This window comes from Enterobacter sp. 296B2, assembly GCF_034106185.1.
In the GTDB taxonomy this organism is placed as follows: domain Bacteria; phylum Pseudomonadota; class Gammaproteobacteria; order Enterobacterales; family Enterobacteriaceae; genus Enterobacter; species Enterobacter cloacae_N.
The window spans coordinates 56,624-112,094 of sequence record NZ_JAWNCA010000004.1; the positions used below are offsets into that span (position 1 = coordinate 56,624).

General features: G+C 57.6%; 56 protein-coding genes and 1 tRNA gene (2 of these 57 cut by a window edge). 29 read left to right on the forward strand and 28 right to left on the reverse strand.

Annotated features, from left to right (window positions below):
- From URZ40_RS04225 to URZ40_RS04260, 8 genes are all read right to left on the reverse strand, one after another.
- Positions 1-118, reverse strand: partial view of an MFS transporter gene (locus URZ40_RS04225; RefSeq protein ID WP_266179092.1) — the beginning only. 1,139 nt of this gene lie to the left of the window's left edge; only the first 118 of its 1,257 coding nucleotides appear in the window; its start codon is at positions 116-118; its stop codon lies off the left edge, out of view.
- Between the two features lie 21 nt (positions 119-139).
- Positions 140-1,327 carry an FAD-dependent oxidoreductase gene (locus URZ40_RS04230; RefSeq protein ID WP_320719836.1) on the reverse strand — a complete coding sequence of 396 codons (1,188 nt, stop codon included), beginning with the start codon at positions 1,325-1,327 and terminating at the stop codon, positions 140-142.
- Positions 1,324-2,250: a VOC family protein gene (locus tag URZ40_RS04235; protein WP_320719837.1), complete on the reverse strand. Its 927-nt coding sequence runs from the start codon at positions 2,248-2,250 to the stop codon at positions 1,324-1,326. The genes URZ40_RS04230 and URZ40_RS04235 overlap by 4 nt, the downstream gene beginning before the upstream one ends.
- A gap of 78 nt (positions 2,251-2,328) precedes the next feature.
- Positions 2,329-3,117, reverse strand: a complete 789-nt coding sequence (locus URZ40_RS04240; protein ID WP_116342271.1) for an IclR family transcriptional regulator — start codon at positions 3,115-3,117, stop codon at positions 2,329-2,331.
- Between the two features lie 12 nt (positions 3,118-3,129).
- Complete coding sequence (locus tag URZ40_RS04245; protein ID WP_302221200.1) at positions 3,130-3,879, reverse strand: SDR family oxidoreductase; 750 nt, start codon at positions 3,877-3,879, stop codon at positions 3,130-3,132.
- A complete protein-coding gene (locus URZ40_RS04250; RefSeq protein ID WP_163329643.1) occupies positions 3,879-4,901 on the reverse strand; it encodes an aromatic ring-hydroxylating dioxygenase subunit alpha in 1,023 nt (340 codons plus the stop codon). The genes URZ40_RS04245 and URZ40_RS04250 overlap by 1 nt, the downstream gene beginning before the upstream one ends.
- Positions 4,902-4,911: 10 nt before the next feature.
- Positions 4,912-5,220, reverse strand: coding sequence for a recombinase-like helix-turn-helix domain-containing protein (locus tag URZ40_RS04255; protein WP_163329644.1), 309 nt, complete (start codon positions 5,218-5,220; stop codon positions 4,912-4,914).
- On the reverse strand, positions 5,217-5,540 hold the full coding sequence (locus URZ40_RS04260; protein ID WP_116341948.1) for a non-heme iron oxygenase ferredoxin subunit: 324 nt from the start codon (positions 5,538-5,540) through the stop codon (positions 5,217-5,219). The genes URZ40_RS04255 and URZ40_RS04260 overlap by 4 nt, the downstream gene beginning before the upstream one ends.
- A 414-nt stretch (positions 5,541-5,954) precedes the next feature.
- Between URZ40_RS04260 and URZ40_RS04265 the strand changes: the two genes are divergently transcribed.
- Positions 5,955-7,166 (forward strand): MFS transporter, encoded by a 1,212-nt coding sequence (locus URZ40_RS04265; RefSeq protein ID WP_320719840.1) that lies wholly within the window; start codon positions 5,955-5,957, stop codon positions 7,164-7,166.
- 3 nt (positions 7,167-7,169) lie between these two features.
- Here the strand turns inward: URZ40_RS04265 and speB are convergent, their stop codons facing one another.
- The 4 genes from speB to URZ40_RS04290 form a co-directional block, all read right to left on the reverse strand.
- Positions 7,170-8,090, reverse strand: a complete 921-nt coding sequence (speB, locus tag URZ40_RS04270) for an agmatinase (protein WP_008499737.1) — start codon at positions 8,088-8,090, stop codon at positions 7,170-7,172.
- 263 nt (positions 8,091-8,353) lie between these two features.
- On the reverse strand, positions 8,354-10,330 hold the full coding sequence (speA, locus tag URZ40_RS04275; protein WP_116341952.1) for a biosynthetic arginine decarboxylase: 1,977 nt from the start codon (positions 10,328-10,330) through the stop codon (positions 8,354-8,356).
- A gap of 8 nt (positions 10,331-10,338) precedes the next feature.
- Positions 10,339-10,470: an acid stress response protein YqgB gene (yqgB, locus tag URZ40_RS04280; protein WP_127312443.1), complete on the reverse strand. Its 132-nt coding sequence runs from the start codon at positions 10,468-10,470 to the stop codon at positions 10,339-10,341.
- Between the two features lie 306 nt (positions 10,471-10,776).
- Positions 10,777-10,995, reverse strand: coding sequence for a hypothetical protein (locus URZ40_RS04290; RefSeq protein ID WP_162874982.1), 219 nt, complete (start codon positions 10,993-10,995; stop codon positions 10,777-10,779).
- Positions 10,996-11,133: 138 nt separating this feature from the next.
- Here URZ40_RS04290 and metK point away from each other — a divergent pair, with 138 nt between their 5' ends.
- From metK to ruvX, 8 genes are all read left to right on the forward strand, one after another.
- The gene (metK, locus tag URZ40_RS04295) at positions 11,134-12,288 is read left to right on the forward strand and encodes a methionine adenosyltransferase (RefSeq protein WP_061097111.1); all 1,155 of its coding nucleotides are present in this window, start codon (positions 11,134-11,136) and stop codon (positions 12,286-12,288) included.
- A gap of 360 nt (positions 12,289-12,648) precedes the next feature.
- Positions 12,649-14,046 carry a galactose/proton symporter gene (gene galP, locus URZ40_RS04300; protein ID WP_045134809.1) on the forward strand — a complete coding sequence of 466 codons (1,398 nt, stop codon included), beginning with the start codon at positions 12,649-12,651 and terminating at the stop codon, positions 14,044-14,046.
- 59 nt (positions 14,047-14,105) lie between these two features.
- Positions 14,106-14,603, forward strand: coding sequence for a SprT family zinc-dependent metalloprotease (locus URZ40_RS04305; protein ID WP_003860035.1), 498 nt, complete (start codon positions 14,106-14,108; stop codon positions 14,601-14,603).
- Positions 14,604-14,697: 94 nt separating this feature from the next.
- The gene (gene endA / locus URZ40_RS04310; RefSeq protein WP_233002833.1) at positions 14,698-15,405 is read left to right on the forward strand and encodes a deoxyribonuclease I; all 708 of its coding nucleotides are present in this window, start codon (positions 14,698-14,700) and stop codon (positions 15,403-15,405) included.
- Between the two features lie 51 nt (positions 15,406-15,456).
- Positions 15,457-16,188 carry a 16S rRNA (uracil(1498)-N(3))-methyltransferase gene (gene rsmE, locus URZ40_RS04315; RefSeq protein WP_316379960.1) on the forward strand — a complete coding sequence of 244 codons (732 nt, stop codon included), beginning with the start codon at positions 15,457-15,459 and terminating at the stop codon, positions 16,186-16,188.
- Between the two features lie 19 nt (positions 16,189-16,207).
- Positions 16,208-17,155, forward strand: a complete 948-nt coding sequence (gene gshB / locus URZ40_RS04320) for a glutathione synthase (RefSeq protein ID WP_023331278.1) — start codon at positions 16,208-16,210, stop codon at positions 17,153-17,155.
- 74 nt (positions 17,156-17,229) lie between these two features.
- The gene (locus URZ40_RS04325; protein WP_020883695.1) at positions 17,230-17,790 is read left to right on the forward strand and encodes a YqgE/AlgH family protein; all 561 of its coding nucleotides are present in this window, start codon (positions 17,230-17,232) and stop codon (positions 17,788-17,790) included.
- Complete coding sequence (ruvX, locus tag URZ40_RS04330) at positions 17,790-18,206, forward strand: Holliday junction resolvase RuvX (RefSeq protein ID WP_021242076.1); 417 nt, start codon at positions 17,790-17,792, stop codon at positions 18,204-18,206. Before URZ40_RS04325 ends, ruvX begins: the two co-directional genes overlap by 1 nt.
- 10 nt (positions 18,207-18,216) lie before the next feature.
- Here ruvX and URZ40_RS04335 read toward each other — a convergent pair whose 3' ends face one another.
- Positions 18,217-19,197, reverse strand: a complete 981-nt coding sequence (locus tag URZ40_RS04335) for a type IV pilus twitching motility protein PilT (RefSeq protein WP_316379959.1) — start codon at positions 19,195-19,197, stop codon at positions 18,217-18,219.
- Positions 19,198-19,214: 17 nt separating this feature from the next.
- Here URZ40_RS04335 and URZ40_RS04340 point away from each other — a divergent pair, with 17 nt between their 5' ends.
- From URZ40_RS04340 to URZ40_RS04365, 6 genes are all read left to right on the forward strand, one after another.
- Entirely contained in the window at positions 19,215-19,916 is a 702-nt protein-coding gene (locus tag URZ40_RS04340; RefSeq protein ID WP_320719843.1) for a YggS family pyridoxal phosphate-dependent enzyme, read from the forward strand.
- A 21-nt stretch (positions 19,917-19,937) separates the two neighbouring features.
- A complete protein-coding gene (locus URZ40_RS04345; RefSeq protein ID WP_116341962.1) occupies positions 19,938-20,504 on the forward strand; it encodes a YggT family protein in 567 nt (188 codons plus the stop codon).
- On the forward strand, positions 20,501-20,797 hold the full coding sequence (gene yggU, locus URZ40_RS04350) for a DUF167 family protein YggU (RefSeq protein WP_014885193.1): 297 nt from the start codon (positions 20,501-20,503) through the stop codon (positions 20,795-20,797). Before URZ40_RS04345 ends, yggU begins: the two co-directional genes overlap by 4 nt.
- A gap of 3 nt (positions 20,798-20,800) precedes the next feature.
- Positions 20,801-21,394 (forward strand): XTP/dITP diphosphatase, encoded by a 594-nt coding sequence (locus URZ40_RS04355; RefSeq protein ID WP_010435473.1) that lies wholly within the window; start codon positions 20,801-20,803, stop codon positions 21,392-21,394.
- Positions 21,387-22,529, forward strand: a complete 1,143-nt coding sequence (hemW, locus tag URZ40_RS04360) for a radical SAM family heme chaperone HemW (protein ID WP_320719844.1) — start codon at positions 21,387-21,389, stop codon at positions 22,527-22,529. Before URZ40_RS04355 ends, hemW begins: the two co-directional genes overlap by 8 nt.
- Before the next feature lie 63 nt (positions 22,530-22,592).
- Positions 22,593-22,955 carry an endonuclease domain-containing protein gene (locus URZ40_RS04365; protein WP_320719846.1) on the forward strand — a complete coding sequence of 121 codons (363 nt, stop codon included), beginning with the start codon at positions 22,593-22,595 and terminating at the stop codon, positions 22,953-22,955.
- 67 nt (positions 22,956-23,022) lie between these two features.
- Here the strand turns inward: URZ40_RS04365 and URZ40_RS04370 are convergent, their stop codons facing one another.
- The 3 genes from URZ40_RS04370 to trmB are packed head-to-tail and all read right to left on the reverse strand — an operon-like array spanning position 23,023 to position 24,841.
- Positions 23,023-23,739 carry a DUF2884 domain-containing protein gene (locus URZ40_RS04370; protein WP_116341968.1) on the reverse strand — a complete coding sequence of 239 codons (717 nt, stop codon included), beginning with the start codon at positions 23,737-23,739 and terminating at the stop codon, positions 23,023-23,025.
- A gap of 56 nt (positions 23,740-23,795) precedes the next feature.
- Positions 23,796-24,122, reverse strand: a complete 327-nt coding sequence (locus URZ40_RS04375) for a YggL family protein (RefSeq protein ID WP_010435485.1) — start codon at positions 24,120-24,122, stop codon at positions 23,796-23,798.
- Positions 24,122-24,841, reverse strand: coding sequence for a tRNA (guanosine(46)-N7)-methyltransferase TrmB (trmB, locus tag URZ40_RS04380; protein ID WP_233002828.1), 720 nt, complete (start codon positions 24,839-24,841; stop codon positions 24,122-24,124). Before trmB ends, URZ40_RS04375 begins: the two co-directional genes overlap by 1 nt.
- Before the next feature lie 144 nt (positions 24,842-24,985).
- Between trmB and mutY the strand changes: the two genes are divergently transcribed.
- From mutY to URZ40_RS04400, 4 genes are all read left to right on the forward strand, one after another.
- Positions 24,986-26,038, forward strand: a complete 1,053-nt coding sequence (gene mutY, locus URZ40_RS04385) for an A/G-specific adenine glycosylase (RefSeq protein ID WP_320719849.1) — start codon at positions 24,986-24,988, stop codon at positions 26,036-26,038.
- A 25-nt stretch (positions 26,039-26,063) separates the two neighbouring features.
- Positions 26,064-26,336 carry an oxidative damage protection protein gene (locus URZ40_RS04390; RefSeq protein ID WP_320719850.1) on the forward strand — a complete coding sequence of 91 codons (273 nt, stop codon included), beginning with the start codon at positions 26,064-26,066 and terminating at the stop codon, positions 26,334-26,336.
- Between the two features lie 55 nt (positions 26,337-26,391).
- Positions 26,392-27,468, forward strand: a complete 1,077-nt coding sequence (gene mltC / locus URZ40_RS04395; RefSeq protein ID WP_320719947.1) for a membrane-bound lytic murein transglycosylase MltC — start codon at positions 26,392-26,394, stop codon at positions 27,466-27,468.
- A gap of 280 nt (positions 27,469-27,748) precedes the next feature.
- A complete protein-coding gene (locus URZ40_RS04400; protein WP_320719852.1) occupies positions 27,749-29,005 on the forward strand; it encodes a nucleoside permease in 1,257 nt (418 codons plus the stop codon).
- Between the two features lie 80 nt (positions 29,006-29,085).
- On the opposite strand, the gene citG is transcribed toward URZ40_RS04400, so the two are convergent.
- The 8 genes from citG to URZ40_RS04440 are packed head-to-tail and all read right to left on the reverse strand — an operon-like array spanning position 29,086 to position 36,397.
- Positions 29,086-29,889 (reverse strand): triphosphoribosyl-dephospho-CoA synthase CitG, encoded by an 804-nt coding sequence (gene citG, locus URZ40_RS04405; RefSeq protein ID WP_320719854.1) that lies wholly within the window; start codon positions 29,887-29,889, stop codon positions 29,086-29,088.
- Positions 29,867-30,406 carry a citrate lyase holo-[acyl-carrier protein] synthase gene (citX, locus tag URZ40_RS04410; RefSeq protein ID WP_116341978.1) on the reverse strand — a complete coding sequence of 180 codons (540 nt, stop codon included), beginning with the start codon at positions 30,404-30,406 and terminating at the stop codon, positions 29,867-29,869. The genes citG and citX overlap by 23 nt, the downstream gene beginning before the upstream one ends.
- A 2-nt stretch (positions 30,407-30,408) precedes the next feature.
- Complete coding sequence (gene citF / locus URZ40_RS04415) at positions 30,409-31,926, reverse strand: citrate lyase subunit alpha (RefSeq protein ID WP_320719855.1); 1,518 nt, start codon at positions 31,924-31,926, stop codon at positions 30,409-30,411.
- A gap of 10 nt (positions 31,927-31,936) precedes the next feature.
- Positions 31,937-32,812, reverse strand: coding sequence for a citrate (pro-3S)-lyase subunit beta (citE, locus tag URZ40_RS04420; RefSeq protein WP_029740740.1), 876 nt, complete (start codon positions 32,810-32,812; stop codon positions 31,937-31,939).
- Complete coding sequence (gene citD, locus URZ40_RS04425; RefSeq protein WP_116341984.1) at positions 32,809-33,102, reverse strand: citrate lyase acyl carrier protein; 294 nt, start codon at positions 33,100-33,102, stop codon at positions 32,809-32,811. Before citD ends, citE begins: the two co-directional genes overlap by 4 nt.
- A gap of 16 nt (positions 33,103-33,118) precedes the next feature.
- Positions 33,119-34,141, reverse strand: a complete 1,023-nt coding sequence (gene citC / locus URZ40_RS04430) for a [citrate (pro-3S)-lyase] ligase (protein ID WP_163329657.1) — start codon at positions 34,139-34,141, stop codon at positions 33,119-33,121.
- A 13-nt stretch (positions 34,142-34,154) separates the two neighbouring features.
- Positions 34,155-35,018 (reverse strand): fumarylacetoacetate hydrolase family protein, encoded by an 864-nt coding sequence (locus URZ40_RS04435; RefSeq protein ID WP_041908312.1) that lies wholly within the window; start codon positions 35,016-35,018, stop codon positions 34,155-34,157.
- A 17-nt stretch (positions 35,019-35,035) separates the two neighbouring features.
- Positions 35,036-36,397 (reverse strand): 2-hydroxycarboxylate transporter family protein, encoded by a 1,362-nt coding sequence (locus URZ40_RS04440; RefSeq protein WP_116341990.1) that lies wholly within the window; start codon positions 36,395-36,397, stop codon positions 35,036-35,038.
- Between the two features lie 345 nt (positions 36,398-36,742).
- On the opposite strand from URZ40_RS04440, the gene URZ40_RS04445 reads away from it, so the two are divergent.
- Both URZ40_RS04445 and URZ40_RS04450 read left to right on the forward strand, forming a co-directional pair.
- On the forward strand, positions 36,743-38,368 hold the full coding sequence (locus URZ40_RS04445; RefSeq protein ID WP_166712333.1) for a sensor histidine kinase: 1,626 nt from the start codon (positions 36,743-36,745) through the stop codon (positions 38,366-38,368).
- The gene (locus URZ40_RS04450; RefSeq protein ID WP_163329660.1) at positions 38,358-39,050 is read left to right on the forward strand and encodes a response regulator; all 693 of its coding nucleotides are present in this window, start codon (positions 38,358-38,360) and stop codon (positions 39,048-39,050) included. The genes URZ40_RS04445 and URZ40_RS04450 overlap by 11 nt, the downstream gene beginning before the upstream one ends.
- 107 nt (positions 39,051-39,157) lie before the next feature.
- Here URZ40_RS04450 and URZ40_RS04455 read toward each other — a convergent pair whose 3' ends face one another.
- Complete coding sequence (locus URZ40_RS04455) at positions 39,158-41,293, reverse strand: ornithine decarboxylase (RefSeq protein WP_320719860.1); 2,136 nt, start codon at positions 41,291-41,293, stop codon at positions 39,158-39,160.
- A 181-nt stretch (positions 41,294-41,474) separates the two neighbouring features.
- On the opposite strand from URZ40_RS04455, the gene URZ40_RS04460 reads away from it, so the two are divergent.
- On the forward strand, positions 41,475-42,188 hold the full coding sequence (locus tag URZ40_RS04460) for a DUF554 domain-containing protein (protein WP_116341998.1): 714 nt from the start codon (positions 41,475-41,477) through the stop codon (positions 42,186-42,188).
- Between the two features lie 95 nt (positions 42,189-42,283).
- Positions 42,284-42,359 (forward strand) — tRNA-Phe (locus URZ40_RS04465).
- 76 nt (positions 42,360-42,435) lie between these two features.
- On the opposite strand, the gene URZ40_RS04470 is transcribed toward URZ40_RS04465, so the two are convergent.
- Positions 42,436-44,220: a hybrid sensor histidine kinase/response regulator gene (locus URZ40_RS04470; protein WP_316379950.1), complete on the reverse strand. Its 1,785-nt coding sequence runs from the start codon at positions 44,218-44,220 to the stop codon at positions 42,436-42,438.
- Positions 44,217-44,849, reverse strand: coding sequence for a response regulator transcription factor (locus URZ40_RS04475; RefSeq protein ID WP_316379949.1), 633 nt, complete (start codon positions 44,847-44,849; stop codon positions 44,217-44,219). Before URZ40_RS04475 ends, URZ40_RS04470 begins: the two co-directional genes overlap by 4 nt.
- A 175-nt stretch (positions 44,850-45,024) precedes the next feature.
- On the opposite strand from URZ40_RS04475, the gene URZ40_RS04480 reads away from it, so the two are divergent.
- Together URZ40_RS04480 and URZ40_RS04485 are read left to right on the forward strand one after the other, a co-directional pair.
- Positions 45,025-45,339 (forward strand): lipoprotein, encoded by a 315-nt coding sequence (locus URZ40_RS04480; RefSeq protein ID WP_028014394.1) that lies wholly within the window; start codon positions 45,025-45,027, stop codon positions 45,337-45,339.
- A 116-nt stretch (positions 45,340-45,455) separates the two neighbouring features.
- A complete protein-coding gene (locus URZ40_RS04485; RefSeq protein WP_316379948.1) occupies positions 45,456-48,458 on the forward strand; it encodes an autotransporter domain-containing protein in 3,003 nt (1,000 codons plus the stop codon).
- A 61-nt stretch (positions 48,459-48,519) separates the two neighbouring features.
- Here URZ40_RS04485 and URZ40_RS04490 read toward each other — a convergent pair whose 3' ends face one another.
- The gene (locus URZ40_RS04490; RefSeq protein WP_116342006.1) at positions 48,520-49,047 is read right to left on the reverse strand and encodes a helix-turn-helix domain-containing protein; all 528 of its coding nucleotides are present in this window, start codon (positions 49,045-49,047) and stop codon (positions 48,520-48,522) included.
- 673 nt (positions 49,048-49,720) lie between these two features.
- Here URZ40_RS04490 and pgaA point away from each other — a divergent pair.
- The 4 genes in view from pgaA to pgaD are tightly spaced (at most 8 nt apart) and all read left to right on the forward strand, a layout consistent with a single transcriptional unit that may run on beyond the window.
- Positions 49,721-52,159: a poly-beta-1,6 N-acetyl-D-glucosamine export porin PgaA gene (gene pgaA, locus URZ40_RS04495; RefSeq protein WP_316379947.1), complete on the forward strand. Its 2,439-nt coding sequence runs from the start codon at positions 49,721-49,723 to the stop codon at positions 52,157-52,159.
- Between the two features lie 8 nt (positions 52,160-52,167).
- Entirely contained in the window at positions 52,168-54,111 is a 1,944-nt protein-coding gene (gene pgaB / locus URZ40_RS04500) for a poly-beta-1,6-N-acetyl-D-glucosamine N-deacetylase PgaB (RefSeq protein ID WP_316379946.1), read from the forward strand.
- Positions 54,104-55,435, forward strand: a complete 1,332-nt coding sequence (gene pgaC, locus URZ40_RS04505; RefSeq protein ID WP_233002816.1) for a poly-beta-1,6-N-acetyl-D-glucosamine synthase — start codon at positions 54,104-54,106, stop codon at positions 55,433-55,435. The genes pgaB and pgaC overlap by 8 nt, the downstream gene beginning before the upstream one ends.
- Positions 55,432-55,471 carry the 5' end (the start) of a poly-beta-1,6-N-acetyl-D-glucosamine biosynthesis protein PgaD gene (gene pgaD, locus URZ40_RS04510; protein ID WP_316379945.1) on the forward strand. It continues 395 nt past the right edge of the window, so the window shows 40 of its 435 coding nt (coding positions 1-40); its start codon is at positions 55,432-55,434; the stop codon falls past the right edge of the window. Before pgaC ends, pgaD begins: the two co-directional genes overlap by 4 nt.

A 55,471-nucleotide genomic window follows, 5' to 3' on the forward strand; every position in this document is an offset into this window, starting at 1 on the left:
CCAGCAGCACGCAGGCCAGCAGCGACAGCGGGATAGCCCAGCGCACCGCTTTTTCAGGCGTGCGAGCTCCCTCACCGCTCGCCTCAACGGGCGCGGTGTTGGTCTCTAATGTGGTCATGTCTCCCCCTACGGGTGCGGGTTATCGCAGTGACATCAGTGAAAAGGTCGGGTCGGCGAGCGGCACGTCGGACAGATCCCGCCCCGCCGCCATCCAGCGCTTCGCCAGCTTGACGGTGCGTGCATCGTTAAACGCCACCAGTTGCGTCAGCCGCCCGCTCTCGTCCAGCGAGAAGAACAGCGAATCTTCGCGCGCTATCGTTGTGCTTCCCGGCTGCGGTATGCCGAGGATCTGGATGTTGTGCTGATATTGATCCGACCACAGCCACGGCGCGTCGTCGTAGCCTGGCGCATCGGGGTTGAGCATCGCTTTTGCCGTCGCCACCGCCTGATTCTGCGCAAAGGCCCAGGACTGGATGCACAGGCCGTAGTGATGATGCCGGGCCACATCGCCTGCGGCAAAAATGGACGGATCCGACGTTCTCCCTTGGGCATCGACGACGATCCCTCGTTCGGTGCGCAGCCCCGCATCGCGCGCCAGCTCCAGGTTGAGATCGACGCCGATCCCCACCACCACCGCGTCAAAGGTTTCGCGCCGGCCATCGCAGTGGATAACCGGCAGGCCGCTATCGTCCTCCAGCTCCAGCGCGCCGCAGCCGGTACGTATCTCGACACCCTGCCCGCGATGGAGGGCTTCCAGGCGCTGCGACACCTCACCGCTCACCGAGCGCATGCAGAGCGCAGGCTGCTGCTCGAACAGGGTGACCGCCACGCCGCTTTTGCGCGCGGAGGCGGCAATCTCCAGCCCAATCCAGCCGCCGCCGACAATCGCCAGAGTTTGACTTTCCGCCAGACGACCCTTCAGGCGCTGTGCGTCCTGCCAGTGGCGCAGGGTGTAGACCTGCGGATGGGAAGCCCACGCCTCACCCGGCAGGCGCGCCCGCCCTCCGGTGGCAATCAATAGAATGTTGTAACTAAGGTGCTCGCCGTTGCTTAACCGCACCGTTTTCGCCGCTCGGTCGATCTGCTCCGCACGCAGCGGGCGGAACCAGGTCAGGTTCAGCGCCTGCTGCACCTCGTCGGTAAACAGGCGCGGGAGCGCCGCGTCCGGCTCCAGCAGGGACGCCTTCGACAGCGGCGGCCGTTCGTAGAAATCCCATTCCTCTTCTGCCACCACGCAAATCTCGCCGTCGAAGCCCTCGTCGCGCAGTGTTTTCGCCGCCCAGCCGCCCGCCTGGCCGCCGCCAATAATGACAATGCGCGACGTCATACCGCCTCCGGCTTTTTCTGCTGGCGGCGCGTGTCGTGGTCAATCCCGCCTTCCACCGCCCATTCGGTAAAGGAGACCAGCGAGTGCTCCAGCTCGCGCGGCTGCCAGTTTTCGGTCAGGTAGTCGTCGTTGGTGTAATACTCAAACGCGCCGCCGGTCGGGCTGTTGACGTACCAGAAATAGGCCGACGACACCGGATGGCGGCCCGGCCCGATAAAGGTGCTCCAGTCGTGTTTATTCATCGCAATCCCGCCGCCGATCACCTCATGAATATCACGTACCGTGAAGGCCACGTGGTTGAGACCGCGCCTGCGGTTCGGCAGCTGCAGCAGGAACAGGTTGTGATGGCCGCCGCGCGCGCCGCAGCGCAGGAACACGGCCCGGTTGATGTAGCGGTCAGAGACCTGGAAGCCGAGCACCTCGCGGTAGAATTTTTCCACCGCCGCCAGCTCTTCCACGAAGAACACCACGTGCCCAACGTTGATGGGCTGGGCGCGATCGTAAACCGGGCTCGGGGTGTCGATGCGGCGGACGTCGCCCCACTGGTTAATCGGCTCGACGTTCAGCTCCACCTCGGTCTGCTGGCTGACCTGCACGCGCAGGGTCATACCGTTCGGGTCGAGGCACTCCAGCGCGTCGCCCACCTCGCGAAAGCCGGGCTGCTGCGCCAGCTTCGGGCGCAGCGCGTCAAGATCTGACTGCGCGGCAACCGCCCAGGTCATGCGGCGCAGGGTGTTGCCCGTCTCAAACGCCGGCGGCAGGTCGGGGCTGTCGATCGGGTTAAGCTCCACGCGTGCGCCGCTCAGGGTAGTAAAACGCTGGCCGCTGGCATCGCCCGTCAGGCCAAAATCACGCATAAATTTGGCGCAGTGCGTCAGGTCCTCCACGCCAAATTCCAGCTTTTCAATTCCGGTTACACTCATCGTTCGTTGCCTCATCTGGCCCAAATTGGGCGTAAACCATGCCCGACGCAGTCAAGCGCCTGACGTTAACTCACTGATTTAACTGGCCTGTGACAGATACCCTAAGAAGCCAGAAATTCTATCCGCCGCGAGGCGAACCTCGTTTTGCAGGCGTTCGCGGTCGGTCTGCGGGATCTCTTCCGACGGCACCAGAATGCTGACCACCGCCGCCACGCGTCCGCTTCGGTCATACACCGGGTAGACGATGGAGGAGATGCCGTGGCGGAAGAAGGATTCACCGATCACGTACCCACGGGCTTTATCCTGCTGCACCATCTGCCAGAGAGCTTCGCGGTCGTGAAGCTGCCCCGGCGTGTTGCCCGGCAGACGCTCGTGCGGGAACAACTGTTCAAAATCGGCACGGGATACATCGGTCAGCAGCATGCGCCCGAGCGAGGTGCAGTGCACCGGCAGACGGGTGCCAATGCTGACCTGATTGATGCGTGACCCGGCGGCGCTGACGCGGGCGATGTAGATAATGTCGCGCCCGTCGCGGATCGCCAGATGGCTGCTGCACTGGCTGACGTCGCGCAGCTGCTCGATCACCGGCTGGCCGACCTGCGCCACGTCCAGCGAGGCGATGTACTCAAAGCCCAGGCGCAGCACGTTCATGCCGAGCGAAAAGGTATTGGTGCGCGCGTTGCGCTCCAGAAAACCCATGTACTCCAGGGTCTGCACTACCCGGTAGGCGGTGGCCTTCGGCATATCCACCAGCCGGTGCAGTTCGGCAAAGGTCAGTTCGCGATGCTGCTCGCCGAAGGCCAACAGCAGCTGCAGGCCGCGCTCCAGCCCCGGCACCAGATACTTCACTTCCCGATCGTTTGCCATCATCGCCATACCTCAGTTAAAGACAAAGCCGCCGTTGACCGGGATCAGCTGCCCGGTGACAAACCGCGACAGATCGCTTAACAGCCAGACCACGCTGCCGGTCACATCTTCCGGCTGCTGCGCGCCCGCGAGTGCACGGCCGTTTTCGTAGAGCTGATGCCGCTCGACGGGCACATATTCGGTTGCCTCGACGCGGGTCAGCCCCGGCGCGATAGCGTTGATACGAATGCGCTTTTCGCCCAGCTCGCGCGCCATCGAGCGGGTCATGGCAATCACCGCCCCCTTACTGGCGACGTAGGCCATCAGGCGCGGGGCGCCCCACAGCGCGGTATCGGACGCCACATTCACAATTGCCGCCCCTTCGCGAAGCAGCGGCACGGCGGCGCGCGTCACCAGCCAGGTGCCTTTGACGTTCACGCTCATCACGCGGTCCCACAGGTCCGGGTCGTAATCAAGCATGTTTTTACCGCCCACGCCGGTCGCCATCGCCGCGTTGTTCACCAGACCGTCAATCTGCCCGCGATCGCCAATGGCGCTGAACACCTGCTCAATAGAATGCGGATCGGCCAGATCGATGACGTGCGGCTCGATCGCATAGCCCTGTTCGCGGAGCGTTTGCGCGCTCTCGGCCAGTTCGCCTTTGAGGATGTCGCACATCACCACCGACGCGCCCTGCTCCGCGCAGGCTCTGGCAAAGTGGTAGCCCAGCCCGCGCGCGGCGCCGGTCACGACGATGCGCTTTCCCCCCAGCAGTCCGTTCATCAGGCGGCTCCCTGCTGCGCTTCGCGCATCGCCAGCTGCTCTTTGGCGGCCTTCTGCATCATGCGGCGCAGGCGAGAGAGCCCAACGTCGTGCTGATAAAGGTACTCATGGTCGCGGGCGTTTGGCGCCAGGCTTTCCAGCACCACGCGGTCCTGCTCCAGCACTTCCCAGTGCAGCTTTTCCAGACGGTTGCGGTACATAAAGCGCCACATGTCGCGCTGCCAGCCCTGCACGCGGCGAATACGCCAGAAGAAGACACGGCAGTTGTCGTTATCTTCCGGCACCACCATGCCGACAATAAAGAAGTGGCCGCCCGGTCCGAAGCGCTTCTTGTACGGAATAGAGAGACGCATCCAGCAGGTGCCGCTATTGCCCAGCTCCACCCAGTCAAAGTTAACGCCGCTTTGGCCCTTCTTCTCGAAGATGAAGCCAGTTTTGGTCGGCTGAAGAACCATGTCGGCTTTGCGGTCCCCTTCCGCCATCGAGTGTGAGGACGAGTGCAGATAGGTGCCGTGCATCGGGTCCATTACGTTTTCCAGCGCGTACTGGTAGTTGCATTTCCACGCGGCGGTACAGAGGAAGTTGCTGAAGTTCTCCGTGTCGGCGAGTTCATCCGGGAAGCTCAGCTCGTCCGGCTGCTGGTCGGCGGTCACGCCAAACCACAGGAAGATAGCGCCGTGCGCCTCCTGCACGTTGTAGCTGCGCACGCACTGCTGGCCGACCAGCGGACATTTGTCCACGGCGGGCACATCTTTCACCTCGCCATTGCCCGCCACTTCCACGCCGTGATACCAGCAGGCGATGCGGTCACCGAGGTTCCAGCCCATCGACAGGCGCGCGCCGCGGTGCGGACAGCGGTCTTCCAGCGCCTGGACCTGGCCATCTTTGTTACGCCAGACAACAATCTGCTCGCCCAGGCGGGTAATCCCCACCGGCGCGGACTGCACTTCCCAGCTCGACAGCACCGGATACCAGAGGCCGCGCAGGCCTTTATCGAGATAATGTTGTACGGTCGTCGTCATCGCGTTGTCCTCAGTAGCCGTTAACCTGTAAGAATGCCTGGAAGCTGGCGTTGCTCCACGGCTCGCCCTGCTGATCGTGCATGCGCACCGCGTTCAGGCCGTTCACCAGCTCCGGTAAGGTTTCAACACCCTGCTCAAAGAGCTCTTCCAGCGTCGCAATGAGGTTCACCTCCCAGTTTTCCGGTTCGCGGCTGCGGGTTTGCCAGATGAGATTCTGGTAATCGCCTGGCTTATGAATGGCGCCGTTACCGCCTTCTGCAGGCGGGGTAAACTGGCGGCTTTCCGGTAGCGCAGGGTTGTAGTTCAGGGTGTTGCTCATGCCACGGTCTCCTCAACGAAGGTAATCTGGATTTGGTTTTCATAGACCCGAACCGGGTAGCGGTTAAGGTTGCGACCGCCGGGGCCGTGCAGGCACTGGCCGGTTTTAACGTCGAAGACCGCCTCGTGCAGCGGGCATTCCACCTTTCCATCTTCTACGAAGCCCTGGCTCAGGAGGGCATAAGCGTGCGGACATACGTCTTCCAGCGCGTAATACTCGCCGTCAATCAAATAAACGCCGATCTCTTTACCGTCGACGCTGCCGCTAAAAGGGAAATCTTCCTGTACTTGTTCTGCGTCACATACGCCTATCCAGCTCATCACGATCCTCCAGGCTTTTGTTTCATATATGAAACTCTGTTTCTTATTTAATACGGTCAATATAAAAGCGATGAATGTTTCGTCAAGCGCCAATGTGAAGAATTTGTTAATCAAACAGCAATTAATTAACTAAGTGTGCAAAGGATCACGAAAAAATGCAGCGATATGAAATTTTCATTATTGCGGCGTGAATGAATACGATTTTTCGATGACTTTAAATTTCATTACTCAGATATTGACTTTCTTTGTTTTTGCTTCGTACAAATAAAAGAGAGGAAGCGCTTAATGTTTCATCAGTGAAACTGGTATTTATTTTATTCTTTTAAAACAACAAGTTTCACTGGCGAATCATTTTAGAACCGTGACAATCACGCTGATAAAAATATAACTATGCGCACGCATAAGGCAGGCAACATGACGGCAAGATGGCAAGGTACAATTGCACTGTTATTACTCATCATTATCTCCTACATCGACCGGGTAAATATTTCTGTAATGATATTAAACCCGGAATTTGCCCACCACTTTCAGCTAAATGAAAACAGAATGTTACAGGGAATGCTAATGACCTGCTTTCTTTTGGGTTATGGTTTTTCAGCTTTATTATTAACACCAGTTATTGAAAGCAAACTTCATTATCGGCAGGGGTTATTAGGCAGTATTGTGATTTGGGCCGCGGTCTGTGCGATCTCTCCCCTGCTCGGCTCGCTGATGGGGATGCTCATCGCGCGCGTGATTCTCGGGGTGGCGGAAGGACCGCTCTTTTCCCTGAAAACGCGCTTCATCAGCGATAACTTTAGCGCGGATGAGATCGGCAAACCCAACGCCGTGACCGCGCTGGGCGTCTCGCTCGGCCTGGCCGTGGGCTTTCCGCTGGTGACCTGGCTGATGGATCATCTGGGCTGGGCCGGGTCGTTTTATGCGCTGGCGATACTGAATTTGGCTCTCGGTGGCGGACTCATCTGGCGATACCTGTCCGTGCCGGGCGGCCTCCCAACGACGAAAAAAACGGGTTTTGTTCGCACCTTCACCCTGGCGTGGCAAACGCCGCTGCTGGGCTGGATCCTGCTGGTTGAAATCGCCACGCTGAGCTATCTCTGGGGGAGCAGCGCCTGGCTGCCCGCATGGCTTCGCGACGAACACCACTTCTCGCTGCATGCCACCGGCATGCTTGCGGCCATTCCCTTCCTGCTGAGCCTGGGCTCTAAATTCCTCGGCGGCGTGCTGCTCGACAAAATGCGCCCGGAGCAGGCGCCGGTGCTGTTTGTAGCAGGAGGAGCGCTGACGGCGCTGTCCGTGGTCGGGCTGATGCTCAGCCATCAGCCCGCATGGCTGGCGCTGTTTATGCTGTCCGCCAACGTCTTCTGGGGGCTTCAGGGGGCGGCCATTCCTGCGGCGATCCAGCATCACGCCGCGCGGGACGCCGTGGGCAGCGCGTACGGTATTATTAATGGGACAGGCAATATCTGCGCGGCGTTTATTCCGCTGCTGATGGGGATGGTGATGAAATCGGTGGGGTCGGTCAGCTCTGGTTTTTCGGTGCTGGTCGTCTCGCAGGTCATTACCCTGCTCGCAGGAGGAATGCTGCTGCTGCGCATGCGTCGCGCAGCAGCAGTGAGCGCGTAAGGCTTATTCGCCTTTTTTCGCCGCCTGGATGTAAAGCATTTCCAGCGCCAGGGTCGCCGCGGCCAGCGCGGTGATCTCGGACTGGTCGTAGGCTGGTGCCACTTCCACCACGTCCATACCGACGATGTTCAGATCCTTCAGGCCGCGCACCAGCTTGATGGCGCGATCGGACGTCAGGCCGCCGATGACCGGCGTACCGGTGCCAGGTGCAAACGCCGGATCCAGACAGTCGATATCGAAAGTCAGGTAAACAGGCATGTCGCCGACGATCTGCTTCACCTGCGCCAGAATATCGTCCACGCCGCGATCGTTAACCTGGCCCGCGTCCAGCACGGTGAAGCCGTTGTCTTTGTCAAACTCGGTGCGGATGCCGATCTGCACCGAGTGGTTTGGGTCGATCAGACCTTCGTTCGGCGCGGTGAAGAACATGGTGCCGTGGTCGAACTCGCAGCCGTTCGCGTAGGTGTCGGTATGCGCATCAAAATGCACCAGCGCCATTTTACCGAAGTGCTTCGCGTGGGCGCGCAGCAGCGGCAGGGTCACGAAGTGGTCACCGCCAAAGGAGAGCATGCGCTTGCCGGCGGCCAGCAGTTTTTCAGCATGGGCCTGCAGCTTTTCGCTCATTTCACGCGCGTCGCCAAAGGCGTACACCAGGTCACCGCAGTCCACCACGTTCAGGCGCTCGCGCATGTCGAAGTTCCACGGGAAGCGGTTGTGCTCCCAGGCCAGGTTAGTGGAAACCTGACGGATCGCCGCCGGGCCGTGACGACCACCCGCGCGGCCAGAGGTCGCCATATCGAACGGTACGCCGGTGATTACCCAGTCAGCGTCACTGTCGTACGGCTGGAAGTTCATCGGAAGACGTAAAAAACCAAACGCGTTAGATACCAGAGAGTTATCGTACTGATGACCTAAAGTGCTCATGTCCTGACCTCGTTTAAAGTCGATGCGTTAAAAACAGATGAAAAAAAATCCCCTCCGCGTCGTTAAACCCGACGAGGAAGGGATTGATTCGTAAATCGCTTATTGGGACGAATTATCGCCGGTAATGCATACGGGTTCAAGTGAGTATAGGGCATAGTGTGGTCTTTGCCCCTCACCCTAACCCTCTCCCCTTTGGGGAGAGGGAAATTGAACACCCTCTCCCCTTTGGGGAGAGGGCTGGGGTGAGGGGAAAGGCGGATGCCTTACTCGTCTTCCAAATACGTGTACCCGTAAAGACCCGCTTCAAACTCTTCCAGGAACTGCTGCTGGAGCGCGTCGTCCAGACCAGTGTTTTTCACCTGATCGCGGAACTGGGTAAGCAGGGTTTTCGGATCCAGCTGAACGTATTCAAGCATGTCCGCCACGGTATCCCCTTCGTCGGACAGCTCAACTTCCACGCTGCCGTCAGGGAATACAAACACGTCAACCGCTTCGGTATCGCCGAACAGGTTGTGCATGTTGCCGAGGATCTCCTGATACGCCCCGACCATAAAGAAGCCCAGCATCGGCGGGTTCTCCGGATCGTACTCCGGCATTGGCATCGTCGTTGCGATACCGTCGCCGTCAACGTAGTGGTCGATAGCGCCGTCGGAGTCACAGGTGATGTCCAGCAGCACGGCACGACGTTCCGGCGCGTGGTTCAGCCCTTCCAGCGGCAGAACCGGGAACAGCTGGTCGATACCCCAGGCATCCGGCATCGACTGGAACAGGGAGAAGTTGACGTAAATCTTATCCGCCATACGCTCCTGCAGCTCGTCGATAATCGGACGGTGCGCGCGGTTGCTCGGATCGAGCTGTTTCTGCACCTCATGGCACATGTTCAGGTAGAGCTGCTCCGCCCACGCGCGCTCCTGCAGGCTGAAGGTGCCTGAAGAATAACCCACGTGAATATCGTGCAGATCCATCTGGCTGTCATGCAGCCATTCGCGCAGGGAACGGCGCGTGCCCGGCTCATGCATCTCCTGCCAAGTTTCCCACATGCTTTGCAGGGAGCGAGGGGCATCATCCTGCGGAGGCGTCGCTTCGGTGATTTCGCTGCGCTCAACGCCAATGATGTTAGACACCAGCACCGTATGGTGGGCGGTGACCGCGCGGCCAGATTCGGTGATCACCGTCGGGTGCGGCAGGCCGTGCTCTTCACAGGCATCGCCAATCGCCCAGATGATGTTGTTGGCATATTCGTTCAGGCCGTAGTTCACCGAGCAGTCAGACTGCGAGCGGGTCCCTTCGTAGTCCACGCCCAGGCCGCCGCCCACGTCGAAGCACTGAATATTTACGCCAAGCTTGTGCAGCTCAACGTAGAAACGGGCCGATTCACGCACGCCGGTGGCGATGTCGCGAATATTGGCCATCTGCGAGCCGAGGTGGAAGTGCAGCAGTTGAATGCTGTCCAGACGACCGCGCTCGCGCAGAATTTCCACCAGCTGCAGCACCTGGTTCGCCGCCAGACCGAACTTGGATTTTTCACCGCCGGAGGACTGCCATTTACCGGAACCCTGCGACGCCAGACGCGCACGCACGCCAAGGCGCGGGATGACGTTCAGACGTTCGGCCTCTTCCAGCACGATGGCAATTTCGGTCATCTTTTCGATAACCAGATAGACCTTGTGGCCCATCTTCTCGCCAATCAGCGCCAGACGAATGTATTCACGGTCTTTGTAGCCGTTACAGACGATCACCGAACGGGTCATTCCCGCGTGCGCCAGAACCGCCATCAGTTCCGCTTTGGAACCGGCTTCCAGACCCAGCGGCTCGCCGGAGTGGATCAGGGATTCAATGACGCGGCGGTGCTGGTTTACCTTGATCGGGTAAACCAGAAAGTAGTCGCCTTTATAGCCGTAGGATTCACGCGCGCGCTTGAACGCGGCGTTAATGGAACGCAGGCGATGTTGCAGGATCTGCGGGAAGCAGAACAGTGCAGGCAAACGCTGGCCCTGTGCTTCGCGGGCTTTCACCAGTTTGGCGAGGTCCACGCGCGCTTCAGGGACGTCCGGATCAGGGCAGACGCTGATGTGGCCCAGTTCATTGACGTCGTAGTAGTTATTGCCCCACCAGGCAATATTGTAAGTGCGCAGCATCTTGCTGGCTTCCTGGGAGCTCATCGCAACCTCCTGCATAGAACGTAGTACACCCTGTTCGCCCGCTGACGAAGGCGAAAAAGAAGACATGTCGTCAGACATAGCGAACCTCAACTCTTTGTATTAAGTGTAAAACAGTTGACTACTATCGCAGCGTTGTACGGCGATAACAACCCATAAACGGCTCCGTTTCCCAGCAGAGTATGCTGAAAACCAGACCGTGCGACCGGTTTCTTATTCATATCATTGTAAAACACGTATCCGAACTCTGTATGACAAGGTTCGGCGAAACCACGAGAAAACTCTTGTATTAACAAGAGCGCCCTTGTTCAGTTTTCACAAAGCGTGACCGGCCCTGGAATCCTGAGAAGCGCCGAGATGGGTATAACATCGGCAGGTTTGCAGACTAGAAATGCGGGTTGCGGGAATCAATTGCGCGCCAGAACGGCAGCGCTGAATTAGCGGAAAACGATGGTTCATTATCTCGTATCACCTCCACGGCCGCCTCTGCTGAAACGGACCCCAAGCCAAAGCTAAAAGTTCACTGCTTAACCCGGCTGGAAGTGGCGACACGATGAGGTCATCGAGCGCTTTTTTTGTATGAGCCGCGCGCCGCGTTTTATACCGAGAAGGGGGCTAAAAAGCAAAACAAAAATGCGCGGGTTGCCAGCGCCGTCAGGAAAAATTTCCAGCAGACATTTCAACGCAGTGAGAGATGAATCAAAAAAAACTGGAAATCGGGCGAAGAAGTGACCTAAAATAGCCATCCAGATGTTAATCCATCTATACTGATTAACACTCATACTGCCAGTGTCAAAAACCTGCAGGCCTTGGTAGAATTATCTCCTTTGGCTATTCCACACAGCAGCTTGAGCTAACCAAATTCCTCTTAGGTGAAATAAAACATGGCAAAACACCTGTTTACGTCCGAGTCCGTATCAGAAGGACATCCTGATAAAATTGCTGACCAAATCTCCGATGCGGTGCTGGATGCGATCCTGGCGCAGGATCCTAAAGCGCGCGTAGCGTGCGAAACCTATGTCAAAACCGGCATGGTTCTGGTTGGCGGTGAGATCACCACCAGCGCATGGGTTGATATCGAAGAGATCACCCGTAACACGGTGCGTGAGATCGGCTATGTGCATTCTGATATGGGCTTTGATGCCAACTCCTGCGCGGTACTGAGCGCGATTGGCAAACAGTCTCCAGACATCAACCAGGGCGTTGACCGTGCCGATCCGCTGGAACAGGGCGCGGGCGACCAGGGCCTGATGTTCGGTTATGCAACCAACGAAACCGACGTGCTGATGCCGGCGCCTGTGACCTACGCACACCGTCTGGTGCAGCGTCAGGCTGAAGTGCGTAAAAACGGCACCCTGCCGTGGCTGCGACCGGATGCGAAAAGCCAGGTAACCTTCCAGTACGACGACGGCAAAATTGTCGGCATCGATGCGGTGGTACTGTCTACTCAGCATGCCGAAGATATCGATCAGAAATCCCTGCAGGAAGCAGTGATGGAAGAGATCATCAAGCCGGTTCTGCCGACCGAATGGCTGAGCTCCGCGACCAAATTCTTCATCAACCCAACCGGACGCTTCGTTATCGGCGGCCCAATGGGCGACTGCGGCCTGACCGGTCGTAAAATCATCGTTGATACCTACGGCGGCATGGCGCGTCACGGCGGCGGTGCGTTCTCCGGTAAAGACCCTTCTAAAGTTGACCGTTCTGCTGCGTACGCAGCACGTTATGTGGCGAAAAACATCGTTGCTGCCGGCCTGGCCGACCGCTGTGAGATCCAGGTTTCCTACGCCATCGGCGTGGCTGAGCCAACCTCCATCATGGTTGAAACTTTCGGTACCGAGAAAGTGCCTTCAGAACAGCTGACCCTGCTGGTACGCGAGTTCTTCGACCTGCGTCCATACGGCCTGATTCAGATGCTGGATCTGCTGCACCCAATCTATCAGGAAACCGCGGCATACGGTCACTTTGGTCGTGAACATTTCCCATGGGAAAAAACCGACAAAGCCGCTCTGCTGCGTGAAGCTGCCGGTCTGAAATAATCGACTGACGCGCGCTTTAGACAGGCCAGCCTTTGTGCTGGCCTTTTTTATATCGGGTGCCTGCTAAAAGCCGCACGACTGGAACCGATTACACCGCACCGAATATATCCTGCTTTCAGAATATTCTCTTTGCATGATCGCCTTTCTTCTGCTGTTACATTTCCTTTCAGTTAAGTCTGAAATGTATTCTTTCGCGATGCATATCACCTCATTTACCTCTATATTTTCAAAGCTTTAATTTTATTTACGGTTACAGGTTAGTGTAACCGATTACACCAATGTGATTAATCTCACATCTTTTTATGGGTCGCTCACCTACCCTAAACATCAATAAAACTGATAACCCAACTGGAGGGCATAATGCCTGACAATAAAAAACAGGGGCGTACGTCCAACAAGGCGATGACATTCTTCGTCTGCTTCCTCGCCGCCCTGGCAGGATTACTCTTTGGCCTGGATATCGGCGTCATTGCCGGCGCTCTTCCCTTCATCGCAGACGAATTCCAGATTAACGCGCATACCCAGGAATGGGTGGTCAGCTCCATGATGTTCGGTGCGGCCGTTGGGGCCGTCGGCAGCGGCTGGCTCTCCTTCAAGCTCGGACGTAAAAAGAGCCTCATGATCGGTGCGATCCTCTTCGTCGCCGGTTCCCTCTTCTCTGCAGCCGCCCCTAACGTTGAAGTGCTTATCCTTTCCCGCGTGCTGCTGGGCCTGGCCGTGGGCGTAGCGTCATACACCGCCCCGCTCTACCTCTCTGAAATTGCGCCGGAGAAAATCCGCGGCAGCATGATTTCCATGTACCAGCTGATGATCACCATCGGTATTCTTGGTGCTTACCTGTCCGATACCGCGTTCAGCTACAGCGGCGCATGGCGCTGGATGCTCGGCGTGATCATCATTCCGGCCATTCTGCTGCTGATTGGCGTCTTCTTCCTGCCGGACAGCCCGCGCTGGTTCGCCGCCAAACGCCGCTTCGTCGATGCCGAACGCGTGCTGCTTCGCCTGCGCGATACCAGCGCTGAAGCGAAAAATGAGCTGGAAGAGATCCGCGAAAGCCTGAAGGTAAAACAGTCCGGCTGGGCGCTGTTTAAAGAGAACAGCAACTTCCGCCGTGCAGTGTTCCTCGGCGTGCTGCTGCAGGTGATGCAGCAGTTCACCGGGATGAACGTCATCATGTACTACGCGCCAAAAATCTTTGAGCTGGCGGGATACACCAACACCACCGAGCAGATGTGGGGCACCGTTATTGTCGGCCTGACCAACGTGCTGGCGACCTTTATCGCCATCGGCCTGGTGGATCGCTGGGGGCGTAAGCCTACTCTGACGCTGGGCTTCCTGGTCATGGCGATCGGCATGGGCGTGCTGGGCACCATGATGCATGTGGGCATTCACTCTCCAACCGCCCAGTACTTCGCGGTAGGGATGCTGCTGATGTTTATCGTCGGGTTTGCGATGAGCGCCGGCCCGCTGATTTGGGTGCTGTGCTCGGAGATCCAGCCGCTGAAAGGGCGTGACTTTGGTATCACCTGCTCTACCGCGACCAACTGGATTGCCAATATGATCGTCGGCGCGACGTTCCTGACCATGCTCAACACCTTGGGCAATGCGAACACCTTCTGGGTCTACGCCGGTCTGAATATCTTCTTTATTGTTCTGACTATCTGGCTGGTTCCAGAAACTAAGCACGTTTCACTGGAACACATTGAACGTAACCTGATGAAAGGTCGTCCGCTGCGCGAAATCGGCGCACACGACTGATCCTCATTGCGGGAGGCGCCTCTTGCGCCTCCCCGCTTCCCGCTTTATGCTCTGCCCCTATGAAAGCTCCCCGTCTCCCCATTGCCATTCAGCAAGCCGTTATGCGCAGCCTGCGGGAAAAACTCGCTCAGGCGAATCTGAAGCTCGGCCGCAACTATCCTGAACCGAAGCTGGTCTATCAGCAGCGCGGTACCGCGGCAGGCACCGCCTGGCTGGAATCATACGAGATTCGCCTTAACCCGGTGCTGATGATGGAGAACCAGCAGGCGTTTATTGAAGAAGTGGTACCGCACGAGCTGGCGCACCTTCTGGTGTGGAAGCACTTTGGCCGCGTCGCGCCCCACGGAAAAGAGTGGAAGTGGATGATGGAGGCGGTGCTTGGAGTTCCGGCGCGCCGCACCCATCAGTTCGAGCTGGAATCGGTGCGCCGCAATACCTTCCCCTACCGCTGCCAGTGCCAGCAGCACCAGCTTACCGTCCGCCGCCATAATCGCGTGGTGCGCGGTGAAGCGACCTACCGCTGCGTCAAATGCGGCGAACCGCTGGTCGCGGAGTAATCGCCTGAACTTTCAGGAACTTTCCTGATCTGACTGATTGCATACGGGAACAACATTCGTTACGTTGCGGGCTCGTTTTGACACGGAGTGTAAGATGTCCCGTAATTTCTCTCTCGCGGTCGCTTTTCTGACGACGGCGCTTTCCGGCCAGGTAATGGCCGACGGTATCAACAGTTTTTCCCAGGCCAAGGCAGCAGGCGTGAAGGTGAACGCCGATGTGCCGGGCGATTTCTACTGCGGCTGCAAAATTAACTGGCAGGGCAAAAAAGGGGTCGTTGACCTTGAGTCATGCGGCTATAAGGTGCGTAAAAACGAAAACCGCGCCAGCCGCATCGAATGGGAGCATGTCGTTCCGGCCTGGCAGTTTGGCCACCAGCGCCAGTGCTGGCAGGACGGCGGACGTAAAAACTGCGCCAAAGATCCGGTATATCGCCAGATGGAAAGCGATATGCATAACCTGCAACCTGCGGTTGGTGAAGTGAACGGCGACCGCGGTAACTTTATGTACAGCCAGTGGAACGGTGGCGAAGGCCAGTACGGCCAGTGCGGCATGAAGGTGGATTTTAAAGAGAAAGTCGCCGAGCCCCCTGCCCGCGCGCGCGGCAGCATCGCCCGCACCTACTTCTATATGCGTGACCGTTATGACCTCAACCTTTCCCGCCAGCAGACGCAGCTGTTCAACGCCTGGGACAAGCAGTATCCGGTGACGGAATGGGAATGCCAGCGCGACGAACGCATTGCCAGAGTCCAGGGGAATCATAACCCGTACGTCCAGCGGGCTTGCCAGGCGCAAAAGAGCTAACCTACACTACGGCAATTCGCTTATATCGCATGACATATGGAATTTTTGACTATGCGCATTCCCCGCATTTACCACCCTGAACTGATTACCGCAGGCCGCGAAATCGCCCTGTCTGACGACGCCGCTAACCACGTTGGCCGCGTGCTGCGCATGGGGGCTGGCCAGGCAATACAACTGTTCGATGGCTCTAATCAGGTTTTCGACGCGGAAATCACGCGGGCGGATAAAAAAAGCGTGCATGTAAATGTCTTGCGCGGTGAAGTGGACGACCGTGAATCGCCGCTGCACATCCACCTTGGGCAGGTGATGTCGCGCGGGGAAAAGATGGAGTTCACCATTCAAAAATCCATTGAGCTGGGCGTAAGCCTCATTACGCCACTTTTTTCCGAGCGCTGTGGCGTTAAACTGGATGCTGAACGTCTGAATAAAAAGATCCAGCAGTGGCAGAAAATTGCCATTGCGGCCTGCGAACAGAGCGGCCGCAACCGAATCCCGGAGATCCGCCCGGCAATGGATCTGGAGGACTGGTGTGCAGAAGAAGAGAGCGGGCTGAAGCTCAATCTTCATCCGCGCGCCAGTGCCAGCATCAATACGCTGCCGATGCCCGTCGAGCGCGTTCGGCTGCTGATTGGCCCCGAAGGTGGGCTGTCGGCGGACGAAATTGCGATGACGGCGCGCTACCAGTTTACTGATATTCTGTTGGGACCTCGCGTTCTGCGCACTGAGACAACGGCACTCACGGCCATCACCGCGCTACAGGTGCGGTTTGGCGACCTGGGTTGAAGTATTAACGGAGAAGAACATGATAAAGCTCGGCATCGTGATGGATCCCATCGCAAACATTAACATCAAAAAAGATTCCAGCTTCGCTATGCTGCTGGAAGCGCAGCGTCGCGGCTATGAGCTCCACTATATGGAGATGAACGATCTTTACCTGATCAACGGTGAAGCCCGCGCGCGTACCCGCATCGTTAACGTCGAGCAGAACTACGACAAATGGTACGAGTTTGGCACCGAGCAGGACATTGCCCTGGCCGACCTCAACGTGATCCTGATGCGTAAAGATCCGCCGTTCGATACCGAATATATCTACTCCACCTACATCCTTGAGCGTGCCGAAGAGAAAGGGACGCTTATCGTCAACAAGCCGCAGAGCCTGCGCGACTGCAACGAGAAGCTCTACACCGCCTGGTTCTCTGACCTGACGCCGGAAACGCTGGTGACCCGCAGCAAAGCGCAGCTGAAAGAGTTCTGGCAGAAGCACGGCGACATCATCATGAAGCCGCTGGACGGCATGGGCGGCGCATCTATCTTCCGCGTGAAGGAAGGCGATCCGAACATCGGCGTGATTGCCGAAACGCTGACCGAACTGGGTACCCGTTACTGCATGGCGCAGAACTATCTGCCTGCCATTAAAGATGGCGACAAACGCGTGCTGGTTGTAGACGGCGAGCCGGTGCCTTACTGCCTCGCGCGTATTCCGCAGGGTGGCGAAACCCGCGGTAACCTGGCGGCCGGTGGTCGTGGTGAACCCCGTCCGCTGACCGAAAGCGACTGGGAAATTGCCCGCCGCGTCGGCCCTACGCTGAAAGCCAAAGGCCTGATCTTCGTTGGCCTGGATATCATCGGCGATCGCCTGACTGAAGTGAACGTCACCAGCCCAACCTGCATTCGCGAAATCGAAGCGGAGTTCCCGATCTCGATCACCGGAATGCTGATGGACGCGATCGAAAAACGTTTACAGAAATAATCTGTGACAGCGCCCAGGTTTATCCCCATACTGGGCGCTGTCGCTTTTTAAACCAGGAAACAGTACCTCTGACAATGAATTTACAGCATCACTTTCTTATTGCCATGCCTGCTCTCCAGGATCCGATTTTCCGCCGCGCCGTGGTTTATATTTGCGAATACAACGAAGACGGTGCGATGGGGATTATTATCAACAAGCCGCTGGAAAACCTGCAGGTTGAAGGAATTCTGGACAAGCTGAAAATCTCGGCTGAAGAGCGCCTGCCGGAAATTCGGCTTGATAAACCGGTGATGCTGGGTGGACCCCTTGCAGAAGATCGCGGCTTTATTCTGCATACCCCGCCGGTTTTCTCGTCCAGCATTCGCATCTCCGACAACACCGTGATCACGACCTCGCGCGACGTACTTGAAACGCTGGGTACCGCAGAGCAGCCTTCTGAGGTGCTGGTGGCGCTGGGCTATTCGTCGTGGGAAAAAGGCCAGCTTGAGCAAGAGATCCTCGATAACGCCTGGCTTACCGCACCTGCGGACATGAATATTCTGTTTAAAACCCCGATAGCCGATCGCTGGCGTGACGCGGCAAAGCTGATTGGCATTGATATTCTGACCATGCCAGGCGTAGCGGGGCACGCCTGATGAGCGGAACACTTCTGGCCTTCGATTTTGGCACCAAAAGCATTGGCGTTGCCGTGGGTCAGCGCATCACCGGTACCGCGCGTCCGCTCACGGCCCTGAAGGCCAACGACGGCACGCCAGACTGGAATCTTATCGAACGTCTGCTCAAAGAGTGGCAGCCGGATGACGTTATCGTTGGGCTGCCGCTGAACATGGACGGCACGGAACAGCCGCTGACCGCCCGGGCGCGTAAGTTCGCTAATAAAATCCATGGCCGCTTTGGCGTCTCCGTGAAGCTTCACGACGAGCGTCTCAGCACCGTCGAAGCGCGTGCAGGCCTGTTTGAGCACGGTGGCTTCCGGGCGCTCAACAAGGGCAGCGTGGACTCCGCTTCAGCCGTCATCATCCTCGAAAGCTATTTCGAACAGGGCTTTTAAACGAAGGGGGCTACAGCCGCCCCTGTGCCCGTCTCTCCGCCAGGCTCTGGTCAAAGTTCTGCATTCCTGCCTGCTGGCCGGTTTGAATAATGCCGGGCAGCTGCCACGTTTTTCCTTCACGAATAAGATTGGCCGCCGCTGCGGTGTTCACCAGCAGTTCATACAACGCGACGCGCCCGCCCTGCAGATCGGGGAGCAGCTTTTGCGCCAGCACCGCCCGCAGGCTGCCAGCCAGCTGGTTACGCACCGGATCTTTCTCCTGCGCCGGGAACGTATCGACCAGCCGTTCAATTGCCTGCGATGCCCCGCGAGTGTGGAGCGTCGCCAGCACCAGATGCCCGGTCTCCGCCGCCGTCAGCGCCAGGCGGATTGTTTCGCTGTCGCGCAGCTCACCCAGTAAAATAACGTCCGGGTCCTCGCGTAATGCACTGCGCAGCGCCTCCGCAAATGATGGACTGTGCTGGCCTATCTCCCGCTGCTGAATCAGGCAACGTTCACTCTGGTACATAAACTCCACCGGATCTTCGAGCGTGAGGATGTGGCCGTCAGTATGGCGGTTGAGAAAATCGACCATTGCGGCCAGCGTGGTGGATTTGCCGCTGCCGGTCGCTCCCGTTACCAGAACCAACCCGTTGTCGCTGGACAAGAGTTCGGGAATGGCCCGTGGCACACCCAGCGCGGAAAGCTGCGGACAGGTGCGCGGCAACAGCCGCAGGGTGACGGATATCCCCTTCATCTGCTTAAACGCGCTCCCGCGCAGACGCTGGTCTTCCGCCACCGTCACGGCAAAATCGACCTGCCCGTTTGCCCACCAGGTTCCCTGCTGCTCGTCGTTGAGCCACGCTTTCAACAACGCCCCGACATCAGGCGGCGGAAACGGCGCCGGTTCAAGGCGGCCTAATCTGCGCCAGCGGGGTGGCGAATCACTGCACAGGTGTAGATCGGAGACGTTATGCTTTACACTAAGGGCCACAATTTCTTCCACATCCATAGACTACTCCTCGGAAAATGAACGACATTGCGCATAACCTGGCACAGGTTCGGGACAAAATCTCAGCCGCAGCAACGCGTTGCGGCCGTGCTTCAGAAGAAATTACGCTACTTGCAGTCAGCAAAACAAAGCCTGCGAGCGCCATCGCAGAAGCCATTGCGGCAGGCCAGCGGGCGTTTGGCGAAAACTACGTGCAGGAAGGCGTGGATAAAATTCGCTACTTCCAGGAGCAGGGTACTTCTGATCTGCAGTGGCACTTTATTGGCCCACTGCAGTCGAACAAGAGCCGTCTGGTGGCTGAGCACTTCGACTGGTGCCATACCGTTGACCGTCTGCGTATTGCCACACGCCTGAGCGACCAGCGCCCGGCAGAGATGCCTGCGCTTAACGTGCTGATTCAGATCAACATAAGTGATGAAAACAGCAAGTCCGGCATCGCCCTGAGCGAGCTGGATGCGCTGGTCGCAGAGGTGGCCGCCCTGCCTCGTTTAACCCTGCGCGGGCTGATGGCAATTCCGGCGCCTGAGTCAAGTTATGAAAGGCAGTTTGCCGTGGCACAGCAAATGGCTGTAGCATTTGAGGCGCTTAAAGCGCGCTATGAAACGGTAGACACGCTTTCACTGGGCATGTCGGATGATATGGAAGCCGCCATCGCGGCAGGCAGCACTATGGTGCGCATCGGCACAGCCGTTTTCGGTGCGCGCGACTACACCAAATAATAAGGAAACCTGAGGAACGCCATGAAGACGTTGACTTTCCTGCTCTCAACGGTCATTGAGCTGTATACGATGGCGCTTTTGCTACGCGTCTGGATGCAGTGGGCCCGCTGTGACTTTTACAATCCGTTCTCCCAGTTTGTCGTGAAAATTACGCAACCTGTCGTCGGACCGCTGCGCCGTATTATCCCGGCAATGGGGCCCATCGATAGCGCTTCGCTGCTGGTGGCGTTTATTCTGAGCGTGATCAAAGCCATCGTGCTGTTTATGGTCATCACCTTCCAGCCGATTATCTGGATTGCCGCCGTCCTGATTCTGATCAAAACCGTCGGTCTGCTGATCTTCTGGGTGCTGTTGGTTATGGCGATCATGAGCTGGGTGAGCCAAGGCCGTAGCCCGGTAGAGTACGCCTTGATTCAGCTGGCCGAGCCGCTGCTGCGTCCGATCCGCAACCTGCTTCCGTCTATGGGCGGCATCGACTTCTCCCCGATGATTCTGGTTCTGCTGCTCTATGTGATCAACATGGGTATCGCCGAGCTGCTTCAGTCTACGGGCGACATGCTGCTGCCGGGGCTGTGGATGGCGCTATGAGTGCAGTAAGCACCTGCGCTGACGGGCTGGTTTTGCGGCTGTATATTCAGCCGAAAGCCAGCCGTGACAGTATTGTCGGGCTCCATGGCGACGAGTTAAAGGTCGCCATCACCGCCCCGCCGGTTGACGGCCAGGCGAACGCGCATCTGACCAAATATCTGGCAAAACAGTTTCGCGTCGCCAAAAGCCAGGTCATCATTGAAAAAGGTGAACTTGGGCGACATAAACAGGTAAAAATCCTTAATCCGCAATCTATCCCGACGGAAGTCGCGGCTCTGACAGAACAGGACTAAACCATGCAGAAAGTTGTTCTCGCGACCGGTAATGCCGGTAAAGTGCGCGAGCTGGCCTCGCTATTAAATGATTTTGGGCTGGACGTAGTGGCTCAGACCGAGCTGGGCGTGGAGTCCGCCGAAGAGACGGGGCTGACGTTTATCGAAAACGCGATCCTGAAAGCGCGCCATGCCGCGCAGGTCACCGGCCTGCCCGCGATTGCCGACGACTCCGGTCTGGCCGTCGATTTCCTCGGCGGCGCGCCGGGAATTTACTCCGCACGCTATTCCGGCGTGGACGCCACCGACCAGCAGAATCTGGAAAAGCTGCTTGTCGCCCTGAAAGACGTACCGGACGAACAGCGCACCGCGCAGTTCCACTGCGTACTGGTCTATATGCGCCACGCGGAAGACCCGACGCCTATTGTCTGCCACGGCAGCTGGCCGGGCGTGATTACCCGTGAAGCGGCTGGCAACGGCGGCTTTGGCTACGACCCGATTTTCTTTGTCCCGACCGAGGGCAAAACCGCCGCGGAACTGACCCGCGAAGAGAAAAGCGCGATATCCCACCGTGGACGCGCGCTGAAACTGTTACTGGAAGCACTGCGTAATGGCTAATTTGCCGCCTCTGAGTCTTTATATTCACATCCCGTGGTGCGTGCAGAAATGCCCGTACTGCGATTTCAACTCGCACGCGCTGAAGGGCGAAGTGCCGCACGATGACTACGTTGCGCATCTGCTGGCCGACCTGGACGCCGATGTACCTTACGCACAGGGACGTGAAGTTAAGACCATTTTCATTGGTGGCGGTACGCCGAGCCTGCTGTCAGGCCCGGCGATGCAGACGCTGCTGGACGGCGTGCGTGCGCGTCTGAACCTGGCGGCTGATGCGGAAATTACGATGGAAGCCAACCCCGGCACCGTTGAAGCCGACCGTTTTGTCGACTATCAGCGCGCGGGCGTGAACCGCATCTCCATCGGCGTGCAGAGCTTTAGCGAACCAAAGCTAAAACGTCTGGGGCGCATTCACGGCCCGGAAGAGGCAAAGCGCGCGGCAAACCTGGCGACCGGGCTTAATCTTCGCAGTTTTAACCTCGATTTGATGCATGGCCTGCCGGATCAGTCTCTGGAAGAGGCGCTGGACGACCTGCGCCAGGCGATCGAACTGAACCCGCCGCATCTGTCGTGGTACCAGCTCACCATCGAGCCCAACACCCTGTTTGGCTCGCGCCCGCCGGTGCTGCCGGACGACGACGCGCTGTGGGATATCTTCGAGCAGGGTCACAGGCTTCTGACCGCTGCGGGCTATCAGCAGTACGAAACGTCCGCGTACGCGAAGCCGGGCTACCAGTGCCAGCACAACCTGAACTACTGGCGCTTCGGCGACTATCTGGGGATTGGCTGCGGCGCGCACGGCAAGGTGACCTTCCCGGACGGACGTATTCTGCGCACGGCTAAAACCCGCCACCCGCGCGGATATATGGAAGGCCGCTACCTGGAGCGTCAGCACGACGTTGAGGCGGCGGATAAGCCGTTTGAGTTCTTTATGAACCGCTTCCGTCTGCTGGAAGCCGCCCCGCGCGCGGAGTTTGTGCTGTACACCGGGCTGCCGGAGTCGGTGATCCGCCCGCAGATCGACGAGGCGCTGGCGCAGGGGTATCTCACCGAGAGCGAGGAATACTGGCAGATCACCGAACACGGCAAACTGTTCTTAAACTCCCTTCTTGAGCTGTTCCTCACCGAAGATTCCTGAAGGCTGATTCAGGATTTTGCATCCCGTTCTGCCAGCTGAGGGAAAGGCTGGCAGAGTGTGGGGATGGAAATTACTCGTTCTTATGCAAAACAGCTCAGACGTGAGCTGACAAAAGAAGAAAGGCGGCTTTGGTATCTACTGCGCAGCCGCCGTTTCGAAAATTATAAATTTCGTCGACAGCATCCGGTAGGTAATTACATTCTGGATTTCGCCTGCTGCGCGGCTCGTCTCGCTGTTGAGCTGGATGGCGGGCAACATGATGAGAATCAGGAATACAATGGTCAGAGGACGCTCTGGCTAAATCGAAAGGGCTGGTACGTCATTCGTTTCTGGGACAACGAACTCTGGGATAACGAAGAGGCGGTGTTAGAAAAGATCCTTGAAACACTGCAAATGCTGCAACCCTCACCCCGGCCCTCTCCCTGAAAGGGAGAGGGAGCAAACCATCCCCTCGCCCCTTTGGGGAGAGGGTTAGGGTGAGGGGTGAAGTAAATTACTTCAGCGTCCCCACCAGCGCCTTCCGGCTGTCTTCCAGCGACACCACGCGTTTACACACGTCTTTGCCGAACTGCTGGAAATCATCTTCCTGGTTCTTCCACTCGTTCTGAATCGAGGTCTGCAAACCGCCCAGGCTGCCCAGCACGCCCTGCAGCGGGTTACCGCCGCCTTTCAGCACGGCTTTCGCCCCCATCTCATTGATGCTGTCCTGCAGGATGCCGCCCATCGCCTGATTCACCAGCTGCTGCCCGTCAGCGCGGACCTGATCGATCGCCTTGTAGTGGAACGTCAGACCGTCGGTGCGCGTCTCGATAATGCGGTTCATCTGCTCTTTAAGCTGCTTATCGAGCTTCGTCAGGCGGGTGCGCATGTTGCTGCTCTCCCCCACCTCTTTGGTGATGATTTTATCCAGCGCGACGCGGCTTTTCTCTACGCGCGTCAGCGCGCCTTCATTAATCCACGGCAGCGCGGTACGCAAATCGGCCTGGTAGTCTTTCGCCTGCTCGCGCTGTGCGGCAGTCAGGGTGTACTGTTTGCCGTTAAAGGTGACGTTCCCTTCCGGCGTAATCACCAGGTTGCCGTTTTCGCCTTTGACCTGCACGGTTTGCGGGCTTAACACCACGTCATCACGCGGGGTGACGCTACATTGATAATCCGCATGGGCGGTGAATCCGGTTGCCATCAAAGCAACAGCCAGCAACGTTTTGCGCATCTTAAACACTCCCTCAGACAAAATGGGCCAGCTAATGCTGGCCCCTTACTGCTTTATTAGTCCCACCAAACGTCGAAAAGTTCGCTGATGCGAACATCTTCCAGCTTGTGGTCCTCAAGCCATTTACGTACCAGCGCCTGATGTTCTTCGGTGCATTTACCCACTTCCTGGGTGCAGATCAGACCTTCCCATGCCAGGTAACCGCTACCGTCGAAGGCCAGCTTGTTTGGCTCAATCACGTCATTGATGAACGCGTCAACGTCCTGATCGATCTGTTCTACACTGGTGCCTTCCGGGAAACGCCACGCAACGGAGAAGCCCACTTCCTGGAATTCTTCGATGTGCATTTTTTTACGCAGACGACGGCTACGATTCTTTGCCATTATTTCACCCTCTCGAACATTAAGTCCCATACACCGTGACCAAGACGATGGCCACGCTGTTCAAATTTCGTTACCGGACGCGAGTCCGGACGCGGTACATAGTCGCTGCTCGCAGACTGGTTTTTATACCCATCCAGCGATGACATCACTTCCAGCATATGTTCCGCATAAGGTTCCCAGTCGGTCGCCATATGGAAGACACCGCCCAGTTTGAGCTTGCTTTTTACCAGCTCAGCAAACGGTGCCTGAACGATACGGCGTTTATTATGACGTGCTTTGTGCCACGGGTCAGGGAAAAAGAGCTGAACCATGGTTAAAGAATTGTCAGGAATCATTTTATGCAGCACTTCCACCGCGTCGTGACACATGACGCGCAGGTTCTCAACGCCCTCTTCATGGGCGGTTGCGAGACAGGCGCCCACGCCCGGAGAGTGCACCTCAATACCGAGGAAGTTCTGCTCAGGACGCGCCTTCGCCATGGTCACCAGCGAGGCGCCCATCCCAAAGCCGATCTCCAGCGTGACGGGCGCGTCGCGACCAAACAGCTCGGCAAAGTCCAGAGGCTGCTCGCTGAACTCAACGCCCATCACCGGCCAGTAGTTGTCCAGCGCGTGTTGCTGACCTTTTGTCAGGCGGCCCTGACGACGGACAAAGCTGCGAATACGGCGCAGCGGGCGACCGTTTTCATCAAATTCCGGTGAAATGACGTCGTTTTTCATAAAAGAGTTGTCTGCTTGTGAGAATGTTCGGGAAACGGGCATTATCCAAAGTTAAGGCTTCTATGCAAGCATGGGAAAGATCCGGTTTACAGCAGATTGACGCTGTGCTGCAATCTGCGTCCCTGATTATGCGAATCGATGACCATGCAAGCCTCTCAATTTTCAGCCCAGGTGCTGGACTGGTACGACAAATACGGGCGTAAAACCCTGCCCTGGCAAATTGAAAAAACGCCGTACAAAGTATGGCTCTCCGAGGTGATGTTGCAACAAACGCAGGTCACCACGGTGATCCCTTACTTCGAGCGTTTTATGGCGCGCTTCCCGACGGTGACCGATCTGGCCAACGCCCCGCTGGACGAGGTGCTGCACCTGTGGACCGGTCTTGGCTACTACGCCCGTGCGCGTAACCTGCACAAGGCCGCACAGCAGGTCGCGACGCGCCACAACGGCAAATTCCCGGAAACCTTCGACGAGGTGGCGAACTTACCCGGCGTCGGGCGTTCAACCGCGGGCGCCATTCTCTCCCTGTCTTTAGGCAAGCATTTCCCGATCCTCGACGGCAACGTGAAGCGCGTGCTGGCCCGCTGCTACGCCGTCGACGGCTGGCCGGGGAAGAAGGACGTTGAGAAACGTCTTTGGGAAATAAGTGAAACGGTCACCCCGGCCAACGGCGTCGAGCGTTTCAACCAGGCGATGATGGATCTCGGCGCAATGGTCTGCACGCGTTCAAAACCTAAGTGTGAACTCTGCCCGGTAAACAACCTCTGCGTGGCCTACGCCAACCATTCATGGGCGCAGTATCCGGGTAAGAAACCCAAACAGACGCTGCCGGAGCGCACGGGCTATATGCTGCTGATGCAGCACGGCGACGACGTGTTCCTTGCCCAGCGTCCGCCGAGCGGTCTGTGGGGTGGTCTATACTGCTTCCCACAGTTTGAAAATGAAGACTTGCTGCGTGAGTGGCTTCAAAAGCGCGGGATTGCTGCCGATAACCTGACGCAGCTGACCGCGTTTCGCCATACCTTCAGCCATTTCCATCTGGATATTGTCCCGATGTGGCTTCCCGTGTCCTCATTCACCTCGTGCATGGATGAAGGCACCGCTCTCTGGTATAACTTAGCGCAACCGCCATCAGTCGGGCTGGCGGCTCCCGTGGAGCGCCTGTTACAGCAATTACGTGCCGGTGCAATGGTTTAGCAACGGCTAAAAAAGAGGAATACGTATGGCCAGAACGATTTTTTGTACTTTCCTGCAGCGCGACGCTGAAGGCCAGGATTTCCAGCTTTATCCGGGGGATCTGGGCAAGCGCATCTTTAACGAGATCTCCAAAGAAGCCTGGGGACAGTGGCAGAAAAAGCAGACCATGCTGATCAACGAGAAAAAGCTCAGCATGATGAACCCGGAGCACCGCAAGCTGCTGGAGCAGGAGATGGTGAGCTTCCTGTTCGAAGGTAAAGACGTGCACATCGAAGGCTATACGCCGCCGGAAAAATAACAGCGTGCGGGTAAACCCCGCCGTTAAAGCAAACACAACACGCACTCCCGGAATGATGAAAAAACTTTTAGCGCTAGCCCTTGTTGCGCCGTTGCTGGTCTCGTGTTCGTCCAAAAAAGGCGATGATTACAACGAAGCCTGGGTCAAGGACACCAACGGTTTTGACATTTTGATGGGGCAGTTTGCCCACAACATCGAGAATATATGGGGATTTAACGAAGTTCTTATTGCCGGACCGAAGGACTACGTTAAGTACACCGACGCCTATCTGACCCGTAGCCACATCAACTTTGATGAGGGTACGATCACCATTGAAACCATCGCAGGCACCGACCCTGCGGCACGGCTGCGTCAGGCGATCGTCAAAACCCTGCTGATGGGTGACGATCCGGGATCTATCGATCTCTACTCCGATGCCGACGACATCACCATCTCAAAAGAGCCGTTCCTGTACGGTCAGGTAGTTGACCAGACCGGACAGCCGATCCGCTGGGAAGGCCGCGCCACGAAATTTGCCGACTACCTGCTGCAGACGCGCCTGAAGAGCCGCTCTAACGGCCTGAAGATCATCTACAGCGTCACCATCAACCTTGTCCCGAACCACCTCGACAAGCGTGCGCACAAGTACCTTGGCATGGTGCGTCAGGCATCGCGTAAGTACGGCGTGGATGAGTCGCTGATCCTGGCGATTATGCAGACCGAATCCTCGTTTAACCCGTACGCGGTGAGCCGTTCGGACGCGCTGGGGCTGATGCAGGTTGTGCAGCACAGCGCCGGTAAAGACGTCTTCCGCTCGCAGGGGAAATCCGGCACGCCGAGCCGCAGCTACCTGTTCGACCCGCAGAGCAACATTGATACCGGGACCGCCTACCTGGCGATGCTGAACAATGTTTACCTTGGCGGCATCGATAACCCGACGTCGCGTCGCTATGCGGTGATTACAGCCTACAACGGCGGCGCGGGCAGCGTGCTGCGCGTCTTCTCGAACGACAAAGTGCAGGCCGCAAACATCATCAACAGCATGGCACCGGGGGATGTCTACTCAACCCTCACCACTCGCCACCCGTCTGCGGAATCCCGCCGCTATCTGTATAAGGTGAATACGGCGCATAATAACTATCGTCGCCGCTAGAAACTCCCCCTCACCCTAACCCACTCCCCAACGGGGAGAGGTAACTTGAACACCCTCTCCCCTTTGGGGAGAGGGTTAGGGTGAGGGGAATAAACCGCACCCATCCCACCCATACGAAAACGTTATTTGCATCACAATCCAAACTGCAAATTAATGTGGATTGCATTTTTTTGCGGGAGGTAACAAAACATATCGTTGCCAACTGATAGAATTGCATCAAATAACAACCCTGAATGTTCCAAAAACAACATATCTCCCGCTCACTTGTGAGGAAAGTAACATGAACCTTAAGCTGCAGCTTAAAATATTGTCGTTTCTGCAGTTCTGCCTGTGGGGTAGCTGGCTGACTACACTCGGCTCCTATATGTTTGTGACGCTCAAGTTCGACGGTGCGTCAATCGGTGCCGTATACAGCTCGCTGGGTATTGCGGCTGTCTTTATGCCAACGCTGCTCGGTATCGTGGCGGATAAATGGTTAAGCGCGAAGTGGCTGTACATGCTTTGCCATCTGGTGGGTGCGGGGACGCTGTTTATGGCGGCCGAAGTGACCACGCCGGGGGCGATGTTTATGGTGATCCTGCTTAACTCGCTGGCCTATATGCCAACGCTTGGGCTGATCAACACCATCTCCTACTACCGCCTGAAATCTGCCGGCCTGGATATCGTCACCGATTTCCCGCCTATCCGCATCTGGGGCACCATCGGCTTTATCATGGCGATGTGGGGCGTGAGCTTCGCGGGCTTTGAACTGAGCCATATGCAGCTCTACATCGGTGCAGCGCTCTCCGTGCTGCTGGCGATCTTCACCCTGACGCTGCCAACCATTCCGGTTTCTAACCAGCAAAAAAACCAGAGCTGGAGCACCATGCTCGGTCTGGACGCGTTCGCGCTGTTCAAAAACAAACGCATGGCGATCTTCTTTATCTTCTCCATGCTGCTGGGCGCAGAGCTGCAAATCACCAACATGTTCGGCAACACCTTCCTGCACAGCTTCGATAACGATCCTATGTTTGCCGGGAGCTTTATCGTCGAGCACGCGTCGGTAATGATGTCCATCTCGCAGATCTCCGAGACGCTGTTCATCCTGACCATCCCGTTCTTCCTGAGCCGCTACGGCATCAAAAACGTCATGCTGATCAGTATCGCCGCGTGGATGCTGCGCTTCGGCCTGTTCGCCTACGGTGACCCTAGCGCGTTCGGCACCGTACTGCTGGTGCTGTCGATGATTGTTTACGGATGCGCCTTCGACTTCTTCAACATCTCCGGTTCGGTGTTTGTGGAAAAAGAGGTGAAGCCTGAAATCCGCGCCAGCGCGCAGGGCATGTTCCTGATGATGACCAACGGCTTCGGCTGTATTCTGGGCGGCGTAGTGAGCGGTAAAGTGGTGGAGATGTACACCACCAACGGCATCACCGACTGGCAGCCTGTGTGGCTGATCTTCGCCGCGTACTCGCTGGTGCTGTTCTTCGCGTTCATCGCGCTGTTCAAGTACAAGCACGTACGTGAACCGCACGGTGCGCAGCCGATCGCGCATTGATTGTTGTGCCCGGTGGCGGCTTCGCTTACCGGGCCTGCAAAACCAGACCGTAGGCCGGGTAAGGCGAAGCCGCCACCCGGCTATTTTATTGCAGACAACACCCACCCCACCGACAGCAAATCCGCGCTGCCGCCCGGGCTCAGATTGCGTTCAATCAATGCCTTATCCATCTTAAGCAACGCCTCGCGATCCCAGCCGTTTGCCAGCAGTTCCCGCGCATAGCCCTGAACGTAGCGCAGCCCCTCAATGCCGCCGCGCGAAACGAGGTTGCTGTCCTGATTTATCGCCATCAGGCGTAACAGCAGGCCGTGAAGCGACTGTCCGTTCCACTGCGCCAGCGCCCTACGCGCCGTTGCAAAGCCGCTTTCGGCCTCACCGCGCGCGCCGGTTAAGCCGTACTGCTGAAACTGCCGCTCTCCCGCCGTCGCCCGTCCGCTGCGCGCGGCCAGCTCCCGCGACACCAGCCCACGGCAGATGTTACTTACCTCACAGCAGAGGCTGTCTGCCGAGATATTTTTCACACGTCCGGCGGCGAAGCACAGTAAACCCAGGGCAAAAATCCCGCCCTTGTGGGTGTTTACTCCGTTCGTCGCAGCATACATCGCCTGCTCGCAGGCCATCCCCATCGGGCGGAGGATCCGTAGCTGCTCGCCAGCAGGTTTATCCGCATGCGAGTTGCCCAGCTCGGTAAAACGAGAAAACCACGGCGCAATCGCCGCAATGCTGCGGACGAACAGCGCGTGGTCCATATCGCGATGGGAGCCGTTATTGAGCTTGTCCACCAGCCCCGGCTTGGGCGTTAGCTCCAGCTCCTGCCACAGCGCCGCTTCGGCAAGCGCGGGCACGTCAGCCGGGCGCGGTTTAGTCGCGAGCAAACCAGTCATCTATCATCTTCTCCACGCGGGAAACCACCTGCTCAACGGGGTGATTGCGCGAACGAGAGCAGGCGTGGGCGGGCTCGTCGCAGATGAGGCAGCGCCTGAGATTTGCCCCCAGCGACTGACGCCCGACGTGGCCGTGCTGAGGACAGATCACGTCCAGATCCCACAGCCTGCCGAGCGGGTGCATCTGCTCCAGCTCCGCACAGTGCGCTTTGATTTCCGTCGCCGGATGGGCCACGCACCAGATAGCCTCAGGCCCGGTCGGGAGCCACAGTACCTGGCGGTCCAGCACCTGCCAGCGGTTCTCCCACAGCAGCTGGTCGCACATCTGCAGCGCCACGCCCATGGTATTGCGATAGCGCAGGCTGTCTTTGATTTCCCCTGGCGTGACCAGCGTGAGGGAAATCACCGGCTGTTGATAGTGCGTGAGCCAGTCAGCCTGACGGGCTGCGCGGCGCTCTTTCGCCGCCAGCAGTTCGTCCAGGCTGACACCCGTCCGCACGGGTGTCGCAATGGTCATATTCACTCCTTTACCTGTCGAACAGTGTCGATCACGCTGCCGTCGCGGTAGCGGATCACCCCGACGATTTTGTCGGTAAACTCAATCGGTTTCGGTACGCCGGTCAGGGAAATCGCCCGCTCGTAGAGCGCGCTGATGTCCACAACCTTCAGCCCGGCGTCCAGCAGCCGCTCGCGGATCTCCGGGCGCGCCGGGTTGACCGCAATACCGTGATCGGTGACCAGCACGTCGATGCTCTCACCCGGCGTGAGGCGCGTGGTGACCCGCTTCACGACCGTCGGAATGCGGCTGCGCAGCAGCGGCGCGACGACGATGGTCAGGTTCGCCGCGGCGGCCACGTCGCAGTGCCCGCCAGACGCGCCGCGCATCACCCCGTCGGAGCCGGTGATGACGTTAACGTTGAAATCGACGTCAATTTCGAGGGCACTGAGGATCACCACGTCGAGCTGGTCGCAGCTTGCCGCCTTGCTGCCGGGGTTGGCGTAGACGTTGGTGGAGATCTCCACGTGGTTCGGGTTGCGCGCCAGCGAGGCCGCCGCCTGGCCGTCAAAGCACTGGGTATCGAGCAGCTTTTCAATGAGCCCCTTCTCGTGCAGATCCACCAGGCTGCCGGTGATGCCGCCGAGCGCAAAGCGCGCCTTCACGCCGCTGCGTTCCATCTTCTCTTCCATAAAGCGGGTGCAGGCGGTCGCCGCCGCGCCGGAGCCGGTCTGCATCGAGAAGCCCAGTTTGAAGTAGCCGGAGTGTTCAATCACGTCCGCCGCATAGCGGGCGATCATCAGCTCGCGCGGGTTGCTGGTGACGCGAGCCGCGCCGACGCTGATTTTCGCCGGGTCGCCCACGCTCTCTACCTGCACGATGTAGTCCACCTGGTCCTGCACCAGGCTGGCAGGCATATTGGGGAACGGCACCAGTTCTTCGGTGAGCAGTACCACCCTGTGGGCAAAGTGCGCGTCCACCATCGCGTAGCCCAGCGAGCCGCAGCACGATTTGCCGTGCGTCCCGTTGGCGTTGCCAAACTCATCGCTGCACGGCACGCCGAGAAACGCCACGTCGATATTCAGCTCGCCGTCCTGGAGCAGCTTCACGCGCCCGCCGTGGGAGTGAATCTGCACCGGCTCGTCCATCAGCCCGTGGGAGATGGCGTCCGCCAGCCTGCCGCGCATGCCTGAGGTGTAAATTCGGGTGATGACGCCGCTTTCGATATGCTCGATCAGCGCGTCGTTGCAGGTCATCAGGGAGCTGGAGGCCAGCGTCAGTTTTTTAAAGCCCATTCGCGCCAGCAGCGCCACGACGGTGTTGATCACCCGGTCGCCTTCGCGAAACGCGTGGTGGAAGGAGATGGTCATCCCGTCCTGCAGGCCGCTGCGCTTAACCGCCTCTTCAATGGAGGCGCAAAGCTTGCGGCCGTGCTTCACGTCGCTGTCCGCCAGCCAGGGCGTAGCGCTGTGGGCGGTATCAAAGGGTTTTAAGTCCCGCAAATGGGGGAAATTCACGTGGAGAAGTTCTGTCTGATTCATTTTCTCATCCTTACCGACGCACGCCGGAGGCCGCCGCGCGCTCCAGCACCACCTGCGCGTGGTTAATAATCGGTGCATCCACCATTTTGCCGTTGAGCGACACCACGCCCAGGCCGTTACGCTCGCCCTCTTCTGCCGCCTCAATCACCCTTCTGGCGTGATCCACCTCTTCCTGCGTCGGGGCATAGGCGTTGTGCAGCAGATCAATCTGGCGCGGGTTAATCAGCGATTTGCCGTTAAAGCCCATCTTGCGGATCAGATCGACCTCGCGCAGGAACCCGGCCTCGTCGTTAACGTCTGACCACACCACGTCGAAGGCGTCGATGCCCGCGGCGCGGGCGGCGTGCAGCACAGCGCAGCGGGCGTAGAACAGTTCGGTGCCGTCGCCTCGCTCGGTCTGCATGTCCATCACGTAGTCAAAGGCGGCCAGCGCGATGCCGATTAAGCGCGGAGAGCTACGGGCAATCGCCACGGCGTTGATGACGCCAATGGCCGATTCAATCGCCGCCATCACTCGGGTGGAGCCAACCTCGCGGCCGCACTCCCGCTCAATGCGCTCAAGATGGCCTTCCAGCTCGTAGATATCGTCCGGGGTGTCAGTTTTCGGCAGGCGGATCACGTCCACGCCCGCGCGCACGGCGGCCTCCAGATCCAGCAGGCCAAACGGCGTGCTGAGCGGGTTAATGCGCACCACGGTTTCGATATCCTGATACATCGGGTGCTGCAGGGCGTGGAATACCAGCATGCGCGCGGTGTCCTTCTCGCGCAGGGCCACGGCATCCTCAAGGTCAAACATGATGGAGTCGGGGCGGTAGATAAAGGCGGTGGAGAGCATGGCGGCGTTGGCTCCCGGCAGGAACAGCATGCTGCGGCGGAGTTTGCTCATTTCAGCGCCCCCCAGTTGATGACCTGCTCGTCGGCAGCGCGCATCAGCGCGCTCTGCAGGCGGGCGCGGATCACGCAGTCCAGCGCCCCTTTGTCTTCAATAATGATTAATCCCTGGTGCACGTTCATGGCGCGCAACGTGTCGTTGACCACCTGGCGAATTTGCTCACCGAACTGCTTAATCACTTCACTGTGGATGACTATCTCCAGCTCGCCGTGAGCGGGAGCGATTTTCACCATCAGGTCGCTGGACTCCTGCGTTCCGGCCAGCGCCTCCCTTACAATTTTCATGATAAATTCCTGGTAGTTAAGCGACTTCCGCACTCGCACGGTAATGCGTTTCGAGATGCGCGAAGGTGGAGTCCGGGACAATCTCCCGGATCCGGGAAAACTGCTGTGTCTTCAGTAAGCGGCGCACTTCAGACGCCGAAATGGCGTTGCCGGTGGCCTTGATGCGCGGCATTTCCACCACGTCGATATGCGAGGCCAGCAGGTCGTGCAGCGTCTGGTTGTACTGGCGGGTGATATCGCAGAACGGCTCCGAGCCGATGAAGCGGTGCGTGATGCCGAGCGCCGGGGCGATGAAGTCCCGGAAGATCAGCACGTCGATCTCACTCCACGCCTGCTGCACTTTGCCGGTCTCCTTCAGGAAGTAGGCCGGGAAGGTGGCTCGGGAGATGATGTACTGCGAGCCTTCATGGACCACCACGTTCGGCAGATGCGCCACGCCCGCCCGCACCATCTCGAGGCGCGCGCTGAACGGGAAGAACGAGGCGTCTTCACGCACCACGAACAGGTGCAGGGCATCGCACTGCCCCGCCGCCTGCTCCACCAGATGGCGGTGGCCGAGGGTGAACGGATTGGCGTTCATCACTATCGCGCCAATGTTCTCCCCGCACCTGCGCTTTGCGCGCAGGGAACGGCAGTAGCGTTCGATCCCCTGCGGGGTGTTCTCCATCAGCACCGCGTTGTTCCCGCTTTGGGCAATCGGCCAGAAGCCACTGCGGGCAAAGCGCTCACGGTTGCACGGACGGGTGCAGAGGAAGAGGTGGAAATGGCCGCGCTCCAGCGCCGCATTTTCCACCTCTGCCAGCAGCCGCGCGCTGAGGTTCTCGCCGCGAAGCTGCTCGTTGACCGCCACGCATTTGATGACGTTGGCGGCAAGCCCTGCGCAACCCACCAGCTGCGCGCCGGACCAGGCTTCGACGAACAGCGTGATGTCGTTGTCCAGGCCAAGGCCGCTGTCTGCCAGCAGGTAGCGGATCTGGCTTAAGCGTTCCGGGTGTTTCGCCACAACGGTGTGGCGAAAATCGATGGGTCGCGAGTGCATGCTGCCGCCTTAGTTAATGTGCTGCCGCAAGCCCGACGGCTGGCGCTTCCACAATCACGTTGCTCAGATGACCGATATGCTCGATCTCCACCTCAATGCGATCGCCCTCTTTCATAAACAGCGGCGGGTTACGCTTTTTACCCACGCCGCCAGGGGAGCCGGTGATGATCACATCGCCCGGGCTGAGGCGGGTGAAAGTACTGATGTACTCGATCAGCTCTGCCACCTTGTGGATCATGCTGCTGGTGTTGTCCTCCTGCACCATGCGGCCGTTCAGCCAGGTGCGAATTGCAAGACTGTGCGGATCCGGGATCTCGTCCGCCGTCGCCATCCACGGGCCAAACGCGCCGGTCTGACGCCAGTTTTTACCGGCGGTAAACCAGGTGTGCTGCCAGTCGCGGGCGGAGCCGTCCATGTAACAGCTGTAGCCCGCCACGTGGCGCAGGGCGTCGTCGCGGCTGATGTTCTCCCCGCCTTTGCCGATGATCACCGCCAGCTCGCCTTCGTAGTCGAATTCGCTGGAATGGCGCGGCTTCAGCACCGGCTCGTTGTGGCCGGTCTGTGAATCCGGGAAGCGGACAAACAGCGTCGGGGCCGGGTTATGCTGGTCAAACTCCTTGCGCTTGTCGGCGTAGTTCATGCCCACGCAGAGGATTTTTTCCGGCTGCACGATTACCGGTAAGAAGGTGATGGCGCTCAGCGGCACGTCCACGGCGTCGTTCAGGTAGCGGGTGGCCTGCGCCAGCCCGTTGCCCTGCAACAGCGCCTTAAGGTCGCTGTAGCGGTCGCCGAGACGGCGACCTAAATCAATCACGCCGTCGGCCTGGACGATGCCGTAGCTGCGTTTTCCCTGGTATAAAAAGCTTGCGAGTTTCATTGTTCTTTCCTGAAAACTTAAACGAGGAAGTTGCCCAGAATCAGCAGTGAGATAGAGACGTTAATCGCCCCGCCGATACGGGTAGCAATCTGGGCGAAGGGCATCAGGCTCATGCGGTTGCCTGCGGTCAGGATCGCCACGTCGCCGGTACCGCCCTGGCCGCTCTGGCAGCAGGAGACGATGGCGACATCAATCGGGTGCATACCAATCTTTTTGCCGACGAAGAAGCCGGTCGCCACCAGCGCGGAGACGGTGCTGACGATCACCAGCAGGTTGCTGACGGTGAACGCCGCCACCAGCTCATGCCACGGGGTGATGGCCACGCCGACGGCGAAGAGGATTGGGTAGGTCACCGAGGTCTGGAAGAATTTGTACACCACCTGAGAGCCTTCCAGCAGGCGCGGAGAGGCGCCGTTGCAGAGCTTCACCAGTACCGCCATAAACAGCATGCCGACCGGGGCTGGCAGGCCAATCAGCTTGTGGCCGAGCATGCCCAGCATGTACAGCAGCACCGCCAGCAGCGCGCCGGAGGCGATGGTAGTGACGTCCGCTTTGCCGGAAAACGCAGGCTGAGAGACGGTGGCATCGGCATTCGCGCGGTTAGGCATCAGCTGGCCTTCACCGGTCAGGTGCGGATAGCGCTTACCGAGCTGGTTCAGGCAGCCGGAGATAATGATTGCCGTCAGACCGCCGAGCATGACCATCGGCAGCACGCGGCCGAGCGCCACGCCCTGGTCCATGTGCAGCAGGGTGGCGTAGCCGATGGAGAGCGGGATCGCCCCTTCCCCGACGCCGCCCGCCATAATCGGCAGAATGATAAAGAAGAAGATCTGGAACGGCTCAAGGCCCAGCGCCAGGCCCACGCCCATCCCCACCAGCATGCCGACGATCTCGCCGCACAGCATCGGGAAGAAGATGCGCAGGAAGCCCTGAATCAGCACCGTGCGGTTCATGCTCATGATGCTGCCGACGATAATGCAGCAGATGTAGAGATAGAGAATGTTGGTGGATTTGTAGAACCTGGTGGTGGACTCGACCACCACGTCTGGCAGCAGGCCGTAATAGACCAGCGCGGAAGGGATGAAAGTGGCGCAAATCGCCGCCGCACCGAGCTTGCCGACAATCGGCAGGCGTTTGCCAAACTCGCCGCAGGCAAAGCCGAAGAAGGCCAGCGTTGCCACCATCACCACGATGTCGCTCGGCAGTTTTCCGCCCAGGCAGTCGATCGCAATCAGCGCGCCCGCCAGAACGAACAGCGGCAGAGGAATAATCCCAATTTTCCAGGTATCCATAATATGCCACCAGCGCTCCTTGAGCGAAGGCCGCTGAATTTCAATCGGGTCGTGGGTAACAGAGAAGGAATCGTCAGTTGTGCTCATAATAAGCCCCTTAGTTATTTTGTCCGTTCAGCTTAGAGTCACAAAGGCTTACTTTATGTGAGGGATGGCATATTAAAAGCGAAGTTTTAATGGCAGCTATGGTTTTAATGGTTTCTTTTATTTAATGTGATTTATGCCTTATTTATTAGCGTGGTTTTTATGGTTTCTTTTCTGAATTGAACAAGCAAATAACATTTAACTTAGCGGCATGAAGTACATAAACCTTCAGGATAAATCATTTACACCCCCTGCTGTGCAAGGGATCACAAGTTTCCCGTAAAGCAGGCATCCGCATGAAAAAAGATGATATATTGACGATCTTTGCCGCCACCTTGCGTGATAGTTATGAAAGTCTCTTTCCAGATTAAGCTGTTTATTTCGCTGGTTGCCTTTTTCTCAGTGCTTTTTGCGCTGCTGGGCGGATATTATTATGCCGATGTAGGAAAGCAGCTTTATCAGGAAATGAGCGCGCGCGCTAAAATACAGGCAGAAGAGATTGCACTTATTCCGTCATTGCGCAATGAAGTTGAACAAAAAGATATCAACGCTATCCATGATTTTATGCAGAAAATTGCTGCCCACAGCGACGCCAGCTTTATTGTCATTGGCGATAATACGGGACGGCATCTTTTTCATTCCGTTTTTGCCGACAGGGTGGGCACGACGCTGGTTGGCGGCGACAATGAAGCCGTGCTGCAGGGGAAGAGCACGACAACCATTCGTAAAGGCGGGCTGGGCATTTCGTTGCGCAGTAAAGCCCCCATCTTCAACGACGCCGGGCAGGTGGTTGGCATTGTCTCGGTAGGCTATCTCACCAGCTACCTGGATACCATTACCGTCAGTAAAGTGGTCAATATCCTCATTGCTGCCGTGCTGCTGCTGATCGCTCTCTTTATCTTCTCCTGGTTCTTTACCCGCAGCATTAAGAAGCAGATCTTCTCCCTGGAGCCGCGCGAGATCGGTCTGCTGGTGCGCCAGCAGAAGGCGCTGATGGAATCCATCTACGAAGGCGTGATCGCTATTGATAACGAACGGCGGATAGAGGTGATCAACCAGGCGGCGCGCAAGCTGCTGGGCCTGAGCCAGCCAGCGCGCGAGCTGCGCGGGCAGCTGATAAGCCAGGTGATCGATCCGGTCCCGTTCTTCGACACGCAGACGATGCTGGCGAAAGATACCCATGATGAGATTTGCCGCTTTAACGATCTCACGGTCATTGCCAGCCGGGTACACATCATGCTTGAAGGATCGCTGCAGGGCTGGGTGATCACCTTCCGCGATCGCAACGAGATCGACTCGCTAAGCGCCCAGCTCAGCCAGGTGAAACGCTACGTCGATAACCTGCGCATCATGCGTCATGAGCAGTTAAACCGGATGACCACCCTGTCCGGCCTGCTGCATATGGGCCGCTATGAAGAGGCGATTGGCTACATTCAGGCGCAGTCGGAGCATGCTCAGGAGCTGCTGGACTTTATCTCTTCGCGCTTCAGCTCCCCCACCCTGTGCGGCCTGCTGCTGGGCAAAGCCGCCCGCGCGCGGGAGAAAGGCGTCGAGCTGAGTTTCGACCCGGCCTGTCGGCTGGACAAACCGTTCCTGCCGCTGGGGGAACAAGAGCTGATTTCGATTATTGGCAACCTGCTGGATAACGCCATCGAAGCGACGCAGCGGTCGCCGCTTCCCCATGCACCGGTGGAGGTACTGATAAAACTCAGCGAACAAGAGCTGATTATTGAAGTCGCCGACCAGGGCGTTGGCATTACACCGGCGATCCGTGACCGAATCTTTGAACGCGGCATCACCACCAAAACGCGCGGCGATCACGGGATTGGCCTGTATCTGATCGAAAGCTACGTGACGCAGGCTGGTGGCACAATAGAAGTTGCCGATAACACGCCGCACGGTGCCATTTTCTCACTGTTTATCCCGGCCATGGGAACCGCCCGGCAACTGGAAGATACCGACTATGCAACATGAACTTATCGACGTACTGATTGTTGAAGACGAGAACGAACTGGCACAGCTGCACGCGGAGCTGATAAGCAAACATCCGCGCCTGAGGCTGGTCGGGATTGCCTCGTCGCTGGCCGATGCGCAGGTTCAGCTTGAGAGTAAACAGCCGCAGTTGATGCTGCTTGATAACTATCTGCCGGACGGCAAAGGCATCACCCTTATCAGCAACCCGATGCTGGCCCGCGCCAACTGCTCGGTGATTTTCATCACCGCCGCCAGCGATATGGACACCTGCAGCCAGGCGATTCGCAACGGCGCGTTCGACTATATCCTCAAGCCGGTCTCCTGGAAGCGGCTCAGCCAGTCGCTGGAGCGGTTTGTGCAGTTTGCCGAACAGCAGCGGGTCTGGAAGATTGTCGACCAGCAAAACGTCGATTCTCTGTATCAGCTACAGGCGAAAAACTACCGTCTGGACAACGGCAGCAAAGGCATTGAGGAAAATACGCTGGCGCGGGTGCAGGCGCTGTTTAACGACAAGGCTACCCACTGCTTTTCGGTAGATGAAGTGGTGAGCGAAACGGGGTTAAGTAAAACCACCACCCGACGCTATCTGGAACACTGCGTGGAGGCGGGTTTTCTGACGGTGGAGATGCTGTACGGCAAGATTGGGCACCCGAGGAGGATGTACAAGCGTAGTGCGGTTTGATGAAACCCTACCCCTCACCCCGGCCCTCTCCCCAGAGGGGAGAGGGTGAAAAGACGGCTCCGTACCATCCCCTCTCCCCTTTGGGGAGAGGGTTAGGGTGAGGGGGCCTACTTCAATACATACCCATACAGCCGCTTGATCCCGTCGGCATCCTTCTCGCTGTACACGCCCTGCAATTCCGGCGAGAAGCCCGGCAGCAGGTTGATACCCTCCTCCAGCGCCAGGAAGTAACGCTGTACCGCTCCGCCCCAGACCTCACCCGGCACCACGCACAGTACGCCTGGCGGATAGGGCAGCGCCCCTTCAGCAGCAATGCGCCCTGCTGCATCCCGAATGCGAACCAGCTCCACCTCGCCGCGAATATAGGCCCGGTTTGCATCCTGCGGGTTCATTACCACCTCAGGCAGGCTCTCCTTGCGGAACATCGCCTTCTGCAGATCTTTCACGTCAAAGCTGACGTAGAGATCGTGCATCTCCTGGCACAGCTGGCGAAGGGTGTAATCCCGGTAGCGAACCGGGTATTTCTGGAAGATCGTCGGCAGCACGTCCGCCAGCGGCGTGTCGTCTTCAATATGCTGTTCAAACTGGCCCAGCATCGCCACCAGCTGCGCCAGCTTCTCGCTGCTTTCGGCAGGCGTCAGCAGGAACAGGATCGAGTTGAGGTCGCACTTCTCCGGCACGATGCCGTTTTCGCGCAGGTAGTGCGCCAGAATCGTCGCCGGGATCCCGAAATCAGTGTACTCCCCGGTTTCAGCATCAATGCCCGGCGTGGTCAGCAGCAGTTTGCAAGGGTCGACAAAGTACTGCTCGCGGGCATAGCCCTCAAACCCGTGCCATTTGGCCCCCGGCTCGAAGCTGAAGAAGCGAAGCTCACTGGCGATAGCGTGAGTCGGATGATCCTGCCACGGCCGCCCCGCCACCACCGGCGGGATAAACGGTTTGATCATATGACAGTTGGCAATGATCGCCTTGCGCGCCTCAATGCCCAGCTCGACGCACTCCGCCCACAGCCTGCGTCCACTCTCCCCTTCGTGGATTTTGGCGTTCACGTCGAGCGCAGCGAACAGCGGATAAAACGGGCTGGTGGAGGCATGCAGCATAAAGGCATTGTTCAGCCGCTTGTGCGGGCAGAAGCGCGCCTGGCCGCGAATGTGGTTATCCTTTTTATGGATCTGTGACGTTTGCGAGAACCCGGCCTGCTGTTTGTGCACCGACTGTGTCACGAAAATACCCGGATCGTTCTCGTTCAGCTCCAGCAAGAGCGGGGACGTTTCCGCCATCATCGGAATAAACTGCTCGTAACCTACCCAGGCGGAGTCAAAGAGAATGTAGTCACACAGATGGCCGATCTTGTCGATCACCTGACGAGCGTTGTAGATCGTCCCATCGTAGGTGCCAAGCTGAATGATCGCCAGGCGGAATGGACGCGCCTCGTTGGCCTTCTCCGGCGCAGCCTCGCGGATCAGGTCCCGAAGATACGCGTCATCAAAGCAGTGCTCGTCAATCCCGCCGATAAAGCCAAACGGATTGCGTGCCGCTTCCAGATAAACCGGCGTCGCGCCCGCCTGAATCAGCGCGCCGTGGTGGTTAGACTTATGGTTATTGCGGTCGAACAGCACCAGGTCGCCGCGGGTCAGCAGCGCGTTGGTCACCACCTTGTTGGCCGCCGACGTGCCGTTTAGCACAAAGTAGGTTTTGTCCGCGTTGAACACTTTCGCCGCGAACTTTTGCGCGTGCTTGGCGGAGCCTTCGTGGATCAGCAGATCGCCCAGCTTCACATCGGCGTTGCACATGTCGGCGCGAAACACGTTCTCACCGAAGAAATCATAGAACTGTCGCCCTGCCGGGTGTTTTTTGAAAAATGCCCCGTGCTGGTGGCCCGGACAGGCGAAGGTGCTGTTGCCCATCTCAACATACTGGCTCAGGGTGTCAAAAAAGGGCGGCAGCAGATCCTCTTCGTAACGGCAGGCAGCACTCTCCAGTTCCAGGAACTCCTGAGCTTTACCCGAGATGATCGCGGTGGCGCCGTCAGGTACGTCCGTTGGCTCCTGCGAAAAAATAAACACCGGTAAATGAAAGCCCGTGCGTTTCAGCAGTGCAAGAATGCCGCTGCGACTCTCAGCTGAAGTAATGACGACGGCCGCCACATCGGTAAAATCGGTGCTGTCCAGCGTCACCTTTTCACGGTGCGTAGAGACGGCGGAGACCAGCTCGCGGCTGACGGCAATTTTCATGGTTTTCATAGGCGCAGTTACCCTCACCGGGCGGTGAGACAGGGAGGAGAAAATTCGCGCAATAATGTCACCTTTTATTTTGAGGTGCAAGAAGGAATCAGTATGCACGAAACCACCCAAAGCTAAGGCCCGCGAAGCCCTGACGTGTCATAATAATGCAATATCAATGAGTAAATAACAGGAGTTAACCGTGGTTATCGGGCCATTTATTAACGCCGGAGCCGTATTGCTGGGCGGCGTACTGGGCGCAGTGTTGAGTCAGCGGCTGCCGGAGCGTATCCGCTCATCCATGCCCTCGATATTCGGCCTGGCATCCTTAGGCATCGGCATCCTTTTAGTGATCAAATGTGCCAACCTGCCCGTCATGGTGCTGGCCACCCTGCTCGGCGCGCTGATTGGCGAGTTTTGCTATCTGGAAAAAGGCATCAATAATGCGGTAGGCAAAGCCAAAAACCTGATAGCCCGACCGGGCAAGGCGAAGCACGGCACGCACGAGTCGTTTATTCAGAACTACGTCGCCATCATTATTCTGTTTTGTGCCAGCGGCACCGGGATTTTCGGTTCGATGCAGGAAGGGATGACGGGCGACCCAAGCATATTAATTGCGAAGGCGTTTCTTGATTTCTTCACCGCCACCATTTTCGCCACTACGCTCGGCATTGCCGTGGCGGCGATTTGCGTCCCGATGCTGCTAATCCAGCTAGCGCTTGCCACCTGCGCCACCTTGATTCTCCCGCTGACCACACCGGCGATGATGGCGGACTTCACCGCCGTCGGCGGTCTGCTGCTGCTGGCAACCGGGCTGCGCATCTGCGGGATCAAGATGTTTGCGGTGGTGAATATGCTGCCCGCCCTGCTGCTCGCCATGCCGCTTTCCGCGCTTTGGACGCACTTTTTCGCTTAAGAGTACGGCGAAATGGCGAGAGATTGCGCAGTCTGTAACGAAAACAACATTTTTCGTTGACGGCAACGGGCAGATCGGGTTTAATGCGCCCCGTTGCCCGGATAGCTCAGTCGGTAGAGCAGGGGATTGAAAATCCCCGTGTCCTTGGTTCGATTCCGAGTCCGGGCACCAAATTCATATTAACGGACCTCCACGGAGGTCCGTTTTTGCATTCTAAGCCCGCCAGAATCAACACTTCTAAATTCCCTTAACGACACCCGGACCACTGCGTCAGTAGCGCATACAATTTAGCCGGCTCCAGAGGCTTGCGCAGCACCAGGTACCCTTCCTGCTCCGCCGCCAGCAGAACCGGCGAGTTAAATTCGCCGCTAACCATCGCGCCGCTCATGTCCGGCAGACGTTCAAAAAGCGCTTTCAGGATGTCGAAGCCGCTTTCGCCGGATCGCAGACGCTGATCGCACAGCACGGCGAACGGCGTGAAGCCGTCGTCGATTATGGCGAACGCTTCTTCAGCGGAGGCCGCACAGCGCACGTTGATCCCCCAGATGCGCATCAGGCTCTCCCAGGCAGACGTCACCAGCGGGTCGTCATCGACGACCAGGCAGGAACCGCGCAGCGGCGCATAGCGTACCTGCGCGGCGGTGCTGTCATCGGCGGGCGGGATGTCCGGCGCGATCTCTTCTCCAGAATATTGAGTGAAGCGCATCCAGAAGCGTGAGCCTTTACCTTCAATAGATTGCATCCCGTACTTTACCTTCATCAGTTTTGCACAGCGGGCAACCACGGCCAGACCCAGCCCGTGTCCGGCGCTGTCGATCTTCCAGGCCAGCTCGGGGCGGTAGTAGGGAGAGAAGATTTTACCTTTCTCGTCATCGGCGATACCGACCCCCGTGTCCCACACCTCCACCAGACACTCGTCACCGCGCGGTCGGATGGCGACCAGCACGCCGCCCTGCTGCGTGTAGCGAAGGGCGTTTTGAATCAGGTTAATCAGCGATTGTCGCACCAGCAGCGGATCGCCCATCACGTGGATGCGGCGTTTGGGCCGACGGGTGGACAGCCTGAGTGCGCGGCTGTTGGCCTCTTCGCGAAACAGCGTGATCACCGAGTCGAGCAGAGCGCCGATGTCCACTCTGGAAGGTGCAGTGAGCACGTTCCCGGATTCAATCTTGCTGAGGTCGAGCAGAGAATTGAACATCAAATGCACCGAGCGAACGCTCTGCTGCAGGTCAAGCAGTTGGGGCGTCAGGCTGTCGTCGCGGTTTCGGTGGATAATCGCTTCGATCAGAAAGCCCATGGCGTGTACCGGCTGACGCAGATCGTGGCTGGCGGTCGTCAGGAACTGATTCTTATCCAGCAGCGCCTGCTCCGCTTCCTCTTTAGCCTGACGAAACTGTTCTGCCAGGCGTGAGCTTTTTTCCTCAAGCAGCGCTTGCTGAATGAAGAACGCGTGCGACGTTAACGCATGGCGGTAAATGGCGAAGCCGTAAAGCAGGTTCAGCATCAGCACAATGAACATCAGATCGTCCAGCCGCCAGATGATGCCGAGGTTCAGTACCCCCCAGGAGGCGAAGAAAAAGCACGTAAAGGTGCTGATGACCGGCGTCAGATGCGTCGCATTGGCGGCGACGATGGCGGCAATACTGATATTAAGTAGCAGGAAAAAGTCAAAGTTCTGCGTCTGCGGCGTAATTAAATAGAGAGATGAAATCCCCAGCCCGTGAATAAAAGCAATCTTATTTATGCGCGGAAGCCAGCGGCGCAGGACGTCCGCTTCATCATGCTCTTTCACTTCGCGCCGGTAGCGTCGGTGCAATATTCGGATTGCCACGGCACATAGCAGGTAAATAATTATCCAGGTAATGGTTGGGGCAAGTTCATCGCCCAGCAAATTAATCCAGATGGCGAAAGGAATACCGACAAATGGCACCGCGCTGAAGCTGAACACCAGCCGCATAAAGGTGTTGTTTAGTAAACGGATCTGCGCGGGAGGAGAGATGCCATCGTTCTGTAAGCTCTGGAAAAACCTCATTCTGATGATTCCCGCTTACCATGCAGAAGCGTGATGGCTTCGACCCGACTGTTAACACCTATTTTTTTCAATATATTGCTGATGTGTTCTTTTACCGTGGGCTCAGAAATTGAAAGCTGCGCGGCGATTCGCTTATTCGGCAGGCCGCGCATAATCATATTTAACACGTCTATTTGTCGCGGCGTTAAGTTAAATTTACTTAACTTCTCATTATTCGATTCAACGGAATATTCATTTCGCTCAGGAAACCAGGTCAAATTATCTGTAAGTGCAAAAACGGCCCGTGAGAACATTTCGGGCGGTTCACTTTTCAATACGAAACCGTGCCCCCCGGCGGCGTGAACTTTCTGCCAGATGTCATTATTGTCATCCCCACTGACCACCAGAAGCCGTACCTGTGGGTAAAGTTGTTTAACTTCTTTGAGTAATTTCAACGCTGTTCCGGACGAGAGCCAAAAATCGATTACCAGCAAACGTGGCGGGCCATTATCCCTAATTTGACGGTAGCAATCCTCCTCATTCGTCACCACGTACGCCTGCTTAAATTGGCAATGTGTAATCAGAAAATTGGCGATGCCGCTTGCTACCAATGGATGGTCATCAACGACCAACGCATAATTCTGCCCCAAAGGATCCTCCTTTTACCTTCGCATATCTGAGTGTACGGATGATTTATTATCTACCCACCCTACTTTAGGAGGGTTTTATCGATTAGGAAAGGGAAATATATTATTCGCTGATTTGGGTAATTCAAAACATAAATACAATCAGTGAAATTAACTGATTGGATATAAAGGATAATTTATGAAAAAACCACTAATCTTTTTAAGCGTTACGTTGATGCTAGCCGGTTGTTCCACGCTTAAAACCGATCAGGCTATTCCACTCCTGCAGGCGGAGACCGCTAAAATGCTGGGGTTGGGCTCATCGGATGAAATAACCGTGACCAATGTTAATGGCGCCCAGCCGGATGCACTGGGAGGACAGAAACTGTCTTATCGCGCGACGACGGAGAAAGGGCGTATTTTCGATTGCTCATCGATGATGATGCCGGGGATTTTAGGATCAGCACCGACGCTGAGCGCGCCAACCTGTACACCTGTTGTCACACATAAATAATTAACGCCAAATCAAAAGGCGTACATAAATAACGCCTTTTACATTCTCTGACATATCTGAGTTTTCATATAAAAACGATTTTCCAGACATCACGCTAATGAGTACGGAGATAGCCCGTGAATAACTCTACATCGCATTCTTTAGCGGTTAAGACGCCGCTTTCCAGACTTTACCTCGCTCTATTTTCCGCGCCGCTGCTACTGCTTTCACCTGCCGATTTCGCGCGCGCAGCCGATGCATTTTTTGATGGCGACTCGCGTATTACCGAAACGCTGGGTTACACCGGCGATGTTTACGTTGGACGTAATCAACCCGGAAACCTGCTGATCGATAATGGCAAAATCACCGCCTATAACATCAACATCGGCCGGCTGTTCGACGGCCAAATTTATGAAAGCGTGGTCACGGTCCGCGGGCCAAACGCCGAGCTTAACGCGGTGAACGATCAGTATGTCCTGCGCGGCGACCTGAATCTTGGCCTCGGCACCCTGCGAGTCGAAGAGGGTGCGTTGGCCAGCGCAAAAGAGATCGTTGTCGGCACTACCCGTGGCTACGACAGCCACCTTATCGCCACGGGCACCGGCTCACGCGTGACCAGTAATTTTCTTAGCGTAGGCACCGATCTGGGCGCACGCTCCACGCTGGCGGTTGAGGACGGCGCGGCGCTCAGTACCGCCTACGATGCGCGCATCGGCAACGGTACCGGGCCGGGTGAAACCGACACGCTGAGCCCGAAAGCCACCGTCACGGGGAGCGGCTCACAGTGGAATGTTGGCCGTACGTTAACGCTTTATGGCGACCTGGACGTGCTGAACGGCGGTGCGGTTAACGTTGGCAGCGTGCAGGTGGCGGGCGTCTCCGGGGCAGGTAAAACCGCCGAGCTGGTTATTGCGGGCAAAGACTCGCGCTTTACCAGCGGCAGCAGCGTGAGCGTGGGCGATTACGGCAATGGCGTGCTGTCTGTGATTGACGGCGGTTCATTTTCCGCTGGCAGCAATGCGCTGATCGTGGGAACTTCGGGTTCCGGTTCGAATCGGGGTGCACTCATCATCGGCAGCCGCGGCAACATGGACACCGGCACCGGTTTAACTGAGCCAACGCTTGGCACAGCGGGCGGCGCAGGTACTCTCGATGCGAATACGGCAATCAGCCTGCGCGGCGGGCTGTTCGGCAGCTATGTCTACTTCAACCATACCGATGGAAATTACGTCTTCAGCAACAAGATGAGCGGCGAAGGTGAGGTAATCAATACCTCCGGGCAGACAACGCTGAACGGCGATCTTTCAGCCCTTCAGGCGAACGTGACCGCGCGAGGTGGTAAAGTCATTATTGCCAGCAACATCAACACTCAGCCAGAAGACGATATTTTTGATATTCAGACCCTTAGCGCCGAGAACGGCGGGACGCTGATCCTCAACGCGACGGCGGGAACCGACGTTAGCAACGGGCTGGGCTACAGCAGCGCCGCGTCAATCAAGGCCGGCGGTACGCTGGGGGGGAACGGCACGCTGGGCCAGACCGAGATCCTGTCCGGCGGGCATATTTCACCAGGGGATGGCGATATCGGCACGCTGACGCTGAAGCGTTATCTGAATTTTGTGGGTGAGTCTTTCTATGACGTCGATATCGCCGGTGATGGCCGCAGCGACCAGTTGCTGGTAGCGGGCAAAACGACCATCAGCGATCGGGCTCAGGTCCAGGTCACCGCGCTGGATCCGCAAACCAGCTACAAAACGGGCCAAAGCTACCGCATTTTAACCTCCGACGGGGGAATTGACGGTCAGTTCGCGGGGGCGATTTCCAAATCCGCCTTCCTGGACGTCGCGCTGAACCAGAGCACCAACGCCGTCGATCTGACCATCGCACAGAAAGAGACCGGCGGCGAGAATCCTGGAGGCGAAAACCCGGGAGGTGAAAATCCAGGAGGAGGAAACCCAGGCGGTGAGAACCCGGGGGGAGAAAACCCTGGCGGTGAGAATCCGGGCAGCGGCAAGCCGGGGATTTTCCAGACCGTCGCCAATAGCAGCAACCAGTGGAATACCGCCGGCGCGCTCTCCACGCTGACGCAAAGCGGCCCGTCGCTGGCGCTGTACAACTCGCTGCTGGTGCTGAGCGCGCCGGAAGCGCGCGAGGCGTTCAACCAGCTGTCCGGTGAAGTTTATCCGTCAGTACAGTCCAACCTGATCGCCGGCAGCACGCAGGTGTTTAACGTGTTAAACCAGCGAATGCAGCGCGCGTTTGATAACGACAGTCTGCCGATACCACCGTTAGCGATGTCGCTGGTGCAGCAGCCGGAGCCGCAAAACAATGGCGTCTGGGGCCAGACCTTCAGCTCCTGGAGCCGAAACAGCGGCGACGGTAACGTGGGCAAGCTGGACGGTAATACCACCGGCTTTCTGCTTGGGGCCGATCGCAAGCTCGCGGACCATAACGTGCGTGTCGGCGGCTACTTCGGCTACAGCCGAGGCGATTACGACGTCGACAGCCGTCGCTCCTCAACGGATACCGACAACTACCACCTTGGCCTGTATGCCGCCGGTCAACAGGATGCATTCTCCCTTCGCGGCGCGCTGGGCTACACCTGGCACAAGATCGAAGGCGAGCGCAATGTTGATTTCAGCGGCTTCTCGGATCGGCTGAAGTCGGATTACGACGCCAACTCGCTGCTGGCGTTCACCGAAGCGGGCTACCGTTTCGGCCAGCCTGATATGAATATCGAGCCGTTCGTCAATTTATCGTACATTCGGCTGCATACCGACAGCTTCAGGGAAGACGGCGGTGCCGCCGCGCTGAGCGTGCGTAACGAAACGATGAACACCTTCTATTCCACCCTCGGGGTGCGCGGTGTGACCGAGTTGCCGAAGAACGTTAACCTCTACGGTTCGTTGGGCTGGCAGCACGCCTATGGCGATAAGAATACCTCTTCGCGCATGGCGTTTGCGGGCAGCGACGCGTTCATTACTCAGGGGCAGGCCGTGGATGAGGACGTGATGGTGGGTGATATCGGCGTGAGCGTACAGCTGTCGCGTGCTGCGACGCTGGATGTGGGTTATCAGGGGCAATATGGTGCGGATACCCGCGTCAACTCGGTTAACGCTAATCTGCGTTGGTCGTTCTGACCTATCTGCATTTAAAAAACCCGCCCTCGTGGCGGGTTTTTGCTTTTGACTTCTGACAACGTCAGGGATCGTTCCCAACCGCGTCCAGCAGTTTATTTTTAAAGATGAACAAACACGCCTCGTTGAAGTTCTCCGCCCCCAGGCGCTCCGACAGCGCCGTTCGTTTGCGGTAAAGGCTTTTAACCGACGTGTTCAGCTCATCGGCAATCGCTTCCATCGACATCCCTGCCCTCAGCAACCGCAGCATGATTGCTTCGTGCGTGCTAAGCCGCAAGTTAAGCAGCCATTTGGTGGACAGGCGCCTGCCCTTCATATTGAGCACCAGGTTAAATAACGACGCCATATCCGGCGCTGTAAGCGACGTGTTCATAAACAACTTCATACTGAGTAGATTCTCCTCGCGATGTCGCATATCCAGCATAACGCAGCAGATCGTTTTTTTTGTTCTGGCCGGATGGCGTATCAGGTAGTCATATAAGCGGAGCGGAGAACGACTATCAATCAACACAGAATATTCATCTGCACCATTATCAAATATGTTTCTGTCAATCGAGTCGAGCAGGATAATATCCGGGAAAAATAGCCTCATCCCCCTGACAAGATAGCGATCCTGAGTCACTAACACTATTGAAGTTGCCACTAACCATCCCTTTTAGATTAAAGCAAGAACGCGCCTTCAGAAAGAAGGCCGCCTTCGTTTTATAGCGCTGTAATATTAACGACAATATGTATTCTGGCGTTGAACATCCCTCAATACAGACATTGATGAGCAAGACTTCCTGTAGACTTTCATTCAATGGCTGGCATTAATTATAAATAAAAAACAACCTCAGAAAAGACACTTCTCTGAACATTAAGAATTTTTGTCATGAAACTTCCCAAACATGCACAAGAAAGTACTTTAAATGCTACAATCAAACCGCATTTAAAATATAAAAAAATCAACCGAATTAAAAATAAAAATCAATAATATCAATTAGTTGTAATTATAAGCTCAATTCTCAATAATCACCAAAAGCATCTCATTCCAGAATTATCCCAAAACTCCCCGTCAGCTTTTCACCATATTTATCCGGCAACATATCAGGTGTACATTACCTTCCACTCAGCTCACAAAGAGGAGGAACCATAATTACCTTTAAGTAAGTACCCCGTAACGTTAATGCATTCAGATTTAATGTTCTCATTTATGGCCTTTAACGAAGAGTTAAAAGGCGGCCGTGTTATGCAATGGATTCATGATAAACAAATGGCAAATAGATATGGAAAGATCGCTTCGCTTCAATACGTTATTCTTTTATCGCGTCCCAGGATTATTGTTTCTGCTATTTCTGTTTCCTGTTCTCGGTCAGGCAACGGAATCCGTTTATGAGCAACAGATTCAACAGGCGCGTAACGGTAATTACGCGCCGTTTCTCAATTACCTTCAGGGTTATCAGCAACAGCATGCTCTGACGCCTGAGCAAGTCGCGGACTGGTTACAGGTGGCTGCATGGGCTGGTCGCGATGACGAGGTGATTCAGGTCTGGCGGCGTTACGGCATTTATATGCCGCTGCCTGCTCGCGGCGTTGCTGCCGTCGCGCAATCCAGGCGAAATCAAAAAGCATGGCAGCCGGCTCTCGTGCTCTGGAAAGAGGCGCGTAGCCTTGCGCCGGATAATGACGATTATCGTATCGGCTATATTAAAACCCTGGCCGATGCCCGCATGGATACGCTCGCTCTGCATGAAGCCCGTCAGCTGGTGACGGAGGATCCCTCTCCGGCGCATCTTCAGACGCTCTCGTACGTCTGGTTACGCCAGGGAAAAAGCTGGGATCGGCTTTTAGCGGACACGCGCGCGCTGACCCTCGCGCCGGAGAATAAAGCGCTCCTCAGCGAGCTGATTGATGCGCTAACGGATAGCCGGGTGAGTACCCCCGCGCTGATGCTGTCGCAAAGGGTAACGCTGCCCCCTGCGCAGCGACGCCGTCTTGAGCTTAATGCCGCCGCCGAGTGGGTTCGGCTGGCCGATGTTCCTGGCAGAACGGAAAAGGAGCGTCTGCAGCTGGCGCAAATGGCACTGAATCGTTACGACGCCCTGCTCTCCCGCTGGCAAAACGAACCGCAGGCAGCGGAAGACGTCATCCTCGCCCGTATCGACAGGCTTGGCGCGCTGTACGCGCATGGCGATTACCCGCAGGTCATCCGTGAATATCAGGCGCTGAGGGACGCGCAGCATCCCGTGCCGGGCTGGGCCATCGGCTGGGTGATCTCCGCGTATCTGCAAGAGAAAAACGCGGCTGCCGCCTTCGCGCTTCTGCAACGCTATCCGCAATACGCCGCCGACCCGCAGGATGAGGAGCATGCGCTTTTCTACGCCTGGCTGGATACCGGGCAGTATCAGGCCGCCCACCGCTACGTTGAGCGCCAGACCCGCAACGTTCCGTGGACCCGCTACGATTTTGGGTCCCCTGTCCCTCAGCCGAACGATCGGTGGCTTACCGGGCAGTCGCTCAAATTTAACTATTTGCGCTCGACTAACGCCCTTCCGGAAGCCGAAAAGCTGGCACACCGTCTGGCGACAACGGCGCCGGGCAATCAGGGGTTGCAGATTGACTATGCCACCCTGCTTCAGGCACGGGGCTTGCCGCGCGCGGCCGAGAAAACGTTGAAAAGGGCGGAGGCGCTGGAGCCATCAAATCTGGAGCTAGAGCAGCAGCAGGCTTACGTCGCCATGGATCTGCAGGAGTGGCGACAGATGGATTTACTGGCCGACGATGTGCTTGCCCGCGCCCCCGTCGATCGCAGCGCCAGGCGTCTGGACAGACTCCGAACGGTCCACCACATGTCCGAGCTGCGCCTCAACGCGAGCAAGGGTTTGCACTCCGATAACCCCATCAGCGGGACGCACGACCTGAACCTGGACGCCACGCTCTATGGACCCCCCGTGGCGGATAGCTGGCGGCTGTTTGCCGGCACCCGCTATGCGCAGGGGAATTTCGATGAAGGCAAAGGCACCAGCCGTCACCTCCTGGGTGGCGTCCAGTGGCGTCCTCGCGACCTTCAGCTCGAAGCCGAGCTCTCCAGCAACCGCTATCACGGGGCAAACAAGCCAGGCGCTCGCCTCTCAACAACGTACTTTCTCGATGATAACTGGCAGGTCAGCGGCAGCCTTGAACGCTTATCCCGCACCACGCCCCTGCGGGCCTTACGCAACGGGATTAGCGCCAACCGGGGTGAAGGCGGGGTGCGTTGGTATCAAAACGAGCGCCGTGAGTATCAGTTCAGCGCCGCCGTCAGCCGCTTCTCCGATCATAACCGCCGGCAGGAATACACCCTTGCGGGTAAGGAGCGTCTCTGGCAGACCCCGACCCTGACGCTGGATCTCGAACCGGGGATCGCCGCCAGTAAAAACAGCCTGCGGGACACGCTCTATTACAACCCGGCGCGGGATCTGTCCGTGACGGCCGCCCTGTCCGTGGACCATGAGATGTACCGCCATTACGACACCCTCTGGAGCCAGCAGTTCGTGGCCGGAGGCGGCAGCTACTGGCAGAAAAAGCAGTCCGCTGGCGCCATCGTCCTGCTGGGCTACGGGCAACGCGTCCAGTGGAATAACGTTATTGATACCGGCGTGATGCTGAACTGGGATAAACGCCCTTATGACGGCAAACGCGAGAGCAACCTCTCCGTCACGCTTGATGCGACTTTACGCTTTTAAGGATGAATATGCTGAACACACGCTTTTCCGCGAGCCTGATACTCATCGGCTGGCTCTGCCTCAGCGCGAGCGTCTGCGCGCAGGCGATTTCGTTCGTTGCGCCCAAAGCGCGGCCGCAGCCGGAGGCGAGCAAACCCTGGCCGCAGAACCAGTTTCTGGTGCTGGCCTACCACGACGTCGAAGACGATGCCGCCGATCAGCGCTACCTCTCCGTGCGCACCAGCGCGTTAAACGAGCAGATAAGCTGGCTTCTGCACAACGGCTATCACGCCATCAGCGTGCAGGACATTCTGGACGCGCATGACGGAAAAAAAACGCTGCCGCCAAAAGCCGTTCTGCTCAGCTTTGACGATGGCTACAGCAGCTTCTACACCCGCGTATGGCCACTGCTCAAGGCCTGGAACGTCCCTGCGCTTTGGGCGCCGGTGGGCAGTTGGGTGGATACGCCAGCAAACCAGAAGGTGAACTTTGGCGGCCTGATGACGCCCCGCGATCGCTTCGCGACCTGGGACATGGTGCGCGAGCTCAGCCAGTCCCCGCTGATTGAAATCGGATCGCATACCTGGGCCTCGCATTACGGCATCGTCGCCAACCCGCAGGGCAGCCGTGAACCGGCTATCGCCAACCGCTTTTATGACAAAGCCACGGGCCGCTATGAAACCGACCAGCAGTTCAACCAGCGGATCGGCGATGACGTCCGCAAGGTGACGGAGAAAATCGCGCAGGTGACGGGCAAGGCGCCGCGCGCCTGGGTCTGGCCTTACGGCGCCGCAAACGGTACGTCGCTCGCCATCGCCAGACAGCAGGGTTATCAGCTGGCCTTTACCCTTGAGGACGGGTTGGGGAATGTGCAGGAGCTGGGCAACATCCCCCGCCTGCTGATCGCCGGGAATCCCTCGCTCAAGGCGTTTGCCAGTACGGTCAGCCAGGCTCAGGAGCGCGATCCCGTGCGCGTCATGCACGTCGATCTCGACTACGTTTACGATCCCGATCCGGCCCAGCAGACCCAAAACATCAACAGGCTGATCCAGCGGGTCTACGACATGAAAATCAGCCACGTTTTCCTGCAGGCGTTTGCCGACCCGCAGGGCGACGGCAGGATCAGGGCGCTCTATTTCCCCAACCGCCGGCTTCCGGTCCGGGCCGACCTCTTTAACTTTGTCGCCTGGCAGCTGCAAACCCGCGCGGGCGTGAAGGTCTTCGCGTGGATGCCGGTGCTCTCGTTCGATCTCGATCCTTCCCTGCCCCGCGTGCAGCGTCGGGACGATCGAACCGGTCAGCTGCGCGAGGCCAATGAGCCCTACATCAGGCTTTCCCCGTGGGATCCGCAGGTTCGCCAGCAGGTGACGGAGATCTATGAGGATCTGGCCCGCCATGCCAGCTTCAACGGGGTCCTGTTCCATGACGATGCGGTGCTGACGGACGTTGACGTTGACGCTGCCGGGCAGGACACGACGCGTCAGAAAAGCCGGAGGCTTATCGGGTTTACCCGCACCCTGGGCCAGGCGGTGAAGCATATCCGCGGCCCGCAGATAAAAACCGCGCGCAATATGTTCGTCTTACCCATTCTGCAGCCCGAAAGCGAAGCGTGGTTTGGGCAGAATCTCGATGATTTTCTGGCGGCCTATGACTGGACGGTACCGATGGCCATGCCGCTGATGGAGTCCGTTCCGGCGAATGAGAGCAATGCCTGGCTGACGCGTTTGATCAAAGCCGTCGCAACGCGGCCCGGCGCGCTGGATAAAACCATCTTCGAACTGCAGGCCAGAGACTGGGAGCAGAAACCGCAGCGCGCCGTTTCCGACAGCCAGCTTGCGGCGTGGATGCGCGTCCTCCAGCTTAACGGCATCAAAAACTACGGCTACTACCCTGACGATTTCATCAATAACCAGCCTGATATCTCACGCATCAGGCCCGTATTTTCTTCCTACTGGTACCCTGACAATGACTGATCGCATAATCGCCTTTTCCATTTTATGTCTGGTATTCGGGTTGCCGTTAGGCGTGGCAGCCCTCTTTACCGGCGAGCTGATTCTGGATTTTGTCTTCTTCTGGCCGCTGTTTATGTCCGTGCTCTGGGTCACCGGCGGGCTCTATTTCTGGTTTCAGCTTGAACGCCGCTGGTCGTGGAATAAAGACACGCCCGCCCCGGTACTTGCCGGCGAGCCGCTCATCTCCATTCTTATCCCCTGCTTCAACGAGGGACGAAATGCCCGGGAGACCATCAGCGCCGCGCTGGATCAGCGGTATGAAAATATAGAAGTTATCGCCATCAATGACGGCTCCTCTGACAACACGGCGGAGGTATTGCAGGCGCTGGCGCAGGAGCAGCCGCGCCTGCGGGTGATCAACCTCGCGGAGAACCAGGGAAAAGCCGTGGCGCTCAAAGCCGGGGCGGCGGCGGCCCGGGGCGATCTGCTGGTCTGCATTGACGGCGACGCCCTGCTCGACCGCGACACCGCTGCTTATCTGGTAGCGCCGCTGATTCAGTATCCCCACGTTGGGGCGGTTACCGGGAACCCGCGAATTCGCACGCGCTCCACGCTGATTGGCCGCATTCAGGTAGGCGAGTTTTCGTCCATCATTGGGCTCATCAAGCGGACGCAGCGGATCTATGGCCGGGTCTTTACCGTCTCCGGCGTCATTGCCGCCTTTCGCCGTCAGGCGCTGGCGGACGTCGGGTACTGGAGCCCGGACATGATCACCGAAGACATCGACATCAGCTGGAAGCTCCAGCTGCGCCACTGGGATATCTTTTTCGAGCCGCGGGCGCTGTGCTGGATCCTGATGCCGGAGACGCTCAAGGGCCTGTGGAAGCAGCGTCTGCGCTGGGCCCAGGGCGGCGCGGAGGTGTTTCTGGTCAACCTGCGCAAGATGGTGCGCTGGGAACATCACCGCATGTGGCCCCTGTTTCTGGAGTACGCGCTGTCAACGCTGTGGGCCTTCGCGTATGCGATAACGGTGCTGCTGTTCGTCATCAGCCACGTCGCGCCCATTCCCGCCAGGCTGACCGTTGAAACCCTGTTTCCCCCGGCGTTTACCGGGCTGCTGCTGGGCGTGATGTGCCTGCTGCAGTTCCTGGTCAGCTTGTACATCGAGCGGCGCTATGAGCGCAAGGTGGCAAGCTCGCTTTTCTGGGTGATTTGGTTCCCGATGGTCTACTGGATGATTGGCCTGTTCACCACCCTCGTCGCATTTCCAAAAGTCATGCTTAAACGTCAGCGTGCCCGCGCGCGCTGGATCAGTCCGGACCGGGGAAAAGGGAGCCTTCAATGAACGAAAATACCTTAATTTTGACTGAACATCGCTTGC

Excerpts from the sequence above, each read along its gene's own strand:
- URZ40_RS04230 (WP_320719836.1), bottom strand. The coding sequence starts at position 1,327 with ATGACGTCGCGCATTGTCATTATTGGCGGCGGCCAGGCGGGCGGCTGG.
- URZ40_RS04235 (WP_320719837.1), bottom strand. The coding sequence starts at position 2,250 with ATGAGTGTAACCGGAATTGAAAAGCTGGAATTTGGCGTGGAGGACCTG.
- URZ40_RS04240 (WP_116342271.1), bottom strand. The coding sequence starts at position 3,117 with ATGGCAAACGATCGGGAAGTGAAGTATCTGGTGCCGGGGCTGGAGCGC.
- URZ40_RS04245 (WP_302221200.1), bottom strand. The coding sequence starts at position 3,879 with ATGAACGGACTGCTGGGGGGAAAGCGCATCGTCGTGACCGGCGCCGCG.
- URZ40_RS04250 (WP_163329643.1), bottom strand. The coding sequence starts at position 4,901 with ATGACGACGACCGTACAACATTATCTCGATAAAGGCCTGCGCGGCCTC.
- URZ40_RS04255 (WP_163329644.1), bottom strand. The coding sequence starts at position 5,220 with ATGAGCAACACCCTGAACTACAACCCTGCGCTACCGGAAAGCCGCCAG.
- URZ40_RS04260 (WP_116341948.1), bottom strand. The coding sequence starts at position 5,540 with ATGAGCTGGATAGGCGTATGTGACGCAGAACAAGTACAGGAAGATTTC.
- URZ40_RS04265 (WP_320719840.1), top strand. The coding sequence starts at position 5,955 with ATGACGGCAAGATGGCAAGGTACAATTGCACTGTTATTACTCATCATT.
- speB (WP_008499737.1), bottom strand. The coding sequence starts at position 8,090 with ATGAGCACTTTAGGTCATCAGTACGATAACTCTCTGGTATCTAACGCG.
- speA (WP_116341952.1), bottom strand. The coding sequence starts at position 10,330 with ATGTCTGACGACATGTCTTCTTTTTCGCCTTCGTCAGCGGGCGAACAG.
- yqgB (WP_127312443.1), bottom strand. The coding sequence starts at position 10,470 with ATGAATAAGAAACCGGTCGCACGGTCTGGTTTTCAGCATACTCTGCTG.
- URZ40_RS04290 (WP_162874982.1), bottom strand. The coding sequence starts at position 10,995 with ATGGCTATTTTAGGTCACTTCTTCGCCCGATTTCCAGTTTTTTTTGAT.
- metK (WP_061097111.1), top strand. The coding sequence starts at position 11,134 with ATGGCAAAACACCTGTTTACGTCCGAGTCCGTATCAGAAGGACATCCT.
- galP (WP_045134809.1), top strand. The coding sequence starts at position 12,649 with ATGCCTGACAATAAAAAACAGGGGCGTACGTCCAACAAGGCGATGACA.
- URZ40_RS04305 (WP_003860035.1), top strand. The coding sequence starts at position 14,106 with ATGAAAGCTCCCCGTCTCCCCATTGCCATTCAGCAAGCCGTTATGCGC.
- endA (WP_233002833.1), top strand. The coding sequence starts at position 14,698 with ATGTCCCGTAATTTCTCTCTCGCGGTCGCTTTTCTGACGACGGCGCTT.
- rsmE (WP_316379960.1), top strand. The coding sequence starts at position 15,457 with ATGCGCATTCCCCGCATTTACCACCCTGAACTGATTACCGCAGGCCGC.
- gshB (WP_023331278.1), top strand. The coding sequence starts at position 16,208 with ATGATAAAGCTCGGCATCGTGATGGATCCCATCGCAAACATTAACATC.
- URZ40_RS04325 (WP_020883695.1), top strand. The coding sequence starts at position 17,230 with ATGAATTTACAGCATCACTTTCTTATTGCCATGCCTGCTCTCCAGGAT.
- ruvX (WP_021242076.1), top strand. The coding sequence starts at position 17,790 with ATGAGCGGAACACTTCTGGCCTTCGATTTTGGCACCAAAAGCATTGGC.
- URZ40_RS04335 (WP_316379959.1), bottom strand. The coding sequence starts at position 19,197 with ATGGATGTGGAAGAAATTGTGGCCCTTAGTGTAAAGCATAACGTCTCC.
- URZ40_RS04340 (WP_320719843.1), top strand. The coding sequence starts at position 19,215 with ATGAACGACATTGCGCATAACCTGGCACAGGTTCGGGACAAAATCTCA.
- URZ40_RS04345 (WP_116341962.1), top strand. The coding sequence starts at position 19,938 with ATGAAGACGTTGACTTTCCTGCTCTCAACGGTCATTGAGCTGTATACG.
- yggU (WP_014885193.1), top strand. The coding sequence starts at position 20,501 with ATGAGTGCAGTAAGCACCTGCGCTGACGGGCTGGTTTTGCGGCTGTAT.
- URZ40_RS04355 (WP_010435473.1), top strand. The coding sequence starts at position 20,801 with ATGCAGAAAGTTGTTCTCGCGACCGGTAATGCCGGTAAAGTGCGCGAG.
- hemW (WP_320719844.1), top strand. The coding sequence starts at position 21,387 with ATGGCTAATTTGCCGCCTCTGAGTCTTTATATTCACATCCCGTGGTGC.
- URZ40_RS04365 (WP_320719846.1), top strand. The coding sequence starts at position 22,593 with ATGGAAATTACTCGTTCTTATGCAAAACAGCTCAGACGTGAGCTGACA.
- URZ40_RS04370 (WP_116341968.1), bottom strand. The coding sequence starts at position 23,739 with ATGCGCAAAACGTTGCTGGCTGTTGCTTTGATGGCAACCGGATTCACC.
- URZ40_RS04375 (WP_010435485.1), bottom strand. The coding sequence starts at position 24,122 with ATGGCAAAGAATCGTAGCCGTCGTCTGCGTAAAAAAATGCACATCGAA.
- trmB (WP_233002828.1), bottom strand. The coding sequence starts at position 24,841 with ATGAAAAACGACGTCATTTCACCGGAATTTGATGAAAACGGTCGCCCG.
- mutY (WP_320719849.1), top strand. The coding sequence starts at position 24,986 with ATGCAAGCCTCTCAATTTTCAGCCCAGGTGCTGGACTGGTACGACAAA.
- URZ40_RS04390 (WP_320719850.1), top strand. The coding sequence starts at position 26,064 with ATGGCCAGAACGATTTTTTGTACTTTCCTGCAGCGCGACGCTGAAGGC.
- mltC (WP_320719947.1), top strand. The coding sequence starts at position 26,392 with ATGAAAAAACTTTTAGCGCTAGCCCTTGTTGCGCCGTTGCTGGTCTCG.
- URZ40_RS04400 (WP_320719852.1), top strand. The coding sequence starts at position 27,749 with ATGAACCTTAAGCTGCAGCTTAAAATATTGTCGTTTCTGCAGTTCTGC.
- citG (WP_320719854.1), bottom strand. The coding sequence starts at position 29,889 with ATGACTGGTTTGCTCGCGACTAAACCGCGCCCGGCTGACGTGCCCGCG.
- citX (WP_116341978.1), bottom strand. The coding sequence starts at position 30,406 with ATGACCATTGCGACACCCGTGCGGACGGGTGTCAGCCTGGACGAACTG.
- citF (WP_320719855.1), bottom strand. The coding sequence starts at position 31,926 with ATGAATCAGACAGAACTTCTCCACGTGAATTTCCCCCATTTGCGGGAC.
- citE (WP_029740740.1), bottom strand. The coding sequence starts at position 32,812 with ATGAGCAAACTCCGCCGCAGCATGCTGTTCCTGCCGGGAGCCAACGCC.
- citD (WP_116341984.1), bottom strand. The coding sequence starts at position 33,102 with ATGAAAATTGTAAGGGAGGCGCTGGCCGGAACGCAGGAGTCCAGCGAC.
- citC (WP_163329657.1), bottom strand. The coding sequence starts at position 34,141 with ATGCACTCGCGACCCATCGATTTTCGCCACACCGTTGTGGCGAAACAC.
- URZ40_RS04435 (WP_041908312.1), bottom strand. The coding sequence starts at position 35,018 with ATGAAACTCGCAAGCTTTTTATACCAGGGAAAACGCAGCTACGGCATC.
- URZ40_RS04440 (WP_116341990.1), bottom strand. The coding sequence starts at position 36,397 with ATGAGCACAACTGACGATTCCTTCTCTGTTACCCACGACCCGATTGAA.
- URZ40_RS04445 (WP_166712333.1), top strand. The coding sequence starts at position 36,743 with ATGAAAGTCTCTTTCCAGATTAAGCTGTTTATTTCGCTGGTTGCCTTT.
- URZ40_RS04450 (WP_163329660.1), top strand. The coding sequence starts at position 38,358 with ATGCAACATGAACTTATCGACGTACTGATTGTTGAAGACGAGAACGAA.
- URZ40_RS04455 (WP_320719860.1), bottom strand. The coding sequence starts at position 41,293 with ATGAAAACCATGAAAATTGCCGTCAGCCGCGAGCTGGTCTCCGCCGTC.
- URZ40_RS04470 (WP_316379950.1), bottom strand. The coding sequence starts at position 44,220 with ATGAGGTTTTTCCAGAGCTTACAGAACGATGGCATCTCTCCTCCCGCG.
- URZ40_RS04480 (WP_028014394.1), top strand. The coding sequence starts at position 45,025 with ATGAAAAAACCACTAATCTTTTTAAGCGTTACGTTGATGCTAGCCGGT.
- URZ40_RS04490 (WP_116342006.1), bottom strand. The coding sequence starts at position 49,047 with ATGAGGCTATTTTTCCCGGATATTATCCTGCTCGACTCGATTGACAGA.
- pgaA (WP_316379947.1), top strand. The coding sequence starts at position 49,721 with ATGGAAAGATCGCTTCGCTTCAATACGTTATTCTTTTATCGCGTCCCA.
- pgaB (WP_316379946.1), top strand. The coding sequence starts at position 52,168 with ATGCTGAACACACGCTTTTCCGCGAGCCTGATACTCATCGGCTGGCTC.
- pgaC (WP_233002816.1), top strand. The coding sequence starts at position 54,104 with ATGACTGATCGCATAATCGCCTTTTCCATTTTATGTCTGGTATTCGGG.